The 47,691-nt window shown below is 54.2% G+C and carries 46 protein-coding genes, 1 pseudogene and 1 other annotated feature (1 of these 48 cut by a window edge); of the genes and pseudogenes, 12 read left to right on the plus strand and 35 right to left on the minus strand.

Annotated features, from left to right (window positions below; all coding sequences use genetic code 11):
• The 5 genes from thrB to yjjY form a co-directional block, all read right to left on the minus strand.
• Positions 1-859, minus strand: the 5' portion of a protein-coding gene (gene thrB / locus OGY35_RS04595) for a homoserine kinase (protein WP_152405946.1). 71 nt of this gene lie to the left of the window's left edge; only the first 859 of its 930 coding nucleotides appear in the window; its start codon is at positions 857-859; its stop codon lies off the left edge, out of view.
• 1 nt (position 860) lies between these two features.
• Positions 861-3,323: a bifunctional aspartate kinase/homoserine dehydrogenase I gene (gene thrA, locus OGY35_RS04600; protein ID WP_286631541.1), complete on the minus strand. Its 2,463-nt coding sequence runs from the start codon at positions 3,321-3,323 to the stop codon at positions 861-863.
• A 25-nt stretch (positions 3,324-3,348) separates the two neighbouring features.
• Positions 3,349-3,468, minus strand: a sequence feature (Thr leader region).
• Positions 3,404-3,469, minus strand: a complete 66-nt coding sequence (gene thrL, locus OGY35_RS04605; RefSeq protein WP_032337689.1) for a thr operon leader peptide — start codon at positions 3,467-3,469, stop codon at positions 3,404-3,406. Its footprint overlaps the feature before it by 65 nt.
• Positions 3,470-3,682: 213 nt before the next feature.
• The gene (locus OGY35_RS04610) at positions 3,683-4,369 is read right to left on the minus strand and encodes a tRNA/rRNA methyltransferase (RefSeq protein WP_286631542.1); all 687 of its coding nucleotides are present in this window, start codon (positions 4,367-4,369) and stop codon (positions 3,683-3,685) included.
• Positions 4,370-4,767: 398 nt separating this feature from the next.
• Positions 4,768-4,908: a YjjY family protein gene (yjjY, locus tag OGY35_RS04615; protein ID WP_042998021.1), complete on the minus strand. Its 141-nt coding sequence runs from the start codon at positions 4,906-4,908 to the stop codon at positions 4,768-4,770.
• Positions 4,909-5,003: 95 nt separating this feature from the next.
• On the opposite strand from yjjY, the gene arcA reads away from it, so the two are divergent.
• Positions 5,004-5,720, plus strand: coding sequence for a two-component system response regulator ArcA (gene arcA, locus OGY35_RS04620; RefSeq protein WP_001194359.1), 717 nt, complete (start codon positions 5,004-5,006; stop codon positions 5,718-5,720).
• A gap of 67 nt (positions 5,721-5,787) precedes the next feature.
• Here arcA and creD read toward each other — a convergent pair whose 3' ends face one another.
• From creD to creA, 4 genes and pseudogenes are all read right to left on the minus strand, one after another.
• Positions 5,788-7,155: a cell envelope integrity protein CreD gene (gene creD / locus OGY35_RS04625; protein WP_286631543.1), complete on the minus strand. Its 1,368-nt coding sequence runs from the start codon at positions 7,153-7,155 to the stop codon at positions 5,788-5,790.
• 58 nt (positions 7,156-7,213) lie between these two features.
• Positions 7,214-8,638 (minus strand): annotated as a pseudogene (creC, locus tag OGY35_RS04630) (two-component system sensor histidine kinase CreC).
• Positions 8,638-9,327, minus strand: a complete 690-nt coding sequence (creB, locus tag OGY35_RS04635) for a two-component system response regulator CreB (protein WP_152405951.1) — start codon at positions 9,325-9,327, stop codon at positions 8,638-8,640. Before creB ends, creC begins: the two are co-directional and overlap by 1 nt.
• Positions 9,328-9,339: 12 nt before the next feature.
• Positions 9,340-9,813: a protein CreA gene (gene creA / locus OGY35_RS04640; RefSeq protein ID WP_152405952.1), complete on the minus strand. Its 474-nt coding sequence runs from the start codon at positions 9,811-9,813 to the stop codon at positions 9,340-9,342.
• Positions 9,814-10,024: 211 nt separating this feature from the next.
• Here creA and robA point away from each other — a divergent pair, with 211 nt between their 5' ends.
• Positions 10,025-10,894: an MDR efflux pump AcrAB transcriptional activator RobA gene (gene robA, locus OGY35_RS04645; RefSeq protein WP_284554132.1), complete on the plus strand. Its 870-nt coding sequence runs from the start codon at positions 10,025-10,027 to the stop codon at positions 10,892-10,894.
• Here robA and gpmB read toward each other — a convergent pair.
• Complete coding sequence (gene gpmB / locus OGY35_RS04650; protein ID WP_152405954.1) at positions 10,891-11,538, minus strand: 2,3-diphosphoglycerate-dependent phosphoglycerate mutase GpmB; 648 nt, start codon at positions 11,536-11,538, stop codon at positions 10,891-10,893. The two genes, robA and gpmB, sit on opposite strands and share 4 nt — an antisense overlap.
• Before the next feature lie 48 nt (positions 11,539-11,586).
• Between gpmB and yjjX the strand changes: the two genes are divergently transcribed.
• Positions 11,587-12,102 carry an inosine/xanthosine triphosphatase gene (gene yjjX / locus OGY35_RS04655; protein ID WP_152405955.1) on the plus strand — a complete coding sequence of 172 codons (516 nt, stop codon included), beginning with the start codon at positions 11,587-11,589 and terminating at the stop codon, positions 12,100-12,102.
• Positions 12,103-12,195: 93 nt separating this feature from the next.
• Here the strand turns inward: yjjX and trpR are convergent, their stop codons facing one another.
• Together trpR and sltY are read right to left on the minus strand one after the other, a co-directional pair.
• On the minus strand, positions 12,196-12,522 hold the full coding sequence (trpR, locus tag OGY35_RS04660; protein ID WP_152405956.1) for a trp operon repressor: 327 nt from the start codon (positions 12,520-12,522) through the stop codon (positions 12,196-12,198).
• 57 nt (positions 12,523-12,579) lie between these two features.
• Positions 12,580-14,517, minus strand: coding sequence for a murein transglycosylase (gene sltY, locus OGY35_RS04665; protein ID WP_286631544.1), 1,938 nt, complete (start codon positions 14,515-14,517; stop codon positions 12,580-12,582).
• Positions 14,518-14,990: 473 nt separating this feature from the next.
• On the opposite strand from sltY, the gene ettA reads away from it, so the two are divergent.
• Complete coding sequence (ettA, locus tag OGY35_RS04670) at positions 14,991-16,658, plus strand: energy-dependent translational throttle protein EttA (protein WP_286631545.1); 1,668 nt, start codon at positions 14,991-14,993, stop codon at positions 16,656-16,658.
• Between the two features lie 175 nt (positions 16,659-16,833).
• Here ettA and OGY35_RS04675 read toward each other — a convergent pair whose 3' ends face one another.
• The 8 genes from OGY35_RS04675 to OGY35_RS04710 all read right to left on the minus strand — a co-directional run bounded on the left by OGY35_RS04675 (position 16,834) and on the right by OGY35_RS04710 (position 25,431).
• Positions 16,834-17,577 (minus strand): oxidative stress defense protein, encoded by a 744-nt coding sequence (locus OGY35_RS04675; protein WP_286631546.1) that lies wholly within the window; start codon positions 17,575-17,577, stop codon positions 16,834-16,836.
• 92 nt (positions 17,578-17,669) lie between these two features.
• A complete protein-coding gene (argO, locus tag OGY35_RS04680; protein ID WP_152405960.1) occupies positions 17,670-18,305 on the minus strand; it encodes an arginine exporter ArgO in 636 nt (211 codons plus the stop codon).
• Between the two features lie 144 nt (positions 18,306-18,449).
• A complete protein-coding gene (locus tag OGY35_RS04685) occupies positions 18,450-19,310 on the minus strand; it encodes a small-conductance mechanosensitive channel MscS (protein ID WP_286631547.1) in 861 nt (286 codons plus the stop codon).
• A 122-nt stretch (positions 19,311-19,432) separates the two neighbouring features.
• Positions 19,433-20,371 carry an HTH-type transcriptional activator AllS gene (gene allS, locus OGY35_RS04690; RefSeq protein WP_152405962.1) on the minus strand — a complete coding sequence of 313 codons (939 nt, stop codon included), beginning with the start codon at positions 20,369-20,371 and terminating at the stop codon, positions 19,433-19,435.
• Positions 20,328-21,155 (minus strand): oxamate carbamoyltransferase subunit AllH family protein, encoded by an 828-nt coding sequence (locus tag OGY35_RS04695; protein WP_286631548.1) that lies wholly within the window; start codon positions 21,153-21,155, stop codon positions 20,328-20,330. The genes allS and OGY35_RS04695 overlap by 44 nt, the downstream gene beginning before the upstream one ends.
• 100 nt (positions 21,156-21,255) lie before the next feature.
• Positions 21,256-22,518: a YlbE family protein gene (locus OGY35_RS04700; RefSeq protein ID WP_178823602.1), complete on the minus strand. Its 1,263-nt coding sequence runs from the start codon at positions 22,516-22,518 to the stop codon at positions 21,256-21,258.
• A 15-nt stretch (positions 22,519-22,533) separates the two neighbouring features.
• A complete protein-coding gene (locus OGY35_RS04705) occupies positions 22,534-24,195 on the minus strand; it encodes an acyl-CoA synthetase FdrA (protein WP_286631549.1) in 1,662 nt (553 codons plus the stop codon).
• Between the two features lie 12 nt (positions 24,196-24,207).
• Positions 24,208-25,431: an MFS transporter gene (locus OGY35_RS04710; protein ID WP_286631550.1), complete on the minus strand. Its 1,224-nt coding sequence runs from the start codon at positions 25,429-25,431 to the stop codon at positions 24,208-24,210.
• A 335-nt stretch (positions 25,432-25,766) separates the two neighbouring features.
• On the opposite strand from OGY35_RS04710, the gene OGY35_RS04715 reads away from it, so the two are divergent.
• Positions 25,767-26,672: a carbamate kinase gene (locus OGY35_RS04715; RefSeq protein ID WP_286631551.1), complete on the plus strand. Its 906-nt coding sequence runs from the start codon at positions 25,767-25,769 to the stop codon at positions 26,670-26,672.
• 127 nt (positions 26,673-26,799) lie between these two features.
• Here OGY35_RS04715 and fbaA read toward each other — a convergent pair whose 3' ends face one another.
• The 3 genes from fbaA to epd all read right to left on the minus strand — a co-directional run bounded on the left by fbaA (position 26,800) and on the right by epd (position 30,204).
• A complete protein-coding gene (fbaA, locus tag OGY35_RS04720) occupies positions 26,800-27,879 on the minus strand; it encodes a class II fructose-bisphosphate aldolase (protein ID WP_152405968.1) in 1,080 nt (359 codons plus the stop codon).
• A gap of 90 nt (positions 27,880-27,969) precedes the next feature.
• The gene (pgk, locus tag OGY35_RS04725; protein ID WP_152405969.1) at positions 27,970-29,133 is read right to left on the minus strand and encodes a phosphoglycerate kinase; all 1,164 of its coding nucleotides are present in this window, start codon (positions 29,131-29,133) and stop codon (positions 27,970-27,972) included.
• A 51-nt stretch (positions 29,134-29,184) separates the two neighbouring features.
• Positions 29,185-30,204, minus strand: a complete 1,020-nt coding sequence (gene epd, locus OGY35_RS04730; RefSeq protein WP_286631552.1) for an erythrose-4-phosphate dehydrogenase — start codon at positions 30,202-30,204, stop codon at positions 29,185-29,187.
• A 365-nt stretch (positions 30,205-30,569) separates the two neighbouring features.
• On the opposite strand from epd, the gene OGY35_RS04735 reads away from it, so the two are divergent.
• From OGY35_RS04735 to OGY35_RS04755, 5 genes are read left to right on the plus strand one after another with little or no spacing between them, the layout of a single operon-like run.
• On the plus strand, positions 30,570-31,013 hold the full coding sequence (locus OGY35_RS04735; RefSeq protein WP_286631553.1) for a PPC domain-containing DNA-binding protein: 444 nt from the start codon (positions 30,570-30,572) through the stop codon (positions 31,011-31,013).
• 10 nt (positions 31,014-31,023) lie between these two features.
• The gene (locus tag OGY35_RS04740; protein WP_152405972.1) at positions 31,024-31,602 is read left to right on the plus strand and encodes an ECF transporter S component; all 579 of its coding nucleotides are present in this window, start codon (positions 31,024-31,026) and stop codon (positions 31,600-31,602) included.
• Entirely contained in the window at positions 31,603-32,310 is a 708-nt protein-coding gene (locus OGY35_RS04745; protein WP_286631554.1) for an energy-coupling factor transporter transmembrane component T family protein, read from the plus strand.
• Positions 32,298-32,975 (plus strand): energy-coupling factor ABC transporter ATP-binding protein, encoded by a 678-nt coding sequence (locus OGY35_RS04750; RefSeq protein WP_286631555.1) that lies wholly within the window; start codon positions 32,298-32,300, stop codon positions 32,973-32,975. The genes OGY35_RS04745 and OGY35_RS04750 overlap by 13 nt, the downstream gene beginning before the upstream one ends.
• Entirely contained in the window at positions 32,969-33,652 is a 684-nt protein-coding gene (locus tag OGY35_RS04755; protein WP_286631556.1) for an ABC transporter ATP-binding protein, read from the plus strand. Before OGY35_RS04750 ends, OGY35_RS04755 begins: the two co-directional genes overlap by 7 nt.
• Here OGY35_RS04755 and OGY35_RS04760 read toward each other — a convergent pair.
• The 7 genes from OGY35_RS04760 to tkt all read right to left on the minus strand — a co-directional run bounded on the left by OGY35_RS04760 (position 33,609) and on the right by tkt (position 41,267).
• Positions 33,609-34,319 (minus strand): nucleoside/nucleotide kinase family protein, encoded by a 711-nt coding sequence (locus OGY35_RS04760; protein ID WP_286631557.1) that lies wholly within the window; start codon positions 34,317-34,319, stop codon positions 33,609-33,611. The genes OGY35_RS04755 and OGY35_RS04760 overlap by 44 nt on opposite strands.
• Complete coding sequence (locus OGY35_RS04765) at positions 34,316-34,825, minus strand: MltR family transcriptional regulator (protein WP_152405977.1); 510 nt, start codon at positions 34,823-34,825, stop codon at positions 34,316-34,318. The genes OGY35_RS04760 and OGY35_RS04765 overlap by 4 nt, the downstream gene beginning before the upstream one ends.
• Positions 34,826-34,840: 15 nt before the next feature.
• Complete coding sequence (glpX, locus tag OGY35_RS04770; protein ID WP_286631558.1) at positions 34,841-35,812, minus strand: class II fructose-bisphosphatase; 972 nt, start codon at positions 35,810-35,812, stop codon at positions 34,841-34,843.
• Positions 35,809-37,086 (minus strand): zinc-binding dehydrogenase, encoded by a 1,278-nt coding sequence (locus OGY35_RS04775; RefSeq protein ID WP_286631559.1) that lies wholly within the window; start codon positions 37,084-37,086, stop codon positions 35,809-35,811. Before OGY35_RS04775 ends, glpX begins: the two co-directional genes overlap by 4 nt.
• A 23-nt stretch (positions 37,087-37,109) precedes the next feature.
• Complete coding sequence (locus OGY35_RS04780) at positions 37,110-38,489, minus strand: PTS mannitol transporter subunit IIBC (RefSeq protein ID WP_152405980.1); 1,380 nt, start codon at positions 38,487-38,489, stop codon at positions 37,110-37,112.
• 27 nt (positions 38,490-38,516) lie between these two features.
• On the minus strand, positions 38,517-38,960 hold the full coding sequence (gene cmtB / locus OGY35_RS04785) for a PTS mannitol transporter subunit IIA (protein ID WP_152405981.1): 444 nt from the start codon (positions 38,958-38,960) through the stop codon (positions 38,517-38,519).
• 315 nt (positions 38,961-39,275) lie between these two features.
• Positions 39,276-41,267, minus strand: a complete 1,992-nt coding sequence (tkt, locus tag OGY35_RS04790; protein ID WP_152405982.1) for a transketolase — start codon at positions 41,265-41,267, stop codon at positions 39,276-39,278.
• A 278-nt stretch (positions 41,268-41,545) separates the two neighbouring features.
• Here tkt and loiP point away from each other — a divergent pair, with 278 nt between their 5' ends.
• A complete protein-coding gene (loiP, locus tag OGY35_RS04795) occupies positions 41,546-42,304 on the plus strand; it encodes a metalloprotease LoiP (protein ID WP_178824039.1) in 759 nt (252 codons plus the stop codon).
• Positions 42,305-42,501: 197 nt separating this feature from the next.
• Here loiP and speB read toward each other — a convergent pair whose 3' ends face one another.
• The 5 genes from speB to OGY35_RS04820 all read right to left on the minus strand — a co-directional run bounded on the left by speB (position 42,502) and on the right by OGY35_RS04820 (position 46,319).
• Positions 42,502-43,422: an agmatinase gene (gene speB / locus OGY35_RS04800; protein ID WP_152405984.1), complete on the minus strand. Its 921-nt coding sequence runs from the start codon at positions 43,420-43,422 to the stop codon at positions 42,502-42,504.
• A 143-nt stretch (positions 43,423-43,565) separates the two neighbouring features.
• Complete coding sequence (speA, locus tag OGY35_RS04805) at positions 43,566-45,542, minus strand: biosynthetic arginine decarboxylase (RefSeq protein WP_152405985.1); 1,977 nt, start codon at positions 45,540-45,542, stop codon at positions 43,566-43,568.
• Positions 45,543-45,550: 8 nt separating this feature from the next.
• Positions 45,551-45,682 (minus strand): acid stress response protein YqgB, encoded by a 132-nt coding sequence (yqgB, locus tag OGY35_RS04810; RefSeq protein ID WP_152405986.1) that lies wholly within the window; start codon positions 45,680-45,682, stop codon positions 45,551-45,553.
• 93 nt (positions 45,683-45,775) lie between these two features.
• The gene (gene yqgG / locus OGY35_RS04815) at positions 45,776-45,919 is read right to left on the minus strand and encodes a small protein YqgG (protein ID WP_286631560.1); all 144 of its coding nucleotides are present in this window, start codon (positions 45,917-45,919) and stop codon (positions 45,776-45,778) included.
• A 61-nt stretch (positions 45,920-45,980) separates the two neighbouring features.
• Positions 45,981-46,319: a hypothetical protein gene (locus OGY35_RS04820; RefSeq protein ID WP_286631561.1), complete on the minus strand. Its 339-nt coding sequence runs from the start codon at positions 46,317-46,319 to the stop codon at positions 45,981-45,983.
• A 138-nt stretch (positions 46,320-46,457) separates the two neighbouring features.
• Between OGY35_RS04820 and metK the strand changes: the two genes are divergently transcribed.
• A complete protein-coding gene (metK, locus tag OGY35_RS04825) occupies positions 46,458-47,612 on the plus strand; it encodes a methionine adenosyltransferase (protein ID WP_152405987.1) in 1,155 nt (384 codons plus the stop codon).
• Positions 47,613-47,691 lie beyond the last annotated feature (79 nt).

A 47,691-nucleotide genomic window follows, 5' to 3' on the forward strand; every position in this document is an offset into this window, starting at 1 on the left:
AGTGACTACCCAGCCAGTCCGCCACGCGCTGCGCCGTATCCGGTTTATCGCAGAGCGCAAACAGCGTCGGCCCTGAACCGGAAATACCGCTCGCCAGCGCGCCAATTTCTGCGACGGCCTGACGCGCCTGGGCAAAACCTGGCAACAGACGTTCGCGATACGGTTCGGCAATCACATCCTTCATCAGTTTCGCCGCAAGCCCTGGCTGGCGGGAATAGCAGGCGTGAATAAACCCGGCCAGGTGTCGCCCGTGGGCAATGCAATCCTGGCGACGATATTGCGCAGGTAAAATGGCCCGCGCTTCCGCGGTGGAAACCTTAATGCCTGGATAGGCCAGCACCCACAGCCACTCATCAAAGCCTGGCACCTGCTGACTGATAATGCCGTTTTCTTCAATCATCAACTGCATACCGCCGAGGAAGCACGGCGCGACGTTATCGTAATGAATGCTGCCGGAGATACGCCCTTCCAGCTCCCCCATAATCGCCAGCAGACGCGTGTCATTCAGCGGCTTGCCGCAGTGCTCATTCATCGCCACCAGTGCCGCCACCACCGAGCAGGCGCTGGAGCCTAATCCGGAGCCGATTGGCATATTTTTTTCCAGCGTCATCGTCACCGGGATTTGCTTACCCAGCTCCTGACAAAAACGCTCCCAACACTGGTAGACAATATTTTCACGCGGTTTTGACGGCAGTTTGTCCGCAAAGCGGCCCAGATTGTTCAGACTGAAACTGTCTGCCGCCTCGACCGTTACCACGTCGCCCAGCAGTGAGCCATCAACGGGGGTCACCGCCGCCCCAAGCACATCAAATCCAACGCTCATATTGGCACTGGAAGCCGGGGCATAAACTTTAACCATGTTAAACTCCTAGCTTCCATGAGAGGGTGCGCAACAGGTCAGCAAACACCCCTGCCGCCGTGACGTCATTGCCCGCGCCATAACCGCGCAGAACCAATGGCAGCGGCTGATAGTAGTGGCTGTAGAAAGCCAGCGCGTTTTCACCGTTTTTCACTTTGTACAACGGATCGTTACCGTCCACTTCAGAAATTTTCACCCGACACACGCCGTCTTCTTCGATGTTGCCAACATAGCGCAATACTTTGCCTTCATCACGGGCTTTTGCCACGCGAGCGGCGAACGCGTCATCAAGCTGCGACAGATTCGCCATGAACGCGTCAACGTCACCGGAGTCATCAAATGCTTTCGGCAACACCGGTTCAATGACGATGTCAGACAGTTCCAGCTCGCGTCCGGTTTCACGGGCAAGGATCAGCAGCTTACGCGCCACATCCATTCCGGAAAGATCGTCACGCGGGTCTGGCTCGGTATAGCCCATTTCACGCGCGATGCGGGTCGCTTCAGAGAGGCTCATGCCTTCGTCGAGCTTACCGAAAATAAACGACAGCGAACCAGACAGAATGCCGGAGAATTTCAGTAACTCATCGCCCGCGTTCAACAGGTTTTGCAGGTTTTCGATCACCGGCAGACCGGCACCCACGTTGGTGTCATAGAGAAATTTACGCCGTGATTTCGCGGCAGCGAAACGCAACTGATGGTAGTAATCCATCGACGAGGTATTCGCCTTTTTGTTCGGCGTGACCACGTGGAAACCTTCGCGCAGGAAGTCAGCGTATTGATCGGCCACCGCCTGACTGGAGGTGCAGTCAACAATCACCGGGTTCAGCAGATGATATTCCTTCACCAGGCGAATTAAGCGGCCGAGATTGAACGGCTCTTTCGCTTCAGCCAGCTCGGCCTGCCAGTTCTCCAGGTTCAGGCCATGCACATGGGTCAGCAGCGCTCTGGAGTTCGCCACGCCGCACACGCGCAGGTCGATATGTTTTTTCTTCAGCCAGGTCTGCTGACGCTTAAGCTGCTCCAGTAACGCGCCGCCTACCCCACCGACGCCAATGACAAACACTTCAATCACCTGGTCGGTGTTGAACAGCATCTGATGGGTGACGCGTACGCCTGTCGTGGCGTCGTCATTGTTGACTACCACCGAAATGGAACGCTCGGAGGAGCCCTGAGCGATGGCCACGATATTGATATTGGCGCGCGCCAGTGCGGCAAAGAATTTTGCTGAAATACCGCGCAGCGTCCGCATGCCATCCCCGACGACGGAGATAATCGCCAGCCGTTCAGTGACCGCCAGAGGTTCCAGTACGCCCTCTTTCAGCTCGAGATAGAACTCATCCTGTAAAGCGCGCTGAGCACGTGCGCAGTCCGCCTGCGGCACGCAAAAGCTGATGCTGTACTCAGAAGAAGACTGGGTAATCAATACGACGGAAATTCCCGCGCGGGACATCACCGCAAACACGCGCGCCGCCATCCCCACCATCCCTTTCATACCGGGACCAGAGACGTTGAACATCGCCATATTATTGAGGTTTGAAATCCCCTTCACCGGCAGTTCGTCTTCATCGCGACTGGCGCCGATCAGCGTGCCTGCCGCCTGCGGATTACCGGTATTTTTGATAAGGCAAGGGATCTGGAACTGCGCGATGGGGGTAATGGTACGAGGGTGAAGCACTTTCGCGCCGAAATAGGAGAGCTCCATCGCTTCCTGATAAGACATCGACTTCAGCAACCTGGCGTCGGGCACCTGGCGCGGATCGCAGGTATACACACCGTCGACGTCCGTCCAGATCTCGCAGCAGTCGGCACGTAAGCAGGCAGCCAGAACCGCAGCAGAGTAATCTGAGCCGTTACGTCCCAGTACCACCAGTTCGCCCTTCTCATTACCGGCGGTGAAACCGGCCATCAGCACCATGTGGTCAGCGGGAATTCGCCCGGCGGCGATGCGACGCGTTGATTCAGCAATATCGACAGTGGATTCAAGGTAGTGCCCCACCGCCAGCAGTTTTTCGACCGGATCAATAACGGTAACATGGTGACCACGCGCTTCCAGTAACCCCGCCATGATGGCGATCGACATCTTTTCGCCACGGCAAATGAGCGCAGCGTTAATGCTGTCCGGGCACTGTCCGAGCAGGCTAATCCCATGCAGCACATGCTTAATTTGGGCAAATTCTTGTTCAACAAACACTTTCAACTGCGCCAGCGGAAAGCCAGGCTGGGCGTCGGCGAGGCCTGTCAGAAGTTCGGCGAAAATACGTTCGGCATCGCTGATATTGGGCAATGCGTCCTGACCTCCGATGGTTTTTTCAATCATCGCCACCAGATGGTTGGTAATTTTAGCGGGGGCAGAAAGAACGGTCGCTACCTGCCCCTGCCTGGCATTGCTTTCCAGAATATCGGCAACCCGCAGAAAACGTTCTGCATTTGCCACTGATGTACCGCCGAACTTCAACACTCGCATGGTTGTTACCTCGTTACCTTTGGTCGAAAAAAAAGCCCGCACTGTTCGGTGCGGGCTTTTTTCTGTGTTTCCTGTACGCGTCAGCCCGCACCGTTACCTGTGGTAATGGTGATGGTTGTGGTAATGGTGATGCTGATGCGTTTCATGGATGTTGTGTACTCTGTAATTTTTATCTGTCTGTGCTGTATGTCTATATTGGTTAAAGTATCTGGTGACCTAAGTCAATAAATATTTGATTTACTCACCTGACGAAACTTGTTCATGTGCTGCTGGCGAAGGGTTTATTTTCAACCAATACAGCAGGAACACCCCTCTTGAAATTAGCACTTATCACCAAAAATAAGACTAAAGACGAACTATTATTTTGTGATATTTTTTTCGATATCATGGACTAACCGGTGCAACATTGCCGTGTCTCGCTGCCCTAATTGACCCAGACGCTGTTGCAGCCAGTCGACCAGTTTGATGTCATCCGCAACCTCCAGAGAGGTCAGTAATGTCATTATGCGAGATCGTAATGCCTGTAACTGAAATTCATCAGATGAATCGACTTCTTTAGCAGGTTGTTGCATTAAATTTGCTAATTGATAGCAGTAGACCATTACCGCCTGGCCCAGATTTAATGAAGGATAATCTGCAACCATCGGTACGCCAGTCAGAATATCTGCCAGCGCCAGTTCATCGTTGGTCAGTCCGGAATCTTCACGACCAAAAACCAGCGCGGTATGATTCATCCAGGCCGATTTTTCTTCCAGGAGCGGTACCAGCTCCGCTGGCGTCGCGTAGTAATGAAATTTGGCCCGGCTGCGCGCCGTGGTGGCGACGGTAAAATCAACATCGGTAAGCGCATCCGCGAGAGTTGGGAAAACGGCAATATTATCAATAATATCGCCGGAGCCATGCGCCACCCAGCGCGTAACGGGTTCAAGATGAACCTGACTGTCGACAATACGCAACTGCGTAAACCCCATGGTCTTCATGGCGCGCGCTGCCGCGCCGATATTTTCCGCTCTGGCAGGAGCGACGAGGATAATTGTTATGCGCATTTTTCTTCTCTATATGCCTGTCCGCAGACACTTGTGTGACCTGTGTCAAGATATTACGCGGAGCGAATTTACAAAATTTTAACGAAAATCACTGAAAAAGCGTTTCATCGTTGATAAAAGACGCTAAACTATTTCCTTACTTTACTAATGTTTTTTATGTTAACAGAAACAGTATATCCTTCTGTTTATCAGAGATAATTTGATTTAAAATGAATCTCATTCATAGGATTCGCCGTGTTAATTAGTTATCTTGTGCAACTAGTTGGATTATTGCAATTTTGTGATGAAAGCTAGCATTTGGATACGATGATTTCATCAAACTGTTAACGTGCTACAATTGAACTTGATATATGTCAACGAAGCGTAGTTTTATTGGGTGTCCGGTACGTCTTAGCCTGTTATGTTGCTGTTAAAATGGTTAGGATGACAGCCGTTTTTGACACTGTCGGGTCCAGAGGGAAACTACCCACGACCAAGCTAATGATGTTGTTGACGTTGATGGAAAGTGCATCAAGAACGCAATTACGTACTTTAGTCATGTTACGCCGATCATGTTAATTTGCGACATGCATCAGGCAGGTCAGGGACTTTTGTACTTCCTGTTTCGATTTAGTTGGCAATTTAGGTAGCAAACATGCAGACCCCGCACATTCTTATCGTTGAAGACGAGTTGGTAACACGCAACACGTTAAAAAGTATTTTCGAAGCGGAAGGCTATGATGTATTCGAAGCGACAGATGGCGCGGAAATGCATCAAATCCTCTCTGAATATGACATCAACCTGGTGATCATGGATATCAACCTGCCAGGCAAAAACGGTCTTTTGCTGGCGCGTGAACTGCGCGAGCAGGCTAACGTTGCGCTGATGTTCCTGACGGGTCGCGATAACGAAGTCGATAAAATCCTCGGCCTCGAAATCGGTGCAGATGATTACATCACCAAACCGTTTAACCCGCGCGAACTGACTATCCGTGCCCGCAACCTTCTGTCGCGTACCATGAACCTGGGTACCGTCAGTGAAGAACGTCGTAGCGTTGAAAGCTACAAGTTCAACGGTTGGGAACTGGACATCAACAGCCGTTCTCTGATCGGGCCTGATGGCGAACAGTACAAACTGCCGCGCAGCGAGTTCCGTGCCATGCTTCACTTCTGCGAGAACCCGGGTAAGATCCAGTCTCGTGCTGAACTGCTGAAGAAAATGACCGGTCGTGAGCTGAAGCCGCATGACCGCACCGTTGACGTGACCATCCGTCGTATTCGTAAGCATTTCGAATCGACGCCGGATACGCCGGAAATTATCGCGACAATTCACGGTGAAGGTTACCGTTTCTGTGGCGATCTGCAGGATTAATCAAGTTATTACCGTCAAAAAAAACGGCGCTTAATGCGCCGTTTTTCTTGTCTGCCGTTAACTGAATTTACTTCCACACGCGTAGCGCATCGTCCACTGGCGCTGTCGGTTTCGGCGCTGTCGGCGTTGTTGTCGGTTTCGTACGCGAGAACGCATACCAGTCCAGATGCCGTGTCAGGAACATCACGCTCCCCAGCGCCAGCAGCAGTACGCTCGTTCCCAGCAGAAGCGCGCTGTCTTCCGAGCGCAGCAGAACCCACATCACGCCATCCAGCGCCAGCAATGCCAGGGTGAAGACCACACTGCTACGCCAGCCCTGCAATACCGCCTGGAGATAAACCCCGTTCATCAGCGCGCCCACCAGACTGGCGACAACCCACGCCAGGGTGAAGCCAATGTGTTCTGAGAGCGCCAGCAGCAGCAGATAAAACATCACCAGCGACAGCCCCACCAGCAGATACTGCATCGGGTGTAACCTTTTGCCGGTTAAGGTTTCGAACACAAAGAAAGCCATAAAGGTCAGCGTAATTAGCAGAATGGCATACTTAGTTGCCCGATCCGTCAGCTGGTACTGATCGGCAGGAGTGGCAACTGCGACGCTAAATGACGGCAGGTTATACCACCCGTCTTTTTGCGCATCCACAAACCGCTCGCCGAGGTTATTGGCAAACCAACTGCTTTGCCACTGCGCCTGAAACCCTGACTCACTGATTTCGCGCTTTTCGGGCAGAAAATCACCAAGGAAGTTGGGGTGCGGCCAGTTACTGGTGAGCGTCATTTGACTGCTGCGCCCCACCGGAACCACGGAGAAAGATCCGGTTCCGCTTAAGTTGAGTGACATCGCCAGGTTCACATCGTGCATCGCCCATTGTTCGTCGGGAAGCGGGATGTGGAGCCCCTCTCCACGTCCCGTTAATCCTGTCCCTGGCTCGACGGCAAGCGCCACGCCATTCGCCTTCGGCGCTTTCACTACGCCAATGCCCCGCGCATCGCCCACGCCAACCACAATAAACGGTTTTCCGAGGGTCACGTTGGGCCTGTTAAGTTCACTCAGCCGCGCGACATCAAACTCCGCCTTCAACGTGACATCGGTATGCCAGACCTGCCCCTCGTAGATGCCCACTTTTCGTGGCTCGACATTCTGGTTACCCTCAACCATGAGCGACTCCGGCAGCCAGAAGTGGATAAAGCTGCGCTTGTGCTGCACCTCTTTCTCGTTTTCCAGCACCGTGTATAACTCGGTCACGGGCACGGCAATCAATGGGCCGACCACTTTTTGCGGTCCGCTGGTACTCTGCCGAATGGCATCCTCTACCGTATCGCGATAATCAGCGCGTTCCACAATGATCTGTCTGACCATCATCAGTGGGATCAGCAGCAACACAATCGCGCCACCTAAAGTGACGATTTTCCAGAACAGGGGGGATTTCAACATAGCGTTCTCCTTATGCAATACCGGCAGAGTACGCACGCTGTGTGGGGGGAATTTGAAGCTATGTGAAGTGACGGTGAAGTATGAGCATGGCTTCGACGCCACCTTCCGGTCGGTTACGCAATTCCACACTCCCCTTCAGCAGTCGTGCGACTTCGCGCACGAACGCCAGGCCCAGACCGCTGCTTTTGAGGCCATTTTCACGCGGCAGTGAGTAAAAACGGTCAAATATCCGCGGTAAGGCAAAATCGGGAATACCAGTGCCGGTATCGGCCACCGTCAGCGTCACTTTCTCTGCATGCGCCTGCGCGCTGAGGGTGATCGTCCCACCAGCCGGGGTGAAATCAATGGCGTTGTCCAGCAGGTTGCCCAACGCCTGCTCCAGCAGCACTGGCTCTGCACAGACGCTTAACGTTGAAGGAACCCTCTCCAGCGATATTGCCTTCGACGCCAGTTGAATGGCGCGTGCGTCACTGATTTGCGCAAACAGTTTATCGACTGCAACCGCAGAGAGCGCAATATCCTGACGATTCTCCAGCCGCGCCTGACGCAGCAGGGTTTCAACCAGCGCCTGCATTCGCGCATTTTGGCTGAGAATATTGTCGGTAAAGCGCTTAACAATGTCCGGAGGCGGATTTTCCCGCAGGATTTCCGCCGCGCCGCGAATGGCCGCCAGCGGACTCTTCAGCTCGTGGGTAAGCGCGTACACGTACTGTTCAATGTAATTCTTACCTTCCAGCTTCAGACGCATGCTCTCCAGCGCCTGCGCCAGCTTGCGCAACTCGCTGCTGCCCAGTTCTGGCAGCGGCATCGGCTGGTTTTCAGTCACTGAATCCGCATAGCGCGTCAGACGGGCGATCGAGCGGTTAATCCACCAGACCATCCCGGCACCAATCACCAGCGCGATGCCAAGCAGAACCGCGCTGGCCCAGAGGATCCGTCGCTCGCTGCGTTTAATCACCGGCGCCATAGCGGCATTAGGCTTCCCCACGCTGAGCACGCCGACGATCTTTCCATTGTCGACAATCGGCGCGGCAACATACATGACCGAGCTTTCCGGGTCTGCGGGGTTCTGTGGCGTACTGCGTGCGCCATACTGTCCACGCAGCGTTAGCCAGACATCGTTCCAGCGGGAGTAATCCTGCCCGACCGCTTTGCTGACGGAATCAAACACCACTTTGCCCTGCGCGTCCGTCATGTAGACATGCTACTCGTTGCGGACTTTATTGATTCCGCTGATATTGGCGCGAAAGGGACGATTGTGCAGTTGCGTAAACGCCTGCGCCAGTTGGCCATGCTCCGGATTGCCGGACAGCAGATCGTCACGGGCCAGCGCCGCCAGCAGCGTGGCGGTATCGATCAGCGTCCCTTCCGTTGCACGCCGTACGCCAGGTTTAATCTCCTGCACAAAGATAGAGAGAACAAACCACGCGGCAACGGCGACAATCAGGAAATAGCCCAACAGCAAACGCATGCCAATGCGCATCAGAGGCTCCTCAGGCTGTAACCCATTCCACGATGCGTGTTGATAGGCGAGAGCGTCGGATTGACGGCACGCAGTTTGGCACGCAGCGTTTTGATGTGCGTATCGACCGTCCGGTCGAAAGTATCCTGCGCATCAGCCCAGACGATATCCATCAGTTGCTGGCGAGAATAGACGCGACCAGGAGATAACAGCAGCGTTTTCAGCAGCAAAAACTCATAGCGCGTGAGTGGCAGGGGCGTGCCGAACCAGGCCACTTCGGCAGCGGGCTCATTCAGCTCAAAATGACCGGTTTTGACAATGGGCGACGGCGTAGAAAACTTCTTCACCCGGCGTAACAGCGTGCGTACCCTGGCACACACTTCCCGGGGTGAAAACGGTTTAGCGACGTAATCGTCAGCGCCAATTTCCAGCCCCAGCAGGCGATCCACCTCGTCACTACGCGCCGTAAGAAAGAGAATCGGTAACGCCGGATGCTGCTCCAGCAATCGTCGGCACAGTTCAAAGCCGCTGATATCCGGCAACCCAACATCGAGAATCGCCACATCCGGGCACTGATGACGCGCTTTATCCAGCGCAGGCAGACCGCGCTCAAAGGCTTCCACACTAAACCCTTCCTGCTGGAGCATATAAATCAGGGTATCCGCGATACCCTGCTCATCTTCCACCAGCCAGACCGATACCTGCTGCATTATGCTTCCCTGTTATTCGCGCCACGGCATGATGGGTACCGCGCTAATGGCATTTTTCGGCGACCCGTCGACAACCTTGTCGGAATAGGCCAGATAGGCCAGCGCGTTGCGTTTAGCATCATAAAAACGCACGACCTGTAAAGATTTGAAGACCAGCGAAGTGCGTTTCTTAAAGACCACTTCCCCCTGTGCTTTGCCGTTCTTGATTCTGTCACTCAGTTCTACCGGTCCCACCTGCTGACAGGAGATGGCGGCATCGGAGGTGTCTTCAGCCAGCCCCAGCCCGCCTTTAATGCCCCCGGTCTTGGCACGGCTGACGTAGCAGGTCACGTTTTTGACATCGGGATCGTCAAACGCCTCCACGACGATTTTATGATCCGGTCCAAAGATTTTGAACACCGTATCGACAGAGCCGATCTGTTCGGCGGACGCCAGCGGCGCCAGCATAAACAACAGAGTGGAAAGAACTAAACTCTTGTATTTCATATTGTTACCATTCTTTAAAATTACGCCGGGCAATTATTCGACATTGTAAAAGAAACTGTTTACAGATCACAGGATTACAATAATCACGTTTTATTTGATCCAAAAAAAGCATTAATGCGCAAAAAAAACACTGAATGCTAAAACAACAAAAAATGCTATTATCCAATAATCTGATGTCAGGTGTTTGTAGTTGAAAGGATGAGGATATTTTATGGATCAGGCCGGCATTATTCGCGACCTATTAATCTGGCTGGAAGGTCATCTGGATCAGCCCCTGTCACTTGACAATGTGGCGGCAAAAGCGGGTTATTCCAAGTGGCATCTGCAGAGAATGTTTAAGGACGTGACGGGCCACGCGATTGGCGCGTATATTCGCGCACGCCGCTTATCGAAATCCGCTGTTGCGCTTCGCCTGACGGCTCGCCCGATTCTGGATATTGCCCTACAGTACCGCTTTGACTCTCAACAAACATTCACCCGCGCCTTTAAGAAACAGTTTTCCCAAACGCCTGCGCTGTATCGTCGTTCACCGGAATGGAGCGCGTTCGGTATCCGCCCGCCTCTGCGTCTGGGCGAATTTGCCATACCTGAGCATAAGTTTGTCACTCTGGAAGATACGCCACTGCTTGGCATCACCCAGAGCTACTCATGTTCGCTGGAGCAAATCTCCGATTTCCGCCACGAAATGCGCGTGCAGTTCTGGCACAATTTCCTCGCGCATGCACCCGCAATCCCGCCCGTACTGTATGGCCTGAACGAAACGCGTCCGAGTCTTGAGAAAGATGACGAGCAGGAAGTGTTCTACACTACCGCGCTACCTCAGGAGCAAGCCAACGGCTACGTACAGTCAGCTCAACCGGTGCTGTTGCAGGGCGGCGAATATGTCATGTTTACCTACGAGGGGCTGGGAACGGGCGTCCAGGAGTTCATCCTGACCGTCTACGGAACCTGCATGCCAATGCTGAACCTGACGCGCCGCAAAGGGCAGGATATCGAACGGTACTACCCGGCTGAAGATGCCAAAGCCGGTGACCGCCCGATTAACCTGCGCTGCGAATTCCTGATACCGATTCGCCGTTAACGCTGTAGCTCATCCAGCGCAGGGGCGTCCAGATGCGAGATGTCCCCTGCCGTTTCCACGACCCATCCCGGCGCCAGCCACAAACTTTCCTGATAATCCACCCGCGAAATCGAGCAGTTACGCAGACGTAAGCGGCGTTCCGCATACGCAGGAAGTCCCAGAATCGTACTGACCAGACAGCCCAGCGCGATGCCGTGGCTGACCAACAGTGGACGACTCCCCTGCGGCAAATTCAGGCACGCGGCGAGCGCACCATGAACACGATCGTTCAGTTCCTGCATCGACTCCCCTTCGGGAATACGCCCGTCGACGGTGCCGTTGACTAACTGGCGACGCCAGTTTTCTTCTTCGGCGGTCAGGGTATCAATATGACGTTTTTCCAGCACTCCCATGTGCAACTCGCGCAGGCGGGCGTCTAAGGTGATATCACAACCACAGGCCTGGGCGATGATGTCAGCAGTGCGGCGGGTACGTCCCAAATCACTACTGATGACGTGGGTGATACCGAGGCTTTTCGCACGTTCACCTACCTGCACTGCTTGTTGCTCACCTTTAGCGGTCAGCGGACTGTCGGACTGGCCTTGAATACGTCGCTCGGCGTTCCACTGCGTTTCACCGTGGCGAACAAGGTATACCTGTAACATGCTATTTTTCCGTATACTGCGATGAGTTTTTTAAAATCGAGCTTAATTATGCACCATGTTGTCTCAGCAACCACCAATCCCGCCAAAATTCAGGCAATTCTGCAGGCATTTAACGAGATCTTCGGTGAAGGATCCTGCCATATAGAGTCTGTTGACGTCGATAGTGGCGTACCGGAGCAACCCTTCGGAAGTTCTGAAACGCGTGCTGGCGCACGGAATCGGGTCGAAAATGCCCGTCGTGCGCGACCAGATGCCGACTTCTGGGTGGCTATCGAAGCGGGTATTGATGAAGACGCGACCTTCAGTTGGGTGGTTGTCGAGAATGCAACCCAACGCGGTGAAGCCCGTTCCGCGACGCTGCCGCTACCTGCAGTGATCCTTGAAAAAGTGCGCGAGGGTGAAGCGCTTGGCCCGGTGATGTCTCACTACACGGGCATTGATAAGATTGGTCGAAAAGAAGGCGCGATTGGCGTGTTTACCGCCGGGAAACTGACGCGTGCCAGCGTCTACCACCAGGCGGTGATTCTGGCGCTCAGCCCGTTTCATAACGCGATTTATCAGTGAGATTGTAGGCCGGATAAGACGAAGTCGTCATCCGGCGATGGAGCGGTTGCGAGCCTGATGGCGCTACGCTTATCAGGCCTACGAAAACGCTTTTCAGGCGTTTTTCAACAATACGACTTCAAGCCACTGACGCAGTTCGACAGGGGCAGATTTCAGGCTGTTAGAGCCGCGAGTGATGGTAGCAATCCCCGCGCCCAGTTCGTTTTTCAGCTCACGCTGGCTCATTTCGCCGCGTAATAACTCTTCGATAATGCGTACACGCGTCCCTAACGCTTCGCGCTCGTCCGGGGTCAGCATCAACTGCAACAGCGGTAAGTGCAGATCCTCTGCGTAAGACTGGCGGAGCAACTCCACAAAACGAAGCCACTCCTGATTGCGTTGTTCGGCTATCGCCGATGAATAAGGGGAATGCTGGGTCATGTTATGTCGCCCTGTTGTACTCATACACGAGTACAAATCATAACATAACCCATCGGATTAATAACGTCTCTGCCACTCAGAATCGCTCATCAGGGTGTCTTTCTGTCCCATGAAATAGCGATAGTAAGCATCGTAGGCCAGCACGTTCTTCACGTAGCCGCGCGTTTCCGAGAAGGGAATACTCTCGACAAACGCCACGGCATCAATCCGTCCCGCACTGTTGCCAAGCCAGGTACGCACACGCCCCGGTCCGGCGTTGTAGGCTGCAGAGGAGAAGATCCGGTTATTGCCGAACTGCTGGTAGACGTACTGCAGGTAACTGGTACCGATGTTGATATTCATTTCTGGATCCAGTAACTGGTTCTGGCTGCTGTAACCCGGAATAGAGAACATCTTCACCGTGTGTGTCGCCGTGCCGGGCATAATCTGCATCAGCCCACTGGCACCGACCGGAGATTTCACCTTCGGGTTCCAGGCACTCTCCTGACGCGCTATCGCCATCGCGTAGCTTTGCGGGATGTCTTTGCCGCGGGTATAGCGAGTAAAGATATCCTGATACGCCAGCGGGAAACGCTCCTCCAGATGATCCCAGAGTTTACCGGCGATCGTCGCCTGCACGCTCAGATCCCACCACTGATTGTTGAAGGCATAACGCGCCAGTTGCGCCTGTTCCGTCTTCGTGCGACTGGTGACCAGGTTCGCCCATTCGCTGCGGGCGGTGTTATCCAGATTCCAGTACATCAGTTCGCGAACACGAGCCATTTCCGGCCCCTGAGTCAGTGCGTTATCCACATTGCCCGGCGCTTTATCAATTTTCAGGACGTACTCTTCCCCCAGACGCTGCGCCGCCACCATCGGGTAGAAACCGCGCTGCTGCATCAGCGCATGCAGGATCTCTTTTGCTTCGTTTTCCCGTCCCCGCTCCAGCAGCAAATCGGCCTGCCAGTAGCGCCATTCGTCCTTCTCTTTCGCTTCCATCGGCAGACGCGCCAGCCAGGTGTTCAGGCCACGACGATCGCCGGTCCCGAGCGCCATCCGCACCCGACGCTCCACAAGCGTCGTGGATTGCGAGCGCATAATCGCATCATCGCGCCATTTCGCCTGCTCGTCGGTGACGTCGTTACCCATTAATCGCCAGGCGACGATATCGCGTAACTCCTGGGTTTGATCCTCATTCAGTTGCTGCGCCTGCACCAGTGACGGGATCATCAGACGCGCGTTTTCCGCATCCTGACGCGCGACGCTGGCAAAGGCCACGGCGGCCATCTGACGGGTAAAATCGGTAGCGCCGGTGGTGCGCGCAAAGTTCATGACGCTGTTCGGATCGTTCGCCAGTGAGATAATCGCTGACGCGATAGTCTGGTACTCCGCTGGCATCTGCCCGGCCAGTATCGTCACCAGTCCGGTATTTCCCGCTTTCATCGCCAGGCGGATGCGCTCCAGGTAAGAGAGCGGGTCCTGAGTACCGGAAGCGCGCCAGACGCTGAACAGTTTGTCACAGGCATTGGGCTGACTCTTACCGGTCAACCACAGCTCTTTCGCCCCCTGCCAGGCCTCTTCCGCTTGTCCGGTATTCCACTTCGCGTAGTAGTAATTGCACTGCGCCTCGGTGGTTCTCGGTTTCTCCGGACTAAACGCTAATAACCCGCGCCAGTCTTCACGCCGCGCCAGTTCATTCACAAAACGCGATTCCAGCGTGCGTGCTGGCGGCAGAGTCGGGTTGGCACGGACAAAGTTGGTCACCGTGACAGTCGGTTGATTCATCAGATCATCGGTGATCTGCCGATATTCCAGGTAGGGATACAGAGGGTAATTCTTCAGGCCCGGCATCATCTGTTCCACGACATCCATCTGTCGGTTATCCCAGGCCTGCTTAATTTGTGCGTAACGGTTACGCTGTTCATCCAGTGAATCGGCTCGCGTAGCCTGACTTAGCGTCAGCAGGCACACACCGGCGGCAATAAGACGCCAGGTAAATCGTTGGGCTTTGTCCACAAGCTCTTCCTCTAAAAATGATACATCGTTGCAGCCTCATGCCGCCTAATGATTTCATGCTAACCAGTCATTGGCATTTACGCCACGTCGAGGACACTTTTTTACTTTTACGGCGAGTGAGATCTGCTGGCTGGGATTGAGAGGGGAAAAAGGCTACACTTCGCCTTTGAAAACATCTATACCCTAAATAATTCGAGTTGCAGGACAAAGCCCAAAGGGCTTTGAACAGCGCTAGCGCTGGCCCCGGAGGGGCGAAGCCGAAGGCTGAGTCACGCGGCAAGGGAGTGACAAATTCGTCGGGAACGAATTTGACCAGCCGCAGGCTGGCCTTCGGTGAGAGACAGGATATCTCTCATTAATCCCCCAGGAGCTTACATAAGTAAGTGACTGGGGTGAACGAGTGCAGCCAACGCGCATGCAACTTGAAGTATGACGGGTATATTCATCACGATAAATACAGAGGCGAGTCCAACGTGGCCCAATTCGTTTATACCATGCATCGTGTCGGCAAAATCGTTCCGCCGAAACGTCATATTCTTAAAAACATCTCTCTGAGCTTCTTCCCTGGCGCAAAAATCGGCGTACTGGGCCTTAACGGTGCCGGTAAGTCCACCCTGCTGCGCATCATGGCGGGCATTGATACCGATATCGAAGGCGAAGCCCGCCCGCAGCCAGGCATCAAAATTGGTTACCTGCCGCAGGAACCCAAGCTCAATCCTGAGCACACCGTTCGCGAATCTGTTGAAGAAGCGGTGGCGGAAGTGGTTAATGCGCTGAAAGGTCTGGATGAAGTTTACGCGAAGTACGCCGAGCCGGATGCCGACTTCGATAAACTGGCCGCGCAACAGGGCAAGTTTGAAGAGATCATTCAGGCGCACGACGGTCATAACCTGAACGTGCAACTGGAGCGCGCTGCCGACGCCCTGCGTCTGCCGGACTGGGACGCCAAAATCGCGACCCTCTCCGGGGGTGAACGTCGCCGTGTCGCACTGTGCCGTCTGCTGTTAGAAAAACCAGACATGCTGCTGCTCGACGAACCCACCAACCACCTGGATGCGGAATCCGTGGCCTGGCTGGAACGCTTCCTGCACGACTTCGAAGGGACCGTGGTGGCGATTACCCACGACCGTTACTTCCTCGACAACGTCGCAGGCTGGATCCTCGAACTTGACCGCGGCGAAGGGATTCCGTGGGAAGGCAACTACTCCTCGTGGCTGGAGCAGAAAGATCAGCGTCTGGCGCAGGAAGCTTCTCAGGAAGCGGCGCGTCGTAAATCTATCGAGAAAGAGCTGGAGTGGGTACGTCAGGGCGCGAAAGGCCGTCAGTCTAAGGGTAAAGCCCGTCTGGCACGCTTTGAAGAACTGAACAGCACCGAATACCAGAAGCGTAACGAAACCAACGAACTGTTTATTCCACCTGGACCGCGTCTGGGCGATAAAGTCGTTGAAGTCAGCCATCTGCGTAAATCCTACGGTGACCGCCTGCTAATTGACGATCTGAGCTTCTCCGTACCGAAAGGCGCGATTGTCGGTATCATCGGTCCGAACGGCGCGGGTAAATCGACGCTGTTCCGCATGATGTCCGGTCAGGAACAGCCTGACAGCGGTACTATCACGCTGGGTGAAACCGTCAAGCTGGCCTCTGTTGACCAGTTCCGTGACGCCATGGATAACAGCAAAACCGTGTGGGAAGAAGTGTCCGGCGGGCTGGATATCATGAAGATCGGCAACACCGAGATGCCAAGCCGCGCCTACGTTGGCCGCTTTAACTTTAAGGGTGTTGATCAGGGGAAACGCGTGGGCGAACTGTCCGGCGGCGAGCGTGGTCGTCTGCACCTGGCGAAACTGTTACAGGTTGGCGGCAACATGCTGCTGCTCGATGAACCGACCAACGACCTGGATATCGAAACCCTGCGCGCGCTGGAAAACGCCCTGCTGGAGTTCCCGGGTTGCGCGATGGTTATCTCGCACGACCGCTGGTTCCTCGACCGTATCGCCACCCACATTCTGGACTACCAGGATGAAGGCAAAGTGGAGTTCTTCGAAGGTAACTTCACCGAATACGAAGAGTATAAGAAACGCACGCTGGGCGCAGACGCGCTCGAGCCAAAGCGTATCAAGTACAAACGTATTGCGAAGTAATTGTTAGTCATGCCGGATGGCGGCGAAAACGCCTTATCCGGCCTACAGGACGCGTATCTGTAGGCCGGATAAGCGCAGCGCTCAGGCATTGTTGATTATTGCGCTTTAGCCGTTGCCGGCATACAGGACGCGTATTTGTAGGCCGGATAAGCACAGCGCCATCCGGCATTTTCGATTATTGCGCTTTAGCAGCCGTTGCCGGTTGCTGGCCCGCCGCAGGTTCCAGTTGGAACACCACATCGACCTGATCATCAAACTGAATCGCTGCCTGCTCGTAGGTTTCCTGAGCAGATACCGGTGCCGCATCCGCTTTCATCATCCGCACCACCGGGCTTGGCTGATAGTTCGAGACATGATAACGCACGCTGTAAACCGGCCCCAGCTTGCTGTTAAAGCCTGCCGCCAGTTCTTGCGCCTGATGTATCGCATCATCAATCGCCGCTTTACGCGCTTTGTCTTTGTAAGCATCCGGTTGTGCCACGCCTAACGACACGGAACGAATTTCGTTCAGCCCCGCCTTCAACGCGCCGTCCAGCAGCGGGTTGAGTTTATCGAGCTGACGCAGCGTCACTTCGACAGTGCGCACCGCCCGATAGCCTTTCAGAATGCTTTTCCCGTTCTGGTAGTCGTAATCCGGCTGCGTGCGCAGGTTCGCCGAGCTGATGTCTTTTTTCGCGACCTGATTTTGCTCAAGGAAGGAAAGATATTGCGCAACGCGCTCATCTGCCTGTTTCTTCGCCGTCGCAGCGTCTTTTGCCGCCACATTAACCTCAATTGCCAGAGTGGCAATATCAGGTGCAGCGTCCACGCTTGCCGTCCCGGAAGTCACGATGTGCGGTCCATCAGGCAATTCGCCTGCCTGTACCGACATTGCACTGAATCCCACTAATGCCGCCAGGGCCATCACTTTGAACTTCACTGTCGCTCCTCCATGTTACGTGAGTTGCCCAAATTTCAGGGCGCATGCAGGCAAGCTTAGCGTGAAATAGTGTGTTGTCCATCAGACAACGCTTAGTTGAACAAGGCGTGAACATGCGCAACGCCTTCTTTTGCCAGTTGAAAAGCAATAAACCACATCACCAGACCGACCAGCGAATTGATGATCCGCTGCGCTTTTGCGGTGCGCAGTCGCGGCGCGAGCCACGCCGCCAACAGCGCCAGACCGAAGAACCACAGGAAAGAGGCGCTGACGGTGCCAAGCGCGAACCAGCGTTTCGGCTCCACGTCCAGTTGTCCGCCCAGACTGCCCAGCACCACGAAGGTATCGAGATAGACGTGTGGATTCAGCCATGTCACTGCCAGCATCGTGGCGATAATCTTCCAGCGCCCCTGCTTCATCACTTCCGCGCTGGCCAGTTCCAGATTGCTGCTCATCGCCGTCTTTAACGCACCAAAGCCGTACCACAGCAAAAATGCCACACCGCCCCATGTGACCAGCGCCAGCAGCCAGGGAGATTGCATCAGTAATGCGCTGCCACCAAAAATTCCGGCGCAAATCAGCAACAGATCGCTGACGGCGCACAGCAGCGCAATCATGATGTGATACTGGCGGCGTATCCCCTGATTCATCACAAAAGCATTCTGTGGGCCGAGCGGAAGTATCATGGCTGCGCCGAGTGCAAGACCTTGAAAATAATACGATATCACGGTAATCATCCTGAACGTTGTCTCTATAGCGCAGACTATAACGCGGGATGATTATTAGCGGAAATGGATAATATTAATCGCAGATTAGAGAAATTAATGCTAAAGGAATTTTGCCGGATGGCACGATGCTCATCCGGCACACCATTACTCTGCCGCGCCTTCTTTCACGCGTTTAAAATTGATGTCCATCTGCGGATACGGGAAGCGAATACCTGCGGCATCAAACTCACGCTTAATCCGTTCCAGCACGTCCCAGTACACGTTTTGCAGATCGCCACTGTTGCTCCAGACACGCACCACGAAGTTGAGCGATGACGCGCCCAGTTCATTCAGACGTACCGTCATTTCGCGATCTTTGAGAATGCGGTCTTCCGACTCAATAATCCCGGTGAGGATCTGTTTCACCTTATCGATGTCAGAGTCGTAGGCGACGCTGATAGTAAATTCATTACGGCGTACCGGCTCGCGGGAAAAGTTGATGATATTGCCGGCAATGATTTTACCGTTTGGGATCACGACAATTTTACCGTCCACGGTACGCATGGTGGTGGAGAAAATCTGCACATTCAGCACCGTCCCGGCGACACCGCCCAGATCAACATACTCACCGGCACGGAACGGACGGAACATGACCAGCAGAACCCCGGCGGCCAGGTTAGACAACGACCCCTGCAACGCCAGACCGACCGCTAAACCGGCGGCACCGAGAACAGCGATGACAGATGCCGTTTGCACGCCCACCCGACCCAGCGCGGCGATCAGCGTGAAGGCAATAATCCCGTAGCGCACCAGCGCGGAGAGAAAGTCTGCCACGGTGGCATCAATATGACGCGCCACCATCAGACGGTTAACCGTATTCGACACCAGACGCGCCACAATCATCCCGACAATAACAATGGCAACTGCCGCCACGATGTTGACGGCATAGCTCAACAGCAATTCCTGGTTGCGGACCAGCCAGGTCCCCGCACCGTTGATGCTGTCGACAACATTCAAATCTTCCATTACATGTTCCTTGGTCATAACAAATCAGAGCAAATGAGATCAATCTCACGAAAACACCCCATTAAAGGTAAACAATAATGGGTGAATAAGCCATTTTCGTTACGTTCCAGTTCCGGATGACGCTATTTTTTCTGTTCTGCGGGACGATCCACCATCCGCAAAAATCCTCCTACCAGCGCATTTTTTTGTTTAAAAATGTCGGCAATTTCGCTGACCACTTTTCCACTGCCGGCATTCTTCCAGGCGATAGAGAGCGGTGACGGCTGGCGAGGATTCACTACCGAACGAGCCACCAGTGCGCCCGATTCAACGTAAGGACGGCACAGACGTTCCGGTAAAAAACCCACGCCCAGGCCGCTTAAGTGACAGGCCAGCTTGGTGCTGAGATCCGGAACCTTAATCTCCTTTTGTCCACTCAGCAGCCAGGCCACGCGGCGGGTGAGCGTGCGCGAAGTATCTTCAATATTAATCGCGGGGTAGCGACGCAGCATGTCGTCCGATAACACCGTTGCCGGATGGCTGGCCAGCGGGTGATTCTGCGCCACCACAAACTGCCAGCTAATATCCCCCAGCGGCAGCAACGAAATGTTGTTTGACAGTGATTCGGAACCGGTCACGCCAATCGCCAACTGATAGTCGTCATACAACAGCGAATCCCACACGCCCATATAAACCTGGCGGGAGATCTGAAAGCGGGTGAAGGGAAATTGTTGATGCAGCCACGTCAGTAAATCGGCGGTCGTCTGCGGCTGATACAGCAAATTATTGATGACGATATTGACCTGACGCTCAACGCCCGCATTGATCTGCTGTAACTCATCCGGCATGGCGTCCAGCCAGTTGAGCCACTGGCGGCAATGTTCGAGCAGATGCTGACCGGCCAGGGTCAGGCTGACGGAGCGCGTGGTACGTAAAAAAAGCTGCGTCCCCACCTGTTCTTCCAGCGTTTTAATCCGATAACTTATCGCCGCGGGCGTTTTATGCAGCGAGCTGGCGGCACGGGAAAAACTCTCGGTCTCAGCCACCCGAATAAATGTGCGTATTGTTTCCTGATCGAGCATGCATTCCCCTTGAGTCAGCCATCTGTAACCAGTGTTGCGCCAACGCGATACCCAATACCGTGTCAGCGCCGGAAGTATGTCCTACCGCAAGCAGACGGCCAAGCGCACGGTCTGTATTACGTCCGGTTTGTAAACTGCGCATGACGCCCAACACGGGCGTCGAAAATTCGCCCAGCCTGGCGCTATTAAGATAGCTACAGCTTACCGACGTTGTCAGCAATGCCAGTTGATCAATCGAGGGTAAAAAAAGGTGAACCGGTATCCCTGCAGCAATAAAGACCGCCAGCATTCCTGTCAGCATATCATCACCGCTGGGCGTGAGTCCTGGGCCTCGCCCGATAAGCCAACGCCAGTCCGGTTCCCCTCCGTGATGCCAGCATGCAAGAGCAGCCATGATTTCTGAATAAAATGGTATGCCATTAAGGGGTTGATTCAATGCCCCGCACAGGCCGCTTTGTTGCCCACAACGGGAGAGCCCGACAGGGGTGCTATCAGCAGGATTGAGTTGCAGTCTGAGCTGGCGCTGAGAGCGAAGGGTCACTCCCTGCCCGCTCAGCAGATTCCCGGTTTTGTACAGGCGCGAAACCGCAGTCAGGCGGGAAAACTGCGTATGACTCAACAGCATGCCGGTTGGTCCCATGCCTTTACCGTAGCGGTATAACGTCAGTAACTCACCGTTTGCATGACTGAAATTGATCGCCTGCGAGAAGCGACTGTGCAGCGTCCATTCACCATCAGGAAGTCGATAAAGCCCGGCGCAGGCCAGAGCATTGAGTATGAGCATAGGTTGCTCCGAAATGCCGGATCGCGGCTTCAGCGTATCCGGCCCACGATTGACGCAGATTCGTAGGCCCGGTAAGCGTTAGCGCCACCGGGCATTGCTGTTACGCCGTGATGTGATGCTCTTCCGCCAGCGCTTCCAGCGCTTTTTCAAAGCAGAGCAGCGGAGCGCGAACAGTACCCGCGCCAACCTGCCCAATCCCTGCTTCGCGGTGAGCGATACCGGTGTTGATAAGCGGCGTAATCCCCGTTTCCACAACGCGGCGGATATCCAGCCCCAGACACGCGCCTTTGAAATCCCAGGACGGGATCTGGAACAACGGGTTGTTAGCGAGGTAGATTTCCGCCATCTCTTCGGAGGTTTCCAGCGCGGCGCCCATACCGCCCGCGCCAACGAAACGCGTCACGCCGGGGGCGGCAATCATTGCCGCGCCGCCGATGCCCAGCGTCTCGGTAATGGCGCTGTCACCGATATCCGGGTTGGCGTCAGCCTGGCTGTAGCCGGTAAAGAACAGGCCCTGCGGCGTATTCACAGGTGCAGTAAACCACCGGTCGCCGGTGCCGCTGACGCGAATCCCGAACTCACGGCCGTTGCGCGTCATTGCTGTCACCACCGAACCGGCTTTAATCACTGCCGCCGCATCCATCACCGCTTTGCTGTAGGCCATCGCCAGATTCAGGAAGAACTGATCGGTCACGCTCAGGAATTGCAGCACCTCAATGATTTCAGCTTTCGGCCGGTCCAGACCCGCAATCACAGGGGACAGTGCACGCAGCAGCAGCGACGAGGCCGCGATATTACGCTGATGGAATTCGTCACCCATCGTAATCGCCTGGGCCATCATTGCCGTCAAATCAACGCCGTTCTCCATACGCGATAACGCCTCCTGCAACACCGGCGCCAGCGTATCGCGCATCCAGCGCAGACGTGTCTGCACATCTTCACCGTAGGCCCCGAAGCGCATGACCTTACCGATCCCTTCGTTCAGGTTGCAACAGGACTGATTGCCGTGCACTACGTCTCGCACCACCAGCACTGGCATGTTCGCAGAGGTGATTCCGCCCATCGGGCCGACGGCGCCAACGTGATGACAGGGAATAAATTCCACTTCACCCCGACTCAACAGCGCCACCGCTTCTTCCTCACTGGCGGCCCAGCCTTCGAACAGCGATGCGCCGATACACGCGCCGCGCATTGGCCCCGTCATCTCTTCCCAGGCAATCGGCGGACCGGCGTGCAGTAACTTACGTCCTGAGGACAATTCCACCACCGCCTCTTTCGCAGGACGGACGGCAACCCAGTGCGGGCGCGCGGCTTTAATGCGTTCAATAATGGCGTCGTTGGCCTGTGCAATTGATGAATACATATCGGTACCTCTGAATTAATGTAACTGCTTGAGTAAACTGGCGAGACGCGCATTGCCACCGGCAATCGGCGCCCACTGATAATGCACAACCGGCGTGCCGCTGCTTTGCAGATCCAGCGCGAAGCTGCGTAATCCGGCATTGATCACCTGTACGCCATCCAGCAAAGTGCCAGGTTCGGCTGATGGGCGGGCGTCCTGATGATGTGTCAGGCTGATGGCGAGCAACACGGCCTCCTCCAGGGTTTCCACCACGGCGACGCCCGCTTCGCGCAGGATGTCAATTTGTCCGCTGCGCCCCTGCGGGTCAGCATCGGTTCCGGTCATGGTGGCAATGGTTACCAGCGGCGCGTTCCGCGCCGCACGAACCTTTTCGACCGCCTCTACAACCGCGCCAGCCGGGTCGGCGCAGGCGCCATAGCCCAGCACCACATCCAGCAACAGCACGCCGACGTCCGGCATTGCGGCCAGCTTTTCGATTTCAATGCTGCGGGTGGTTGGGTCAATCATCGGGTGCGGTCGGCCCAGCGTGTAGCTGTCATCCCCCAGATCGACAATGCGGTGGCCCTGCGCGTCGAGCATGACGCCAGCATCGTGGCTTTCGCTAACCGGAACGCCAAGCCCGGATGAGAGCAGCATCGCCGCTTCTGCCGCGAGGGTGCCGCCGGCGTACAGACCGTAAATACCTTTTCCAGCCACCTCGGGTTGAATCAGGCGCTGCTGCGCCACGCGCATCAGTAAGACGGCCAGTTGGGCGGCATCCGAGAGCGAATCCGCCAGCCAGACGTTCCCCTCACGACGCTGTTCCGGTTTATTGCCGAGAAAGAGCGCTACCACCGGTTTACCGACGCTCTGCATCGCGTTGATAATGCGAGTTCTGACCTGCGGCGACGGCGGTTTGGAGACAAACGCAATCACTCGAGTCGCATCATCGGCAGCCAGCATCTCCAGCGCCGTCAGGGCACTGATCCCCCCCACTTCCGCGCTCAGATCGCGCCCACCCAAACCGATGGCATGGCTGATGCCCTGTTGGTGCAGCGCAATCTGCGAGGTGACCTCCTGAATACCGGTCCCGGACGCCCCTATCACGCCAATTCCACCTTCTGGTAACACGTTAGCGAATGCCAGTGGGCTACCGGCAATCATCGCCGTCCCGCAGTCCGGCCCCATCACGATAAGCCCCTTCTCGCGCGCCAGCGTTTTCAGCGCCACTTCCTGCGCCAGCGGTACGTTATCGGAGAACATCATCACGTTCTTACCCGCCAACAGCCCCTCTTTAGCCACGGAGGCTGCATACTCCCCGGCAACCGAAACCAGCAGCAAATTGGCCTGCGGTAGTTTCTGGCAGGCGCTCTCCCAGCGACGCGCCTTCAGCAGTTGCTGTGAACTGCCCGAGGCGCTGGCAATCGCACTCAACTCTTTTTCCAGCTGTTCGCGAATTAATTCGAGAATCTCGGGTTGCTCGTCATGCGTTCGCACCGCCACACAAATATCGTTCGGCGTGGCCTCGGCAAAATCGGCATGCCAGAAGCCTGTGGAATCCAGCATCGCTTTATTCGCAGGCGTTCCCATCATGACGGAAACCTGGTCGACTTCCGGTCGCTCACTTAATTTACGGGAAATGATCATCAGGCTGACGGAGTCCTGAAAGCTTCCCTTTTTAATAAAGGCGTAAATCATTACCGCTACCTCTTATGTACGTTTTTCTTTCAAAAACAGCATGGCAACCAATCCGACAACTAACAGAATGGCTGACACATAAAAACTGGATGCCAGGCTGCCCGTTATATCGCGCGCCGCACCGGCAATAATCGGAGCAAGAATGGAGGAACTCATGCCGATAAAATTAAATAAGCCAAACGCGGTGCTGTAATTATTTTCATCGACGCTATCGGCAACCAGTGCAACCAGCACGGGATCTAACGCCAGTTTGCCGACAAGGCCGTAAACACACAGGGCGACAATCACGCCGGTCATATTTGGCATCCAGACAATGGACAGCATGCTGAGGATCGCCACCGGCACGAGGAACATAATTAACGGTTTACGCTTACCTAATTTGTCAGACAGGCTGGAGAATAACAGCGCGCCGGGTATTGAAATCCAGGCCACCAGCGAAGAGATAAACCCGGTTTCGCTACCGGCAATACCGCGCTCATTTTGCAGATAATAGGGAAGCCAGGTCAGAATAACGAAGAAACCAAACAGGCTACAGAACACCATAATATAGGTCAGAACGAGGTTGCGGTTTTTCAGGAGATCGCTGAATTTCCCTTTTTTTACCGGCTGACCATTGGTATCTACGGTGCGTTTCTTTTCTTTCACAAACAGCCAGATCGCTACCCCCACCAGCACCGAAGGGATCGCCATCACGTAGAACGGCATCCGCCATGAATGCCCCTGATCGTACACCAGCCAGCTTGAGGTCATCAGCCCCAGCGCGATACCAAAAGCCATGCCGCTATTGATAATTGCACTGCCCAGCGAGCGATACTTTTTAGGGATTTGCTCAGAAGAAAGGCCGTACTGAGGACCGTAATAGGTCCCTTCTCCCGCACCGGTTACCACGCGGGCAAACAGCAACGTGTACCAGCTTTTTGCCCAACCGGTCACCGCGGTGAAAACGCCAAAGAGAATAAACCCTGGCACCAGCACTTTTTTCTTACCGATTTTGTCACCCAGTATTCCCGCCGGAACCTGTAATAACGCATAAGAAAAATAAAATACAGAATTAAGAATGCCTAATTGTGTTCCACTTAAGCCAAACTCTTTCTCCAGTTCGCCCATCACCGGGTTCAATACCGTCCGGTCGGCATACATAAAAATCCATCCCAGCCAGAACAGGAAAATGGTAACCCACCAGGCCGGTATTCCTTTTTTCTTCGTGACCTCAGTCACTTCACATGATTCAGACATAAGTAATCTCCCGGTAATATTTACCGTTGAACACCTCAGGTTATCTGACGATTGATGAGGCTTGATGTTTTAACTATACCCACCATATCGGGCCGTGAGGTCATTTCGTTTGAGCAAAGTCACACAAAATCCATTGTTATAAATTCCTGGGAACTGACCGCAGCATTATTAAAAAAAGTCTAACAATCATTTTTTAAATATTTTAAACAAAGTAATTAAAAACAATCCGAATTAACGCGTTATTTTTATCAGTCAATAAGCTGTCGAATAAGTCACATTATAAAAAGCCAGGAACGTTATTTTGACCACGAGATATTTTGCACATTGAGGTCATAATGAAAAAGAAACTGGTCATTGCGCTGGGCGGTAATGCGTTATTACAGCGCGGAGAAGTATTGAGCGCGGAAAACCAACAGCGAAGCATTCAGGTTTTTGCACAAATGGTGACAATGCTGGCCCGCGATTACCAACTGGTGATTGTGCATGGCAATGGGCCTCAGGTGGGATTGCTGGCGTTACAGAACGCGGCATACACGGAAGCGCCCGCCTGGCCGCTGGATATTCTGGTGGCCGAAAGCCAGGGAATGATTGGCGTCGCTATCGCCCAGGCGCTGACACAAAACGCAGGGGCCGCGCCGGTGACAACCCTGATGACACGTGTGGAAGTGGATCCACAGGATGAGGCATTTTGCGCACCGGGCAAGTACATCGGGCCGGTGTATCAACCCGATCAGCAGACTGAACTGGAACAACGTTATGGCTGGACAATGAAGGCAGACGGGCAGTACATCCGTCGGGTCGTTCCCTCACCGAGGCCGCAAGCTATCCTCGACAGCGATGCCATCCAGATGTTGATGGAAGCGGGACATACGGTGATTTGCTGTGGTGGCGGCGGTGTTCCGGTGGTGGCTCAGGGCGACGGCTACCAGGGAACCGAAGCGGTGATCGATAAAGATCTGACAGCGGCAGTGCTGGCGAATGCCATCAACGCCGATCACCTGCTGATCCTGACCGATGCCGATGCCGTTTATGAACACTGGGGAACGCCGCAGGCGCGCGCATTGCGACATGTCACGACAGAAGAGCTGGCACCGTTTGCTGCACCAGACGGCGCGATGGGTCCAAAGGCGGCGGCAGTGATCCAGTTTGTTAAGCAAACCGGAAGTTCGGCGTTTATTGGCGCCCTGAAAGATGCGCCGCAGATATTAATGGGCGAGAAAGGCACCTGCGTGACACAGTAAACGCCCTGCCGTTTGTCATTGCCGGATGGCGACGCTCAAGCGTCTTATCCGGCCTACAACATCCTCCGGCAACAAAGCAAAAAAAAGGCTTCCCGAAGGAAGCCATTTTTACAATCAGCTGACGACATTACAGAACGTCGATCGCGTTCAGTTCTTTGAAAGCCTGTTCCAGACGGGTGATCATCGTTGCCTGACCAGCACGCAGCCATACGCGCGGATCGTAGTATTTCTTGTTCGGCTGATCTTCACCTTTCGGGTTGCCCAACTGACCCTGCAGATACGCTTCGTTCGCTTTGTAGTAGTTCAGAACACCTTCCCAGGTCGCCCATTGGGTATCGGTATCAATGTTCATTTTCACTACGCCGTAGCTTACGGAGTCTTTGATTTCCTGAGCGGTAGAACCGGAACCACCGTGGAAGACGAAGTTCAGGCTGTTGTGCGGCAGGTTGTGTTTCTTAGAAACATAGTCCTGAGAGTCGCGCAGGATGGTCGGGGTCAGAACCACGTTACCCGGCTTGTAAACGCCGTGTACGTTACCGAAGGAAGCCGCGATGGTGAAACGCGGGCTGATTTTGCTCAGCTCGGTGTACGCGTAATCAACGTCTTCCGGCTGGGTGTACAGAGCAGAAGCGTCCATGTGGCTGTTATCCACACCATCTTCTTCACCACCGGTGCAACCCAGTTCGATTTCCAGGGTCATGCCCATTTTGGACATGCGCGCCAGGTATTTGGAGCAGATTTCAATGTTCTCTTCCAGTGACTCTTCAGACAGGTCGATCATGTGAGAAGAGAACAGTGGTTTACCGGTTGCCGCGAAGTGTTTTTCACCCGCGTCCAGCAGACCGTCGATCCACGGCAGCAGTTTCTTCGCGCAGTGGTCAGTGTGCAGGATAACCGGAACACCGTAGTGCTCAGCCATCTGATGTACGTGGTGCGCACCAGAGATAGCGCCCAGGATTGCCGCACCCTGAGGAACGTCAGTTTTCACGCCTTTACCCGCGATGAACGCAGCGCCACCGTTAGAGAACTGCACGATGACCGGCGCTTTAACTTTTGCAGCGGTTTCCAGAACGGCGTTGATAGAGTCGGTACCCACGCAGTTAACGGCTGGCAGAGCGAAGTTGTTTTCTTTTGCTACCTGGAAAACTTTCTGTACGTCATCACCGGTGATAACGCCAGGTTTTACGAAATCAAAAATTTTAGACATGTTACGAGTCCTGTATCTTCGGCCTTGGAAAGGGGTGCGTGCTACTAAAGCGCGCTGAAAATTGGGCAGGTTTCCCTGCCCATGAATGTCTTACTTCTTAGCGCGCTCTTCGAGCATCGCTACTGCAGGCAGAACTTTACCTTCCACGAATTCGAGGAATGCGCCGCCGCCAGTGGAGATGTAGGAGATTTTGTCAGCAATACCGAACAGGTCGATAGCAGCCAGAGTGTCGCCGCCGCCTGCGATAGAGAATGCGTCGCTGTCTGCAATCGCGTTAGCCACGATTTCAGTCCCTTTACGGAAGTTCGGGAATTCAAACACGCCTACCGGACCGTTCCACAGAATGGTTTTTGCATTCTTCAGAATTTCAGCAAGTTGGTGTGCAGAAGCGTCGCCGATATCCAGGATCTGCTCGTCTTCTTTTACGTCGTTGACGGATTTCAGCGTGGCTGCAGCGCTTTCAGAGAACTCGGTCGCGACGCGAACGTCAGTCGGAACCGGGATATCGCAAGTGGTCAGCAGACGTTTGGCTTCATCAACCAGATCGGCTTCGTACAGGGATTTGCCCACATTGTGGCCCTGAGCGGCAACGAAGGTGTTCGCAATGCCGCCGCCAACGATCAGCTGGTCAGCGATTTTAGACAGGGAGTCCAGAACGGTCAGCTTGGTAGATACTTTAGAACCACCTACGATAGCAACCATCGGACGAGCCGGTTCTTTCAGCGCTTTACCCAGCGCGTCAAGTTCGGCTGCCAGCAGTGGACCGGCGCACGCGACGTCAGCAAATTTGCCGATACCGTGAGTAGAAGCCTGCGCACGGTGAGCCGTACCAAAGGCGTCCATCACGAACACGTCGCACAGTGCAGCGTATTTTTTGGACAGCGCTTCGTCGTCTTTCTTCTCGCCTTTGTTAAAGCGAACGTTTTCCAGAACCACCAGTTCACCGGCAGCCACTTCAACGCCGTCGAGGTAATCTTTTACCAGGCGAACCGGATTAGACAGTTTGTCTTTCAGGTAATTAACAACCGGCAGCAGAGAGAATTCTTCGTTGTACTCGCCTTCGGTAGGACGACCCAGGTGGGAAGTTACCATGACTTTAGCACCCTGTTTCAGGGCCAGTTCAATGGTCGGCAGAGAAGCACGGATACGCGCATCGCTGGTCACTTTCCCTTCTTTAACTGGTACGTTCAGATCCGCACGGATAAAAACACGTTTACCAGCAAGATCCAAATCGGTCATCTTGATTACAGACATGGTGAATCCTCTCGTTGATTCTTGATAAAGTTTTGCAGGCGCCTTCGCGCCCTACCTGAAACCTTTTGCAGCCATCGCTAACGTGGTGTCGAGCATTCTGTTAGCGAAGCCCCATTCATTGTCACACCAGACCAGTGTCTTAATAAGGTGCGCGCCACTGACCCGCGTTTGCGTACCATCAACAATGGCGCTATGCGGGTCATGATTAAAATCGACTGAGACCAACGGTAATTCCGTATAGTCAACTATATCATGAAATGCACCTTGTGCCGCTTTTTGCAGCAACTGGTTGACTTCATTAGCTTTTACTGGCTTCATCACCGTCACGCTTAAGTCGATTGCCGTGACGTTTATCGTCGGTACCCGCACCGCTATCGCTTCGAAACGATCGTTAAACTGCGGGAAAATACGGGTGATGCCAGCCGCCAGTTTGGTATCCACCGGAATGATCGACTGACTCGCCGCGCGCGTACGGCGCAGGTCAGGATGGTATGCATCAATAACCTGCTGATCGTGCATCGCGGAGTGAATAGTCGTCACCGTACCGGATTCGATGCCATAGGCATCATCCAATAATTTGATAATGGGAATGATACAATTCGTGGTGCAGGAAGCATTGGAGACGATGCGGTGTTCCGCGCGGAGTTGATCCTGATTGACGCCAAATACCACGGTGGCGTCGAGATCGTTACTGCCAGGATGTGAAAAGAGCACTTTCTTCGCGCCTGCGGCGATATGCGCCTCGCCGTGTTCACGGTTTCCGTAGACGCCCGTACAGTCCAGCACGATATCAACGCCCAGTTCGCGCCAGGGCAGCGCCTCAAGCGAGGACTCATGCAGAATGCGAATCGCGTCGTCGCCCACCATGAGCTGCTCGCGCTCCTGGCGAACGTCCCATGCAAAACGCCCATGGCTGGTGTCATATTTCAACAAATGCGCCATGCCAGAGGCATCCGCCAGTTCATTGATTGCCACCACGGTGATTTCCGCCCGACGTCCGGATTCATATAAAGCACGAACCACATTACGTCCGATGCGACCGAAGCCATTAATCGCTACGCGTACGGTCATAGATCTCCTGCAAGGCTATCCCGAATCAGATGTGGCTGACAGAGTAATCCAGCGCATCGTTCAGGGAAACCTTACCTGTCGCAAACTGCGACTGATTGATTATTTGTCGAACATTTAATCGACTGAAACGCTTCAGCTAGAATAAGCGAAACGGGGAATAAAAGGAATGATTGTCCAGTCGAAGAAGACAGTTATCTGACCTACATCACATTTCAGGACTCACTGTCGCGGAATTTATTCCAGAATCGCGAATAAGCGTAGCAAGATCTTTTCGTTGCCGTGTCGAAAATCCTGATTTATATCAGAGAGCACATTCGTCAGCGTCTATATGATCGGCGTTACGTCCGAGTCTCGGAGACCCGCAAATGATGACCACACCGATTCCCCCTTCATCAGAAGCGCGTTTTTACGCCCTTCGCCTGCAACCCGGCCAGGAAATCTTTTCCCAACTTCATGAATTTATTCAGCAACACTCGCTGCGCGCCGGCTGGATCGCCGGGTGCACTGGCAGCCTGACGAATGTCGCTCTGCGCTATGCCGGACAAGAAGCAACCACATGGCTGACGGGAACATGGGAGGTCATTGCGCTGAATGGCACGCTGGAGTTGACCGGCGAGCATCTGCATCTGAGCGTCTCGGATCCGCAAGGCGCGATGCTTGGAGGGCACATGATGCCAGGTTGTACCGTGCGTACAACGCTTGAACTGGTGATTGGCGAACTCACAGGACTGGCGTTTAGCCGTCAGCCATGCCCCCTTTCCGGTTATGACGAACTGCATATCTCACCCCGTGTTTTAACGACTCAATAAGAGGTTACTTATGGCGCGTCGCCCGTTTTCCAGCCAGTCTTTAGTGCTCATTGTCATTGCCATCGCGATCAATATGGTTGGCGGTCAGCTTATTAGCATGCTTAAACTCCCCATTTTTCTCGACTCTATTGGCACGTTGATCAGCGCCGTTCTGCTTGGCCCGGTCATCGGCATGTTGACTGGCCTGCTGACTAATTTACTTTGGGGGCTGTTAACCGACCCGATCGCCGCGGCCTTTGCGCCTGTGGCGATGGTCATCGGCCTCGTCGCCGGGTGGCTGGCGCGGGCCGGTTGGTTTCGCACGTTGCCAAAAGTGGTCGTCAGCGGCGTGGTCATTACCCTGGCCGTCACGCTGGTCGCGGTGCCAATACGCACCACACTCTTTGGTGGCGTAACCGGCAGCGGTGCCGATTTATTTGTCGCCTGGATGCACTCTGTTGGTCAGAATCTGGTGGAGTCTGTTGCTATTACCGTACTGGGCGCAAATTTAGTCGATAAAATTCTGACCGCTATTATCGTCTGGACCCTTTTGCGCCAGCTGCCGTTACGTACAACACGCCACTTCCCAACAATGTCAGCCGTGCGTTAAATGCACCCGTTTACCTCGTTGACATTGTGGGCGCTGGCTGCCTGCTCCACCTTGCTTCTTCCCGCGCAGACCGTTCTGCCGGTATACAGCGCAGCCACCTTTCTCAGTCTGTTGGTGTGGAAGTCGACACGGCGACGGGCAAAATACGTAGCCTGGCTAATGTGCTCTTTGGGGGTGGGACTGTGGCTGGTACATGGTGGCTGGCTGACGGAATGGATCAGCGGTCGTCCCCGGGATCCGCAGCGCTGGGCAGACGCCGTTACGCTGTGGCTGCGCATTATGGCCATTGTTTCGACGTCTCAACTCTGGATGCAGTACGTGCCGGTTCAACGCGTTATTCGGGCGCTGTTCGCATCACGTCTGCCTCCGGGCATCGCTTATCTGCTCGCCGGTCCGTTGCTGGTCGTTGAACAACTCAAACGGCAACTGGCGATTATTTATGAGGCGCAGCGGGCTCGCGGCGTCCCGCTGGATGAAGCGTGGCATCAGCGCTTACGCGCAATGCCTGCCCTGATCGTTCCCCTCACCCATAATGCACTCAACGATTTGGCCGTACGCGGCGCGGCGCTGGATATGCGGGGATTTCGCCTGCATCGCACGCGAACGACGCTGTGGGCGCCGAAAGACAGCACCTTCCAGCGCCTGGCACGTTACGGCATGTTGGTATTGATACTGGCAGAGACAGGAGTCTGGATATGGTTACGCTAGAACAGTTTCGCTATCTTCCTGTCCATGCCACACGCCCACCGTCATGCTTTACGTTCCACCATTCAGCGCCCGGAATGGTGGCAATATTAGGGGATAACGGCAGCGGGAAAAGCACGCTGGCACAGCTTATGGCCGGCTGGTATCCGGACTTCCTGCCTGGCGAAATTCAGGGCAAAGGAACGCTACTGGGTAATCCTGTCGGTAAATTGCCGCTGGTGGAGCAGGCTTCCACCATCCAGTTGGTGCAACAATCGCCTTATCTGCAGCTTTCAGGTTGTACTTTCAGCGTTGAAGAAGAGGTTGCTTTTGGCCCGGAAAATCTCTGTCTGGACGAGGCGGAGATTATGCGCCGGATTGATGATGCGCTGGCCCTGACAGCGTGTGAGCCGCTGCGCCATCGCCATCCCGGGACGCTCTCCGGTGGAGAAACTCAGCGCGTAGTGATTGCCAGTGCGCTCGCGATGATGCCGAAATTACTCATACTGGATGAAGCGTTCAGCCGCCTGACATTGCAGGCCACCGATATGCTACTGGCGCGGTTGCAACAATGGGCGCTGGCGCAACATTCTCTTATCGTGCTTTTCGAACGTCATCACTTCTCATTTCTTACTCGCTGCCAACGGGCATGGCAACTGCGTGACGGAGCGCTAATACCATTATGCTGACGTTAAATCAGATGACTTATCGCTGGCCGAATGCAACCGATGACTGCTTGCGTGACATTTCGCTGGAACTCAGAGAGGGGGAATGGCTGGCGTTAACGGGCGATAATGGCGCCGGGAAATCCACACTCCTGCGAATTATGGCCGGATTGCTTTCCCCCTGTTCCGGCGAGGTCATCTTTCAGCAAACGCCCCTTGCGCAGCTCAAAAACCGTCAGCGCGCCCGACACTTTGGGGTCCTGTTTCAGGAAGCGGAAAATCAGATCTTTCACAGTAACGTTGCCGATGAAGTGGCTTTTGGTTTAACGCTACAGCAATTGCCAGCCGACGACATTAACCGCCGCACTCAGGCCGCGTTACGGCTGTGCCATCTACAGGACGTTGCCGACGCGCATCCGCTGGATCTCCATACCGCGCAACGACGCATGGTTGCCGTCGCCAGTCTGGAAGCGATGGCTCCGACCGTTTTGCTACTTGATGAACCCAGCCGGGATTTCGACCACCACTGGCAAGCCGTGTTTGAAAACTGGCTTGCCGTCTGCCGCGAACGAGGAACCTGCGTTGTCGCCATAAGCCATGACGCTGCTTTTATCCAACGTCACTTCTCGCGGGTTGTTCGACTTCATCATAAAACGCTCACGCAATCCGATACGCTCCTGACGCCGTCATCTCCAGAGTAAGATCGGCTGACCGACTGTTCTCCAGAACCCGATGAACATTCGGCCCATCCGTACGCAGATAAAACGCTTCGGCATCGGCTGGCGATAATCCTCCAGCCAGTTTGCGCCCTACCAGCCGTGCATGCAGGGCTTCCGCTGGCGCACGAATGAACAGAGAAAAATCGCAGAACGCCGCCAGCGCCCGCCATCTTTCGTCATCCCGTAGCAGCCAGTTGCCTTCCACAATGACAATCGGCGCGCTCACCACAATCGCGTCTTCAACCGGATCGTGCTTTTGCCGGTCATACTGTGGCCAGGTCCCTTCGCCTTCTCTAATCTGGCGCAGATTCTGCGCCAGTTTATCAACGTCAAACGTCTCAGGTGCCCCTTTGTAAGCACGCAGGTTGTGGGCATTCAGCCAGTCGTTGTAATGATGAAAACCATCCATCGGCAGCGTCTGGATCTCCGGCAGAGAGGGATCCTGACGAGAGAGAGATTCCCAGAACGTGGTCAGTGTGGATTTCCCGGTACCGGGCGGCGCACTCAGAAAAACAATCGTGCGTTGTCTGGCATTCATGGAATGGACGTTTGCCAGTCGTCGTAATAACGGTTTATGAACGTTCTCTATTTCATCATCATGATAATGGGCTTCAACCCGCAACCCGTTGACCATCAGTCCGATTTTCACGGTGTTAATTCCTTCAAAATTGTCGTCACCGCCAGCGTCATTGCCGTCTTGACCATTCCGGTAAAACGCACCTCAGACCACGCCGCAAAGTCGGCAAATTTCATCGACTCCAGCGCGCTATATAAGGTCGTATTTCGGGTGATACTGTTGACGTTGCTGATAAAATCCCAGGTGATGTCATCGGCAAATTGCGGGCTCTCATCCCGTTCGCTGACATACTGATAAAACTGGGAAAAATGCGTAATGTCGGCATAAAGCCATTTGTCCATTTTTCCCAGCGCGTAAATCAGGCGTAGCGCAACGTCAATATCATCAAGCGGCCCACTCTGGGCAAGTAACGGCTTTACGGCATATTCCACAATCTCTTCATCGTTATCGACAAATAGCGACGGCAGAAAGCGCTTAATGCCCTGTAGCAAAATGTTATGTGCCGTCGTCATAAACGAAAGTAAGTCATGTTGAGCATCCAGTTGCTCCAGCACATCGTCTTCTGTCAGCGTCGTCATTCGTTTCTCGATAAATCACCATGAATGCAGAGAGTCTATTATATTACACGTTCGATCCGCGCCACCGATCAGTAAAGTTTGCGTGCGCACCCCTTTCGCGACCTGCTGGATCCCATTCACAAGATCGCCGCCGGTCACTCCGGTCGCGCTAAAGAGGACGTTATTTCCCGCCACCAGCTCATTAAGCGTATAGACCCGATTGACCTCGACGCCCATTTCCGCGCATCGCTGACGCTCCTGGGCGGCAATCAGACGATGCGCTGCGCTGTCGCCTTTCGCTTCACAAAAATCGATCAGCTCGGCCTGCATATCGCCCCCCAACGCTTTCACCGCGCAGGCAGAAATCACGCCTTCTGGCGCACCGCCAATGGTATACATCAGGTCATAGGGATTATCCTGCAGACAGGCCAGAACGCTGGCCGCCACATCACCATCAGGCAGGGCAAAGACTTTCACCCCTAACTGCGTGGCGTCGGCAATCGCTGGCTGAAGTCGCGGTTTATCAAGCGTAGCCATGCGCAGTCGCTCCAGGGGTTTGCCCAGCGCTTTCGCCACATGACGCAGATTGTCCGCTAGCGGTCGCGCCAGATTAATCACCCCTTTCGCCTGTCGGTTAACAACCAGTTTTTTCATGTACATATCAGGGGCATGTAACAAACTTCCCCGCGGCGCAAACGCCATGACCGCCAGCGCATTGCTCTGCCCCATCGCGACCATTCGGGTACCTTCAATGGGATCGACGGCGATATCAACCTCCGGTCCGCTGCCGCTGCCGACCTCTTCGCCAATCCACAACATGGGGGCGTTATCGATCTCGCCCTCGCCAATGACAATGCGCCCGCGAATGGCAATATCATTCAGGGCCGAGCGCATCGCGCTAACCGCCAGGCCATCGATTTTGTTCTTATCACCACAGCCGGTTTGCGGCCAGGCAGCCAGCGCTGCCTGCTCCGTGATGCGAAATAGCGGCCATGCCAGAGACTTCATGCTGCCGCCTCCCCAATATCCACGCCAAACTGCGCCAGCAGGTATCTTTCCGCCTTCTCGTTCCAGATACCGTGCGTCTGTGCCACTAACCGCGCCAGTTCCCGGAACAACGGATCGGTTTTGCCTTTCTCGGCGAAATCAGCAATGGCCGTCAGCGGCATCGTCACACCGTTATAGATAAGCTTCTTGCCGCCCGGAATATCCGGCAAGTTCAGTACGGTATCTGGCACCGCATCGAGACCGCCAATATGGGTCACCATAAACGACGGCTGAAGCTGGCCCGTTGCGCTCAGTGCAATCGCCTCTTTCATATCATCAGTAGAACCGCCGGAGGTTCCGACCACATGTGTACTGTTGTAATGCACGTTGTAAAAATTAAAGGGCACTTTAAAGCGACTCTCCGTCGGACCGGCGAAGAAGTTCAGGCAACCGTCTTCTGCCAGAATATCGTCAGCCATCTCCACAACGGCCGGCACGGCGGCATAGACAAAAACGTCATCAAACCCGGTTCCGCCCGTTAGTTCACGCAGTTGCGTCGCAGGGTCAGCCATACCAGACGAATTCACATAAATGAGTTCGATTCCCTTACCCGCGGCCCGTTCGACCGGAAGCAGCTTTTTAGCCTGCTCCAGACGCGTTTCATCGATATCCACGACCACCACGCGCGACGGTTTGAGCCCACCGTTAATGGCATAATCAATCGCCCCAATCCCCATTGGCCCGGCGCAGGCTAAAAGAGCAATATTGCCACCGGGCTTAATTCCCATTCGATGCTCATAAACATAAGGCGTTGTATGATAATTCGCCTTATAGGCACCAATAATGCAGCACATCGGTTCCGCCAGCGACGCGGCCGCAAAATAAGAACCGTGGTACGGCAATACGCAACCCAGATTTACCGCGACCTCAGGAATAATCATATACGTGGCATTACCACCGAAATATTCGTAGCTGTATCCCGCAGAATAACCGCTCGGCAATCCCATTGCGGGTTGTAAAACAAAACGCTGCCCTTTCTTATATTTCCCGGTCAGGTTTTTTCCTACTTCAACAATGATCCCGGCGCATTCGTGACCGGTAATCACCGGGTGATTTTCCAGGTCATCAGGAACTCGCTTATGTTCACTGCCTAATGTCGCGGCCTTCCAGGTGGATAAACATACGCTGTCAGAAATCACGCTGACTAACAGTTCATTTTCCGTAATTTCAGGTAATTCAAACTCACGGATACGGACATCCTGTTTGCCATATATTGCAGCAACTTTCGTTTTCATATTTACTCCAGGAACCAGAAATGCTAATTCGACGTTAAGTGATTAAATAAATCGTCAAGGAGCGGGTCGCCAATATAGTTTTTTATCAACACTAAGGGCTTATTACTGACTCGCTTAACGCGCCCCTCAAGGCTGGCGTGCGTCACGATAATATCGGCATCATCAGGGACATTTTCGATGGCGTAATGTTTGACATCGATAGACAACCCGGCTTTTTCCAGACGCTTACGAAACGTCGTTGCCCCCATCGCGCTGGACCCCATGCCGGCATCACACACAAAGGCGATACGTTTGACATTGCGATATGAAAAGTTGCCTTCCTGCTTCATGGCTTTGACGGCATTAGCGGACTCGCTGAAGGCATCTTTGCTTTCAACTTCGCTATTTTTCTCCATTTTGAGAATGAAGGAAGTAATGACAAAGGTCACCACCGTTCCCGCCGTGACGCCCGCAATCGTGGCAAGGAAAGCGCCTTTTGGCGTCAATGCCAGGTAAGCGAAAATCGATCCAGGACTGGGACCCGCCACCAGGCCGCCACCTAACAGATTGAAGACCCATGTTCCGCTCATTCCCCCGGCAATCATGCCGATCAGGGTCAGGGGCTTCATCAGCACATACGGGAAGTAGAGTTCGTGGATACCGCCGAGAAAATGGATAATCATGGCGCCAGGTGCAGATTTCTTCGCCATCCCTTTACCAAAGAAGGCAAACGCCAGCAGTAAACCTAAACCGGGGCCAGGGTTCGACGCCACCATGAAGAAGATGGATTTTCCCGTTTCCGAGGCCTGCTGCATTCCCAGCGGATAATAAACGCCCTGGTCGATCGCATTATTCAGAAAGAGAATTTTCGCGGGTTCGTTAATCAATGAGAGCAGTGGCAGATAACCGGCATGCACCAGTGACTCAATACACTCTTTCACAAAATTATTGGCAATGAGTACCGCCGGGCCAATGACTTCAAACCCCAGCAGGCACAATAACATCCCGGCAATGCCTAAAGAGAAGTTATTAATCACCATCTCAAAACCCGCAGGAATACGCTGGTCCAGCAGGCGATCGATGTATTTAATCACCAGACCACCCAGCGGCCCCATGATCATTGAACCGAGGAACATCGGGATATCCGCGCCAATAATCACGCCGATGGTACCGATTCCCCCCATCACTGCCCCACGCTTCCCGCCCACCAGATGTCCGCCGGTGGAACCAATCATCACGGGTAGCAAATAGGTAATCATCGGGCCGACTATTTTGGCGAAATGCTCATTGGGCATCCACCCGGTCGGAATAAATAATGCAGTAATAAAACCCCAGGCAATAAAAGCACCGATATTAGGGATGACCATTGCAGTCAAAAATCCCCCAAAAGCCTGGACCTTTGCACGAGCAGACTTGTGTTCCATGATAATATCCTGTCGAGGAGAAAATGATTATGCGCGAGCGATAATATCCGCCAGCTGTTTTTCTGATTTAGCAGCGAATAATGCTGCCAGATTTTCCTCTTCACATAATAGTTCGCTTAACGCCTGGATAGCGCCGATATGTGAATCGGCATTCGCCGCTGATAACCCAATGAGTAATTTTATGGGTTCATCATCTTCGGCAAACTGTACTTCTTGTTTAAGTAGCGTTAATGACATACCTGTTTTTAACGCACCACATTCCGGGCGAGCATGAGGCATAGCCACACCGGGAGCCAGAATATAATAAGGACCATTGTTTATCGTCGAATCTTTTATAGCCTGAATATAGTTTGCATTGACATAATGATTCGCCAACAGCGATGACATGGAAAAATCAATGGCTTCCTGCCAGTTCTTTGCCGCCGATTTTATTGAGATAGAGGCGTCAGGAAAATAGTCAATCAACCGCATAAATTATCCTTATTTTATTTTTAGGGTACAACTTATCGCTAAAAACAAAATACGCGTGCGGCAAAACGAAATCAATCGAGGGAAAAACAGGGGCAGACAAAAGAGGCAATAATGCAAATCATTAGAAAACAGAACGTTATAAATTAAAATTAAAATAGCAAGGGCAATTACGTGATGTGCATTGCAAATATACAATCACACTAAATATCATTTTTGTGAATCAGATCTACAATAAGCACTTGCCTGAGAGAAAATAATTAGCTTTTGAGATGATAACGGGCCGCCGAAGCGACCCGTTAGAGGCTGTTGTAATGATTACAGCAGTGCTTTTGCTTTCGCGACAACGTTATCGACGGTGAAGCCAAACTCTTCGAACAGCAGCTCTGCCGGAGCAGATTCACCGAAGGTGGTCATGCCAACGATCGCGCCGTTCAGGCCCACGTATTTGAACCAGTAGTCAGCGATACCGGCTTCCACTGCTACGCGAGCGGTAACCGCTTTCGGCAGAACGGATTCACGGTAAGCGGCATCCTGCTTGTCGAACGCGTCGGTAGACGGCATGGAGACCACGCGCGCTTTCACGCCTTCGGCGGTCAGTTTGTCCCATGCGGCAACCGCCAGTTCAACTTCAGAACCGGTCGCGATGAAGATAAGCTCTGGCTGGCCTGCGCAATCTTTCAGTACGTAGCCACCGCGAGCGATGTTTGCCAGTTGCTCTGCAGTACGTTCCTGCTGCGCCAGGTTCTGACGGGAGAGGATCAGCGCGGTCGGACCGTCCTGACGCTCAACGCCGTACTTCCACGCCACCGCGGATTCCACCTGGTCACACGGACGCCACGTGCTCATGTTCGGCGTTACGCGCAGTGAAGCTACCTGCTCTACCGGCTGGTGAGTCGGGCCATCTTCACCCAGGCCGATGGAGTCGTGGGTGTAGACCATCACCTGACGCTGTTTCATCAGCGCAGCCATACGCACCGCGTTACGGGCATATTCCACGAACATCAGGAAGGTGGAGGTGTACGGCAGGAAACCGCCGTGCAGCGAGATACCGTTGGCAATCGCGGTCATACCGAATTCACGGACACCGTAATGGATGTAGTTACCAGCGGTATCTTCGTTAATGGCCTTCGAACCAGACCAGATAGTCAGGTTAGACGGCGCGAGGTCAGCGGAGCCGCCGAGGAACTCAGGAAGCAGCGGGCCGAAGGCTTCGATTGCATTCTGAGAGGCTTTACGGCTGGCGATTTTCGCCGGGTTGGCCTGCAGCTTAGCGATGAATTCGTTCGCTTTCGCGTCGAAATCAGACGGCATTTCGCCTTTCATACGACGGGTGAATTCAGCCGCTTCCTGTGGGAAGGCTTTCGCATAGGCCGCGAATTTTTCGTTCCACGCGGATTCTTTCGCCTGGCCTGCTTCTTTCGCATCCCACTGAGCATAGATTTCAGACGGGATTTCGAACGGCGCGTATTTCCAGCCCAGCTGTTCGCGGGTCAGTGCGATTTCTGCGTCGCCCAGCGGCGCACCGTGGGAATCGTGGGTACCGGCTTTGTTCGGGGAACCGAAACCAATGATGGTTTTGCACATCAGCAGGGACGGTTTGTCGGTAACGGCGCGAGCTTCTTCAACCGCGCGTTTGATAGCGTCCGCATCGTGTCCATCAACGCCACGAACGACGTGCCAGCCGTAGGCTTCGAAACGCTTCGCGGTGTCATCAGTGAACCAGCCTTCAACGTGACCATCGATAGAGATACCGTTGTCATCGTAGAACGCCACCAGTTTACCCAGTTTCAGCGTACCAGCCAGAGAACATACCTCGTGAGAGATACCTTCCATCATGCAGCCGTCGCCCATGAACGCATAGGTGTAGTGGTCAACGATGTCATGGCCCGGACGGTTGAACTGTGCCGCCAGTGTTTTTTCAGCGATAGCCATACCGACTGCGTTAGCAATCCCCTGCCCCAGCGGACCCGTGGTGGTTTCCACACCGGCGGTGTAACCCACTTCCGGGTGACCCGGGGTTTTGGAATGCAGCTGGCGGAAGTTCTGCAGCTCAGACATCGGCAGATCGTAACCGGTGAGGTGCAGCAGGCTGTAAATCAACATGGAGCCGTGACCGTTGGACAGAACGAAGCGGTCACGATCGGCCCAGGACGGGTTGCCTGGATTGTGGTTCAGGAAATCACGCCACAGGACTTCGGCAATGTCAGCCATACCCATCGGGGCACCCGGGTGACCGGATTTGGCTTTCTGTACTGCGTCCATGCTCAGCGCACGAATAGCATTGGCAAGCTCTTTACGTGAGGACATTTTGACTCCAGATCGGATGATGAAGGCCATACCCGCAACGACTTGACGACAGCGCGTTTTGGGCTACGCCGGAAAAAAGTGCCAACAATGTAACCCAAGCCGCCTGTCATGTACATGGAGCATCCTTTTGCCGCTTCAGAAATCTCCGGATCACACTCGCATGTTGCGCAATCTGCTCGCCCGCTTGTTGTTCTTTTCTTTATACTTAGCGTGAGCGCTAATTCATCTGCAAATAGCGCATTTTTAGAACAATCCTCATTTCGTGTGGAAGAAAAAACATGAAGATTCGCGCGTTACTGCTTGTTATGGGCATGGCGACGGTGCTGACCGGCTGCCAGAATATGAACTCCAACGGACTGCTCTCTTCGGGGGCTGAGGCTTTTCAGGCCTACAGTCTGAGCGACGCGCAGGTTATCGCGTTAAGCAACCAGGCCTGTACGGAAATGGATGGTAAAGCAACCATCGCGCCTGCCGGCAGCGAGTACGCGAAGCGCCTGAGTAAAATCGCCACGGCGCTCGGTGATAACATCAATGGACAAGCGGTAAACTATAAGGTCTACATGGCGAAAGACGTGAACGCCTTCGCGATGGCGAATGGCTGTATTCGCGTGTATAGCGGCCTGATGGACATGATGACGGATAACGAAGTCGAAGCGGTGATTGGCCATGAAATGGGGCACGTTGCGCTCGGACACGTGAAGAAAGGTATGCAGGTAGCGCTGGGCACCAACGCCGTTCGCGCCGCCGCGGCTTCTGCAGGCGGGATTGTCGGCAGCCTGTCGCAGTCACAGCTCGGCGATCTGGGGGAAAAACTGGTGAACTCGCAGTTCTCCCAGCGTCAGGAGTCGGAAGCAGACGACTACTCGTACGATCTGTTGCGCAAGCGCGGTATCAACCCGGCGGGTCTTGCCACCAGCTTCGAAAAACTGGCGAAACTGGAAGAAGGTCGTCAGAGTTCCATGTTTGACGATCACCCGGCCTCCGCAGAACGTGCGCAGCATATTCGCGATCGCATGAAAGCGGACGGGATTAAGTAACCATTGAGCAGTGCCGGATGGCGGCGTAAACGCCTTATCCGGCCTACAGAACAACAAATTCAGTCCGATTATCGGGCGTTATTGGCGAAGCCAGTTTGGGCCCGGACAGCGCACAGCCACCGGAGCGTACACGTAGTACGTGAGGATGGCGAGCACTGTCCGGGTTCAAAATGGCGAGTAAAATAGCCCGAAATCCGTTACTCGCCTTTCTTCGCCGCCTGAATATACAGCATCTCCAGTGCCAGCGTTGCCGCCGCCAGGGCGGTGATTTCGGACTGGTCGTAAGCCGGAGCCACTTCCACCACGTCCATCCCCACGATGTTCAGATCTTTCAGACCGCGGACCAGCTTGATGGCGCGATCGGAGGTCAGGCCGCCAATCACCGGCGTACCGGTCCCCGGCGCGAATGCCGGATCCAGACAGTCGATATCAAAGGTCAGATAAACCGGCATGTCGCCAACAATCTGCTTCACCTGAGCGATGATGTCATCAACACCGCGATCGTTCACCTGGCAGGCGTCCAGCACGGTAAAGCCGTTGTCTTTGTCAAATTCCGTACGAATACCGATCTGCACAGAGTGATGCGGGTCGATCAGACCTTCGTTCGGCGCGGTGTAGAACATCGTGCCGTGGTCAAACTCACAGCCGTTCGCATAGGTATCGGTGTGGGCATCGAAATGCACCAGCGCCATTTTGCCAAAGTGTTTTGCGTGCGCACGCAACAGCGGCAGCGTCACAAAGTGGTCACCGCCAAAAGAGAGCATACGTTTACCGGCGGCCAGCAGTTTCTCTGCATGTGCCTGCAGTTTTTCGCTCATTTCACGCGCGTCGCCAAAGGCGTAAACCAGATCGCCGCAGTCCACAACGTTCAGACGCTCACGCATGTCGAAGTTCCACGGGAAGCGGTTGTGTTCCCAGGCCAGATTCGTTGACACCTGACGGATTGCCGCGGGGCCGTGACGTCCACCTGCGCGGCCGGACGTTGCCATGTCAAACGGCACGCCAGTGATCACCCAGTCAGCATCGCTGTCATACGGCTGGAAATTCAGCGGCAGACGCAGGAAGCCAAAGGCGTTAGAAACCAGGGAGTTATCGTACTGATGACCTAAGGTGCTCATGGCAAAAACCTCATATTCGTCGATATAAAAAAACCCTCCCGCGTCGTTAGGCCCGACGAGAAAGGGTTTGATTCGTAAACACAGTAATTCGCTAAATTATCGCTGCTTAATTGCCCAGGTTCAAGTCACCCGGGCATCAGCCATTATTCGTCTTCGAGATACGTGTAGCCGTACAGACCTGCCTCGAACTCTTCGAGGAACTGCTGCTGTAACGCGTCATCCAGATCGGTTTGTTTCACCTGATCGCGGAAATGCGTCAGCAGCGTTTTCGGATCCAACTGCACGTATTGCAGCATGTCCGCCACGGTATCCCCTTCATCCGACAGCTCAACTTCCACGCTGCCGTCCGGGAAGACAAACACGTCAACCGCTTCGGTATCACCGAACAGGTTGTGCATATTACCGAGGATTTCCTGATACGCACCGACCATGAAGAAACCGAGCATCGGCGGATTATCCGGATCGTACTCCGGCATCGGCATGGTTGTCGCAATACCGTCACCGTCGATGTAGTGATCGATGGCGCCATCGGAATCACAGGTGATGTCCAGTAGCACCGCACGGCGTTCAGGCACCTGATCCAGTCCTTCCAGCGGCAAGACCGGGAACAGTTGATCGATACCCCACGCATCCGGCATCGACTGGAACAGCGAGAAGTTGACGTACATTTTGTCCGCCATACGCTCCTGCAGTTCGTCGATGATCGGACGGTGCGCGCGGTTTTGCGGATCCAGTTGTTTCTGGACTTCGTGGCACATGCTTAAGTAAAGCTGTTCCGCCCACGCACGCTCCTGCAGGCTGAAGGTGCCGGAAGAGTAGCCGATGTGGATATCGTGCAGATCCATCTGGCTGTCGTGCAGCCATTCACGCAGCGAGCGACGGGTGCCCGGCTCGTGCATCTCCTGCCAGGTTTCCCACATGCTTTGCAGCGCGCGCGGCGCATCGTCAGCCGGGGCGACAGGCACGGTATATTCGTTACGTTCAACGCCGATGATGTTGGACACCAGCACCGTGTGGTGCGCGGTAACCGCACGACCAGACTCAGTGATTACCGTCGGATGCGGCAGGCCATTTTCCTCACAGGCATCGCCAATCGCCCAGATAATGTTGTTGGCGTACTCATTCAGGCCGTAGTTCACCGAGCAATCAGACTGTGAACGGGTCCCTTCGTAGTCCACGCCCAGACCGCCACCGACGTCGAAACACTGAATATCGACGCCCAGCTTGTGCAGCTCAACATAGAAACGGGCGGACTCACGCACGCCGGTAGCGATGTCGCGGATATTCGCCATCTGCGAACCGAGGTGGAAATGCAGCAGTTGCAGGCTATCGAGACGCCCGGCTTCGCGCAGGGTTTCCACCAGTTGTAGTACCTGCGTTGCCGCCAGACCGAATTTGGATTTTTCGCCGCCGGAGGACTGCCATTTGCCGGAGCCCTGCGATGCCAGACGCGCACGCACGCCCAGACGCGGAATAACGTTCAGACGTTCGGCTTCATCCAGCACAATCGCAATTTCAGACATCTTTTCGATGACCAGATAGACCTTGTGGCCCATCTTCTCGCCGATCAGCGCCAGACGAATGTATTCACGGTCTTTATAGCCGTTACACACGATCACGGAACGGGTCATCCCGGCATGCGCCAGAACCGCCATCAGTTCAGCTTTAGAGCCGGCTTCCAGCCCCAGCGGTTCGCCAGAGTGGATGAGAGATTCGATCACACGACGATGCTGGTTAACCTTGATCGGGTAGACCAGAAAATAGTCACCGTTATAGCCGTACGACTCACGCGCGCGTTTGAACGCGGCGTTAATAGAGCGCAGGCGGTGTTGCAGGATCTGCGGGAAGCAGAACAGCGCTGGCAGGCGTTGCCCCTGCGCTTCGCGCGCTTTCACCAGCTTAGCGAGATCGACGCGCGCGTGCGGTACGTCCGGGTCCGGGCACACGCTAATGTGACCCAACTCATTGACGTCATAGTAGTTATTGCCCCACCAGGCAATATTGTAAGTACGCAGCATCTTGCTGGCTTCCTGGGAGCTCATTGCAACCTCCTGCATGGAGCGTAGTACACCCTGTTCGCCTGCTGACGAAGGCGAACCCAAAGACATGTCGTCAGACATAGCGAACCTCAAATTTTAGTAACAAGTGTAAAACAGTTGACTACTATCGCAATCCGAAGAGGCGATAACAACCCATAAACAGTCGGATTTCCCAGCAGAAAGTGCTGGCAGTCCGCCTGCGCGACCGGTTTCTTTTTCATATCATTGTAAAACACGTAACCGAACTTACGTATGACGGTTCGGCGAAACCACGAGAAAACTCTTGTTTACACAAGAGCGCCCTTGTTCAGTCCTTAGCGCCAGTTACCGGCTCTGGAGTCCTGAGAAGCGCCGAGATGGGTATAACATCGGCAGGTATGCAAAGCAGAGATGCAGATTGCGGGAGACATACGCACACCAGAACGGTGCAACAGATTCAGCAGAATACAACGGTTCATTATCTCTTATCACCTCCACGGCCGCTCCATCAGGAACGAACCCACAAGCCAAAGCTACGTTTTAACCCGGCTGGAAGTGGCGACACGAAGAAAACGTCGTGTGCTTTTTGTCTATCCAAAATAATTCGAGTTGCAGGAAGGCGACAACGCAGTGAGTCCCCGGGAGCTTACATGAGTAAGTGACTGGGGCGAACGAGGAAGCCAACGCACATGCAACTTGAAGTATGACGGATATGAGCCGCGCGCCGCGTTTTATACCGACAACACGGTAAAAAAGCAAAACATAAATGCGCACATTGCCAGCAGTATCTGTAAAAATTTCCACCAGGGTTTTCAACACAGTGAGACCTGATTCAAAAAATAGTGGAAATCGGGTGAAGAAGTGACCTAAAATAGCCATCCAGATGTTAATCCATCCATACTGATTAACACTCAGACTGCCAGTGTCACTAACCTGCAGGCCTTGGTAGAATCTTCTGCTTTGGCTTTTCCGCACAACAGTTTGAGCTAACCAAATTCTCCTTAGGTGAAACAAAAAATGGCAAAACACCTTTTTACGTCCGAGTCCGTATCAGAAGGGCATCCTGACAAAATCGCTGACCAAATCTCTGATGCTGTGCTGGATGCTATCCTGGAACAGGATCCGAAAGCGCGCGTCGCATGTGAAACCTACGTGAAAACCGGCATGGTTTTAGTCGGCGGTGAAATCACCACCAGCGCATGGGTCGATATCGAAGAGATCACGCGTAACACCGTGCGCGAAATTGGCTATGTGCATTCCGACATGGGCTTTGATGCCAACTCGTGTGCCGTCCTGAGCGCCATTGGTAAGCAGTCCCCGGATATCAACCAGGGCGTTGACCGTGCCGATCCGCTGGAACAGGGTGCGGGCGACCAGGGCCTGATGTTTGGCTATGCCACCAACGAAACCGACGTGCTGATGCCTGCGCCGATCACCTACGCGCACCGTCTGGTGCAGCGTCAGGCTGAAGTACGTAAGAACGGTACTCTGCCGTGGCTGCGCCCGGATGCGAAAAGCCAGGTTACCTTCCAGTACGACGACGGCAAAATTGTCGGCATCGATGCCGTCGTGCTCTCCACCCAGCATGCGGAAGATATCGATCAGGCGTCGCTGAAAGAAGCGGTAATGGAAGAAATCATCAAGCCAGTTCTGCCGACCGAATGGCTGAACTCTGCCACCAAATTCTTCATCAACCCAACCGGCCGTTTTGTTATCGGCGGCCCAATGGGTGACTGCGGTCTGACCGGTCGTAAGATTATCGTTGATACCTACGGCGGCATGGCGCGTCACGGTGGCGGCGCATTCTCCGGTAAAGATCCGTCGAAAGTTGACCGTTCTGCGGCTTACGCCGGGCGTTATGTCGCGAAAAACATCGTTGCCGCAGGCCTGGCTGACCGTTGTGAAATTCAGGTTTCCTACGCGATCGGCGTGGCTGAACCGACTTCCATCATGGTGGAAACCTTCGGTACCGAGAAAGTGCCTACTGAGCAACTGACGCTGCTGGTTCGCGAGTTCTTCGACCTGCGTCCGTACGGTCTGATTCAGATGCTGGATCTGCTGCACCCGATCTACAAAGAGACTGCTGCTTACGGTCACTTTGGTCGCGAACATTTCCCGTGGGAAAAAACCGACAAAGCGCAGGTACTGCGCGAGGCTGCCGGTCTGAAATAAGCGACCGACATCCGTGACTTAAGGCCAGCTTCGCGCTGGCCTTTTGCATTTCTGCGCGAGGCATCTGTCGGGTGGCGGC

The organism is Citrobacter sp. Ct235 (assembly GCF_030332305.1).
GTDB lineage: Bacteria > Pseudomonadota > Gammaproteobacteria > Enterobacterales > Enterobacteriaceae > Citrobacter_A > Citrobacter_A telavivensis.

Excerpts from the sequence above, each read along its gene's own strand:
- creD (WP_286631543.1), bottom strand. The coding sequence starts at position 7,155 with ATGTTGAAATCCCCCCTGTTCTGGAAAATCGTCACTTTAGGTGGCGCG.
- OGY35_RS04710 (WP_286631550.1), bottom strand. The coding sequence starts at position 25,431 with ATGTCTGAATCATGTGAAGTGACTGAGGTCACGAAGAAAAAAGGAATA.
- speB (WP_152405984.1), bottom strand. The coding sequence starts at position 43,422 with ATGAGCACCTTAGGTCATCAGTACGATAACTCCCTGGTTTCTAACGCC.
- allS (WP_152405962.1), bottom strand. The coding sequence starts at position 20,371 with ATGCTCGATCAGGAAACAATACGCACATTTATTCGGGTGGCTGAGACC.
- creA (WP_152405952.1), bottom strand. The coding sequence starts at position 9,813 with ATGAAATACAAGAGTTTAGTTCTTTCCACTCTGTTGTTTATGCTGGCG.
- trpR (WP_152405956.1), bottom strand. The coding sequence starts at position 12,522 with ATGACCCAGCATTCCCCTTATTCATCGGCGATAGCCGAACAACGCAAT.
- OGY35_RS04715 (WP_286631551.1), top strand. The coding sequence starts at position 25,767 with ATGAAAAAGAAACTGGTCATTGCGCTGGGCGGTAATGCGTTATTACAG.
- OGY35_RS04750 (WP_286631555.1), top strand. The coding sequence starts at position 32,298 with ATGGTTACGCTAGAACAGTTTCGCTATCTTCCTGTCCATGCCACACGC.
- yjjY (WP_042998021.1), bottom strand. The coding sequence starts at position 4,908 with ATGACTAAAGTACGTAATTGCGTTCTTGATGCACTTTCCATCAACGTC.
- arcA (WP_001194359.1), top strand. The coding sequence starts at position 5,004 with ATGCAGACCCCGCACATTCTTATCGTTGAAGACGAGTTGGTAACACGC.
- OGY35_RS04775 (WP_286631559.1), bottom strand. The coding sequence starts at position 37,086 with ATGAAAACGAAAGTTGCTGCAATATATGGCAAACAGGATGTCCGTATC.
- OGY35_RS04685 (WP_286631547.1), bottom strand. The coding sequence starts at position 19,310 with ATGGAAGATTTGAATGTTGTCGACAGCATCAACGGTGCGGGGACCTGG.
- OGY35_RS04735 (WP_286631553.1), top strand. The coding sequence starts at position 30,570 with ATGATGACCACACCGATTCCCCCTTCATCAGAAGCGCGTTTTTACGCC.
- pgk (WP_152405969.1), bottom strand. The coding sequence starts at position 29,133 with ATGTCTGTAATCAAGATGACCGATTTGGATCTTGCTGGTAAACGTGTT.
- OGY35_RS04705 (WP_286631549.1), bottom strand. The coding sequence starts at position 24,195 with ATGATTTACGCCTTTATTAAAAAGGGAAGCTTTCAGGACTCCGTCAGC.
- OGY35_RS04700 (WP_178823602.1), bottom strand. The coding sequence starts at position 22,518 with ATGTATTCATCAATTGCACAGGCCAACGACGCCATTATTGAACGCATT.
- creB (WP_152405951.1), bottom strand. The coding sequence starts at position 9,327 with ATGCAGCAGGTATCGGTCTGGCTGGTGGAAGATGAGCAGGGTATCGCG.
- OGY35_RS04745 (WP_286631554.1), top strand. The coding sequence starts at position 31,603 with ATGCACCCGTTTACCTCGTTGACATTGTGGGCGCTGGCTGCCTGCTCC.
- cmtB (WP_152405981.1), bottom strand. The coding sequence starts at position 38,960 with ATGCGGTTGATTGACTATTTTCCTGACGCCTCTATCTCAATAAAATCG.
- OGY35_RS04820 (WP_286631561.1), bottom strand. The coding sequence starts at position 46,319 with ATGGCTATTTTAGGTCACTTCTTCACCCGATTTCCACTATTTTTTGAA.
- OGY35_RS04780 (WP_152405980.1), bottom strand. The coding sequence starts at position 38,489 with ATGGAACACAAGTCTGCTCGTGCAAAGGTCCAGGCTTTTGGGGGATTT.
- epd (WP_286631552.1), bottom strand. The coding sequence starts at position 30,204 with ATGACCGTACGCGTAGCGATTAATGGCTTCGGTCGCATCGGACGTAAT.
- fbaA (WP_152405968.1), bottom strand. The coding sequence starts at position 27,879 with ATGTCTAAAATTTTTGATTTCGTAAAACCTGGCGTTATCACCGGTGAT.
- OGY35_RS04610 (WP_286631542.1), bottom strand. The coding sequence starts at position 4,369 with ATGCGCATAACAATTATCCTCGTCGCTCCTGCCAGAGCGGAAAATATC.
- yqgG (WP_286631560.1), bottom strand. The coding sequence starts at position 45,919 with ATGAACCGTTGTATTCTGCTGAATCTGTTGCACCGTTCTGGTGTGCGT.
- metK (WP_152405987.1), top strand. The coding sequence starts at position 46,458 with ATGGCAAAACACCTTTTTACGTCCGAGTCCGTATCAGAAGGGCATCCT.
- OGY35_RS04740 (WP_152405972.1), top strand. The coding sequence starts at position 31,024 with ATGGCGCGTCGCCCGTTTTCCAGCCAGTCTTTAGTGCTCATTGTCATT.
- glpX (WP_286631558.1), bottom strand. The coding sequence starts at position 35,812 with ATGAAGTCTCTGGCATGGCCGCTATTTCGCATCACGGAGCAGGCAGCG.
- tkt (WP_152405982.1), bottom strand. The coding sequence starts at position 41,267 with ATGTCCTCACGTAAAGAGCTTGCCAATGCTATTCGTGCGCTGAGCATG.
- OGY35_RS04765 (WP_152405977.1), bottom strand. The coding sequence starts at position 34,825 with ATGACGACGCTGACAGAAGACGATGTGCTGGAGCAACTGGATGCTCAA.
- speA (WP_152405985.1), bottom strand. The coding sequence starts at position 45,542 with ATGTCTGACGACATGTCTTTGGGTTCGCCTTCGTCAGCAGGCGAACAG.
- gpmB (WP_152405954.1), bottom strand. The coding sequence starts at position 11,538 with ATGTTACAGGTATACCTTGTTCGCCACGGTGAAACGCAGTGGAACGCC.
- thrA (WP_286631541.1), bottom strand. The coding sequence starts at position 3,323 with ATGCGAGTGTTGAAGTTCGGCGGTACATCAGTGGCAAATGCAGAACGT.
- yqgB (WP_152405986.1), bottom strand. The coding sequence starts at position 45,682 with ATGAAAAAGAAACCGGTCGCGCAGGCGGACTGCCAGCACTTTCTGCTG.
- loiP (WP_178824039.1), top strand. The coding sequence starts at position 41,546 with ATGAAGATTCGCGCGTTACTGCTTGTTATGGGCATGGCGACGGTGCTG.
- OGY35_RS04755 (WP_286631556.1), top strand. The coding sequence starts at position 32,969 with ATGCTGACGTTAAATCAGATGACTTATCGCTGGCCGAATGCAACCGAT.
- yjjX (WP_152405955.1), top strand. The coding sequence starts at position 11,587 with ATGCACCATGTTGTCTCAGCAACCACCAATCCCGCCAAAATTCAGGCA.
- robA (WP_284554132.1), top strand. The coding sequence starts at position 10,025 with ATGGATCAGGCCGGCATTATTCGCGACCTATTAATCTGGCTGGAAGGT.
- OGY35_RS04695 (WP_286631548.1), bottom strand. The coding sequence starts at position 21,155 with ATGCTCATACTCAATGCTCTGGCCTGCGCCGGGCTTTATCGACTTCCT.